At 59.0% G+C, this 54705-nt stretch carries 57 protein-coding genes and 5 tRNA genes (1 of these 62 only partly in view); 37 read left to right on the plus strand and 25 right to left on the minus strand.

Annotated features, from left to right (window positions below; translation table 11 throughout):
- The first annotated feature begins 48 nt into the window (after positions 1-48).
- A complete protein-coding gene (locus ACM62Q_RS03920) occupies positions 49-633 on the plus strand; it encodes a Sir2 family NAD-dependent protein deacetylase (protein WP_415033795.1) in 585 nt (194 codons plus the stop codon).
- Positions 634-806: 173 nt separating this feature from the next.
- Positions 807-1682: an RNA polymerase sigma factor RpoH gene (rpoH, locus tag ACM62Q_RS03925; protein ID WP_415033797.1), complete on the plus strand. Its 876-nt coding sequence runs from the start codon at positions 807-809 to the stop codon at positions 1680-1682.
- A 44-nt stretch (positions 1683-1726) separates the two neighbouring features.
- On the opposite strand, the gene ACM62Q_RS03930 is transcribed toward rpoH, so the two are convergent.
- From ACM62Q_RS03930 to ACM62Q_RS03940, 3 genes are read right to left on the minus strand one after another with little or no spacing between them, the layout of a single operon-like run.
- Positions 1727-2254 carry a YggT family protein gene (locus ACM62Q_RS03930; protein ID WP_415033799.1) on the minus strand — a complete coding sequence of 176 codons (528 nt, stop codon included), beginning with the start codon at positions 2252-2254 and terminating at the stop codon, positions 1727-1729.
- Positions 2254-3066, minus strand: coding sequence for a pyrroline-5-carboxylate reductase (gene proC, locus ACM62Q_RS03935; protein WP_415033801.1), 813 nt, complete (start codon positions 3064-3066; stop codon positions 2254-2256). Before proC ends, ACM62Q_RS03930 begins: the two co-directional genes overlap by 1 nt.
- Positions 3063-3758, minus strand: coding sequence for a YggS family pyridoxal phosphate-dependent enzyme (locus tag ACM62Q_RS03940; RefSeq protein ID WP_415033803.1), 696 nt, complete (start codon positions 3756-3758; stop codon positions 3063-3065). Before ACM62Q_RS03940 ends, proC begins: the two co-directional genes overlap by 4 nt.
- Positions 3759-3847: 89 nt before the next feature.
- On the opposite strand from ACM62Q_RS03940, the gene ACM62Q_RS03945 reads away from it, so the two are divergent.
- The 5 genes from ACM62Q_RS03945 to ACM62Q_RS03965 all read left to right on the plus strand — a co-directional run bounded on the left by ACM62Q_RS03945 (position 3848) and on the right by ACM62Q_RS03965 (position 9218).
- Complete coding sequence (locus ACM62Q_RS03945; RefSeq protein ID WP_415033805.1) at positions 3848-4891, plus strand: type IV pilus twitching motility protein PilT; 1044 nt, start codon at positions 3848-3850, stop codon at positions 4889-4891.
- Between the two features lie 33 nt (positions 4892-4924).
- Positions 4925-6061, plus strand: coding sequence for a PilT/PilU family type 4a pilus ATPase (locus tag ACM62Q_RS03950; protein ID WP_415033807.1), 1137 nt, complete (start codon positions 4925-4927; stop codon positions 6059-6061).
- A 30-nt stretch (positions 6062-6091) separates the two neighbouring features.
- Positions 6092-6778, plus strand: coding sequence for a DUF4197 domain-containing protein (locus ACM62Q_RS03955; RefSeq protein ID WP_415033809.1), 687 nt, complete (start codon positions 6092-6094; stop codon positions 6776-6778).
- Between the two features lie 62 nt (positions 6779-6840).
- Positions 6841-7158: a hypothetical protein gene (locus ACM62Q_RS03960; RefSeq protein WP_415033811.1), complete on the plus strand. Its 318-nt coding sequence runs from the start codon at positions 6841-6843 to the stop codon at positions 7156-7158.
- Between the two features lie 74 nt (positions 7159-7232).
- A complete protein-coding gene (locus tag ACM62Q_RS03965; RefSeq protein WP_415033813.1) occupies positions 7233-9218 on the plus strand; it encodes a UvrD-helicase domain-containing protein in 1986 nt (661 codons plus the stop codon).
- A 79-nt stretch (positions 9219-9297) separates the two neighbouring features.
- Here ACM62Q_RS03965 and ACM62Q_RS03970 read toward each other — a convergent pair whose 3' ends face one another.
- Complete coding sequence (locus ACM62Q_RS03970) at positions 9298-9747, minus strand: c-type cytochrome (RefSeq protein ID WP_415033815.1); 450 nt, start codon at positions 9745-9747, stop codon at positions 9298-9300.
- A gap of 284 nt (positions 9748-10031) precedes the next feature.
- Here ACM62Q_RS03970 and ACM62Q_RS03975 point away from each other — a divergent pair, with 284 nt between their 5' ends.
- Positions 10032-10532 carry a CinA family protein gene (locus ACM62Q_RS03975; protein ID WP_415033817.1) on the plus strand — a complete coding sequence of 167 codons (501 nt, stop codon included), beginning with the start codon at positions 10032-10034 and terminating at the stop codon, positions 10530-10532.
- Positions 10533-10541: 9 nt separating this feature from the next.
- On the opposite strand, the gene ACM62Q_RS03980 is transcribed toward ACM62Q_RS03975, so the two are convergent.
- Both ACM62Q_RS03980 and ubiB read right to left on the minus strand, forming a co-directional pair.
- Positions 10542-13823, minus strand: a complete 3282-nt coding sequence (locus ACM62Q_RS03980) for an SNF2-related protein (RefSeq protein WP_415033819.1) — start codon at positions 13821-13823, stop codon at positions 10542-10544.
- A 22-nt stretch (positions 13824-13845) separates the two neighbouring features.
- Entirely contained in the window at positions 13846-15384 is a 1539-nt protein-coding gene (gene ubiB, locus ACM62Q_RS03985; protein ID WP_415033821.1) for a ubiquinone biosynthesis regulatory protein kinase UbiB, read from the minus strand.
- 145 nt (positions 15385-15529) lie between these two features.
- Here ubiB and argS point away from each other — a divergent pair, with 145 nt between their 5' ends.
- Genes argS through ACM62Q_RS04000 form a run of 3 tightly spaced genes read left to right on the plus strand, consistent with a single transcriptional unit; the run spans position 15530 to position 18562 of the window.
- Positions 15530-17290 (plus strand): arginine--tRNA ligase, encoded by a 1761-nt coding sequence (argS, locus tag ACM62Q_RS03990; RefSeq protein WP_415033823.1) that lies wholly within the window; start codon positions 15530-15532, stop codon positions 17288-17290.
- A 9-nt stretch (positions 17291-17299) separates the two neighbouring features.
- Positions 17300-17896 carry an SPOR domain-containing protein gene (locus tag ACM62Q_RS03995; protein WP_415033825.1) on the plus strand — a complete coding sequence of 199 codons (597 nt, stop codon included), beginning with the start codon at positions 17300-17302 and terminating at the stop codon, positions 17894-17896.
- 18 nt (positions 17897-17914) lie between these two features.
- A complete protein-coding gene (locus tag ACM62Q_RS04000; protein WP_415033827.1) occupies positions 17915-18562 on the plus strand; it encodes a thiol:disulfide interchange protein DsbA/DsbL in 648 nt (215 codons plus the stop codon).
- Between the two features lie 123 nt (positions 18563-18685).
- Here ACM62Q_RS04000 and ACM62Q_RS04005 read toward each other — a convergent pair.
- The 18 genes from ACM62Q_RS04005 to ACM62Q_RS04090 all read right to left on the minus strand — a co-directional run bounded on the left by ACM62Q_RS04005 (position 18686) and on the right by ACM62Q_RS04090 (position 31617).
- Positions 18686-18762 (minus strand) — tRNA-Pro (locus ACM62Q_RS04005).
- Between the two features lie 15 nt (positions 18763-18777).
- Positions 18778-19755 (minus strand): octaprenyl diphosphate synthase, encoded by a 978-nt coding sequence (ispB, locus tag ACM62Q_RS04010; RefSeq protein ID WP_415033829.1) that lies wholly within the window; start codon positions 19753-19755, stop codon positions 18778-18780.
- A gap of 98 nt (positions 19756-19853) precedes the next feature.
- Positions 19854-20216 (minus strand): PilZ domain-containing protein, encoded by a 363-nt coding sequence (locus tag ACM62Q_RS04015; RefSeq protein ID WP_415033831.1) that lies wholly within the window; start codon positions 20214-20216, stop codon positions 19854-19856.
- 17 nt (positions 20217-20233) lie between these two features.
- The gene (gene queE / locus ACM62Q_RS04020) at positions 20234-20872 is read right to left on the minus strand and encodes a 7-carboxy-7-deazaguanine synthase QueE (RefSeq protein ID WP_415033833.1); all 639 of its coding nucleotides are present in this window, start codon (positions 20870-20872) and stop codon (positions 20234-20236) included.
- A gap of 10 nt (positions 20873-20882) precedes the next feature.
- Positions 20883-21635 carry a tol-pal system protein YbgF gene (ybgF, locus tag ACM62Q_RS04025; RefSeq protein ID WP_415033835.1) on the minus strand — a complete coding sequence of 251 codons (753 nt, stop codon included), beginning with the start codon at positions 21633-21635 and terminating at the stop codon, positions 20883-20885.
- Positions 21636-21637: 2 nt separating this feature from the next.
- Entirely contained in the window at positions 21638-22180 is a 543-nt protein-coding gene (gene pal, locus ACM62Q_RS04030; protein ID WP_415033837.1) for a peptidoglycan-associated lipoprotein Pal, read from the minus strand.
- A gap of 24 nt (positions 22181-22204) precedes the next feature.
- Positions 22205-23491 (minus strand): Tol-Pal system beta propeller repeat protein TolB, encoded by a 1287-nt coding sequence (gene tolB, locus ACM62Q_RS04035; RefSeq protein WP_415033839.1) that lies wholly within the window; start codon positions 23489-23491, stop codon positions 22205-22207.
- Between the two features lie 31 nt (positions 23492-23522).
- Positions 23523-24320: an energy transducer TonB gene (locus tag ACM62Q_RS04040; protein ID WP_415033841.1), complete on the minus strand. Its 798-nt coding sequence runs from the start codon at positions 24318-24320 to the stop codon at positions 23523-23525.
- Complete coding sequence (gene tolR, locus ACM62Q_RS04045; RefSeq protein WP_415033843.1) at positions 24320-24721, minus strand: protein TolR; 402 nt, start codon at positions 24719-24721, stop codon at positions 24320-24322. The genes ACM62Q_RS04040 and tolR overlap by 1 nt, the downstream gene beginning before the upstream one ends.
- 4 nt (positions 24722-24725) lie before the next feature.
- Positions 24726-25403, minus strand: a complete 678-nt coding sequence (tolQ, locus tag ACM62Q_RS04050; protein ID WP_415033845.1) for a protein TolQ — start codon at positions 25401-25403, stop codon at positions 24726-24728.
- A complete protein-coding gene (gene ybgC, locus ACM62Q_RS04055) occupies positions 25400-25819 on the minus strand; it encodes a tol-pal system-associated acyl-CoA thioesterase (protein WP_415033847.1) in 420 nt (139 codons plus the stop codon). The genes tolQ and ybgC overlap by 4 nt, the downstream gene beginning before the upstream one ends.
- Positions 25820-25886: 67 nt before the next feature.
- Positions 25887-26951: a Holliday junction branch migration DNA helicase RuvB gene (ruvB, locus tag ACM62Q_RS04060; protein ID WP_415033849.1), complete on the minus strand. Its 1065-nt coding sequence runs from the start codon at positions 26949-26951 to the stop codon at positions 25887-25889.
- Entirely contained in the window at positions 26948-28003 is a 1056-nt protein-coding gene (locus ACM62Q_RS04065) for an AI-2E family transporter (RefSeq protein ID WP_415033851.1), read from the minus strand. Before ACM62Q_RS04065 ends, ruvB begins: the two co-directional genes overlap by 4 nt.
- A complete protein-coding gene (gene ruvA, locus ACM62Q_RS04070) occupies positions 28003-28581 on the minus strand; it encodes a Holliday junction branch migration protein RuvA (RefSeq protein ID WP_415033853.1) in 579 nt (192 codons plus the stop codon). The genes ACM62Q_RS04065 and ruvA overlap by 1 nt, the downstream gene beginning before the upstream one ends.
- Before the next feature lie 33 nt (positions 28582-28614).
- Positions 28615-29172 (minus strand): crossover junction endodeoxyribonuclease RuvC, encoded by a 558-nt coding sequence (gene ruvC, locus ACM62Q_RS04075; RefSeq protein ID WP_415033855.1) that lies wholly within the window; start codon positions 29170-29172, stop codon positions 28615-28617.
- Positions 29173-29181: 9 nt separating this feature from the next.
- Positions 29182-29658 carry a hypothetical protein gene (locus ACM62Q_RS04080; protein WP_415033857.1) on the minus strand — a complete coding sequence of 159 codons (477 nt, stop codon included), beginning with the start codon at positions 29656-29658 and terminating at the stop codon, positions 29182-29184.
- Positions 29659-29672: 14 nt separating this feature from the next.
- The gene (locus ACM62Q_RS04085; protein WP_415033859.1) at positions 29673-30398 is read right to left on the minus strand and encodes a YebC/PmpR family DNA-binding transcriptional regulator; all 726 of its coding nucleotides are present in this window, start codon (positions 30396-30398) and stop codon (positions 29673-29675) included.
- A 112-nt stretch (positions 30399-30510) separates the two neighbouring features.
- The gene (locus ACM62Q_RS04090; RefSeq protein WP_415033861.1) at positions 30511-31617 is read right to left on the minus strand and encodes a methyl-accepting chemotaxis protein; all 1107 of its coding nucleotides are present in this window, start codon (positions 31615-31617) and stop codon (positions 30511-30513) included.
- 187 nt (positions 31618-31804) lie between these two features.
- On the opposite strand from ACM62Q_RS04090, the gene ACM62Q_RS04095 reads away from it, so the two are divergent.
- The 12 genes from ACM62Q_RS04095 (at position 31805) to ACM62Q_RS04150 (ending at position 44321) form a co-directional block, all read left to right on the plus strand.
- Complete coding sequence (locus tag ACM62Q_RS04095; RefSeq protein WP_415033863.1) at positions 31805-33391, plus strand: helicase HerA-like domain-containing protein; 1587 nt, start codon at positions 31805-31807, stop codon at positions 33389-33391.
- 467 nt (positions 33392-33858) lie between these two features.
- Positions 33859-35031 carry an MFS transporter gene (locus ACM62Q_RS04100; protein ID WP_415033865.1) on the plus strand — a complete coding sequence of 391 codons (1173 nt, stop codon included), beginning with the start codon at positions 33859-33861 and terminating at the stop codon, positions 35029-35031.
- 137 nt (positions 35032-35168) lie between these two features.
- The gene (locus tag ACM62Q_RS04105; protein ID WP_415033867.1) at positions 35169-35414 is read left to right on the plus strand and encodes a ParD-like family protein; all 246 of its coding nucleotides are present in this window, start codon (positions 35169-35171) and stop codon (positions 35412-35414) included.
- Positions 35411-35692 (plus strand): type II toxin-antitoxin system RelE/ParE family toxin, encoded by a 282-nt coding sequence (locus ACM62Q_RS04110; protein ID WP_415033869.1) that lies wholly within the window; start codon positions 35411-35413, stop codon positions 35690-35692. The genes ACM62Q_RS04105 and ACM62Q_RS04110 overlap by 4 nt, the downstream gene beginning before the upstream one ends.
- A 423-nt stretch (positions 35693-36115) precedes the next feature.
- A complete protein-coding gene (groES, locus tag ACM62Q_RS04115) occupies positions 36116-36406 on the plus strand; it encodes a co-chaperone GroES (protein WP_415033871.1) in 291 nt (96 codons plus the stop codon).
- 76 nt (positions 36407-36482) lie between these two features.
- Positions 36483-38135 carry a chaperonin GroEL gene (gene groL / locus ACM62Q_RS04120; RefSeq protein WP_415033873.1) on the plus strand — a complete coding sequence of 551 codons (1653 nt, stop codon included), beginning with the start codon at positions 36483-36485 and terminating at the stop codon, positions 38133-38135.
- Between the two features lie 283 nt (positions 38136-38418).
- Positions 38419-39090, plus strand: coding sequence for a response regulator (locus tag ACM62Q_RS04125; RefSeq protein ID WP_415033875.1), 672 nt, complete (start codon positions 38419-38421; stop codon positions 39088-39090).
- On the plus strand, positions 39068-40618 hold the full coding sequence (locus ACM62Q_RS04130) for a sensor histidine kinase N-terminal domain-containing protein (protein WP_415033877.1): 1551 nt from the start codon (positions 39068-39070) through the stop codon (positions 40616-40618). The genes ACM62Q_RS04125 and ACM62Q_RS04130 overlap by 23 nt, the downstream gene beginning before the upstream one ends.
- A gap of 114 nt (positions 40619-40732) precedes the next feature.
- A complete protein-coding gene (gene ubiA / locus ACM62Q_RS04135) occupies positions 40733-41611 on the plus strand; it encodes a 4-hydroxybenzoate octaprenyltransferase (protein WP_415033879.1) in 879 nt (292 codons plus the stop codon).
- The gene (gene ubiD / locus ACM62Q_RS04140; protein ID WP_415033881.1) at positions 41608-43083 is read left to right on the plus strand and encodes a 4-hydroxy-3-polyprenylbenzoate decarboxylase; all 1476 of its coding nucleotides are present in this window, start codon (positions 41608-41610) and stop codon (positions 43081-43083) included. The genes ubiA and ubiD overlap by 4 nt, the downstream gene beginning before the upstream one ends.
- Positions 43084-43108: 25 nt before the next feature.
- On the plus strand, positions 43109-43522 hold the full coding sequence (locus ACM62Q_RS04145; RefSeq protein WP_415033883.1) for a DUF4870 family protein: 414 nt from the start codon (positions 43109-43111) through the stop codon (positions 43520-43522).
- 118 nt (positions 43523-43640) lie between these two features.
- On the plus strand, positions 43641-44321 hold the full coding sequence (locus tag ACM62Q_RS04150) for a YEATS-associated helix-containing protein (RefSeq protein ID WP_415033885.1): 681 nt from the start codon (positions 43641-43643) through the stop codon (positions 44319-44321).
- Here the strand turns inward: ACM62Q_RS04150 and lgt are convergent, their stop codons facing one another.
- Positions 44322-45107: a prolipoprotein diacylglyceryl transferase gene (lgt, locus tag ACM62Q_RS04155; protein ID WP_415033887.1), complete on the minus strand. Its 786-nt coding sequence runs from the start codon at positions 45105-45107 to the stop codon at positions 44322-44324.
- 99 nt (positions 45108-45206) lie between these two features.
- On the opposite strand from lgt, the gene ilvD reads away from it, so the two are divergent.
- From ilvD to rpoB, 14 genes are all read left to right on the plus strand, one after another.
- The gene (gene ilvD, locus ACM62Q_RS04160; RefSeq protein WP_415033889.1) at positions 45207-47063 is read left to right on the plus strand and encodes a dihydroxy-acid dehydratase; all 1857 of its coding nucleotides are present in this window, start codon (positions 45207-45209) and stop codon (positions 47061-47063) included.
- 176 nt (positions 47064-47239) lie between these two features.
- Positions 47240-47548, plus strand: coding sequence for a c-type cytochrome (locus tag ACM62Q_RS04165; RefSeq protein ID WP_415033891.1), 309 nt, complete (start codon positions 47240-47242; stop codon positions 47546-47548).
- 115 nt (positions 47549-47663) lie between these two features.
- Positions 47664-47748, plus strand: a tRNA-Tyr gene (locus ACM62Q_RS04170).
- Positions 47749-47795: 47 nt separating this feature from the next.
- Positions 47796-47869: transfer RNA gene (locus tag ACM62Q_RS04175), tRNA-Gly, on the plus strand.
- 30 nt (positions 47870-47899) lie between these two features.
- Positions 47900-47974, plus strand: a tRNA-Thr gene (locus ACM62Q_RS04180).
- Positions 47975-48028: 54 nt separating this feature from the next.
- On the plus strand, positions 48029-49219 hold the full coding sequence (tuf, locus tag ACM62Q_RS04185; RefSeq protein WP_415033893.1) for an elongation factor Tu: 1191 nt from the start codon (positions 48029-48031) through the stop codon (positions 49217-49219).
- A 58-nt stretch (positions 49220-49277) separates the two neighbouring features.
- Positions 49278-49353: transfer RNA gene (locus ACM62Q_RS04190), tRNA-Trp, on the plus strand.
- Between the two features lie 25 nt (positions 49354-49378).
- The gene (gene secE, locus ACM62Q_RS04195) at positions 49379-49732 is read left to right on the plus strand and encodes a preprotein translocase subunit SecE (RefSeq protein ID WP_415033895.1); all 354 of its coding nucleotides are present in this window, start codon (positions 49379-49381) and stop codon (positions 49730-49732) included.
- Positions 49729-50262 carry a transcription termination/antitermination protein NusG gene (gene nusG, locus ACM62Q_RS04200; RefSeq protein WP_415033897.1) on the plus strand — a complete coding sequence of 178 codons (534 nt, stop codon included), beginning with the start codon at positions 49729-49731 and terminating at the stop codon, positions 50260-50262. The genes secE and nusG overlap by 4 nt, the downstream gene beginning before the upstream one ends.
- 112 nt (positions 50263-50374) lie before the next feature.
- Positions 50375-50806 (plus strand): 50S ribosomal protein L11, encoded by a 432-nt coding sequence (rplK, locus tag ACM62Q_RS04205; protein WP_205201499.1) that lies wholly within the window; start codon positions 50375-50377, stop codon positions 50804-50806.
- Positions 50807-50808: 2 nt separating this feature from the next.
- Complete coding sequence (gene rplA / locus ACM62Q_RS04210; RefSeq protein ID WP_415033899.1) at positions 50809-51504, plus strand: 50S ribosomal protein L1; 696 nt, start codon at positions 50809-50811, stop codon at positions 51502-51504.
- 216 nt (positions 51505-51720) lie between these two features.
- Positions 51721-52218 carry a 50S ribosomal protein L10 gene (rplJ, locus tag ACM62Q_RS04215; RefSeq protein ID WP_415033901.1) on the plus strand — a complete coding sequence of 166 codons (498 nt, stop codon included), beginning with the start codon at positions 51721-51723 and terminating at the stop codon, positions 52216-52218.
- Positions 52219-52257: 39 nt separating this feature from the next.
- The gene (rplL, locus tag ACM62Q_RS04220) at positions 52258-52632 is read left to right on the plus strand and encodes a 50S ribosomal protein L7/L12 (RefSeq protein WP_415033903.1); all 375 of its coding nucleotides are present in this window, start codon (positions 52258-52260) and stop codon (positions 52630-52632) included.
- Positions 52633-52874: 242 nt separating this feature from the next.
- Positions 52875-54705 carry the start of a DNA-directed RNA polymerase subunit beta gene (gene rpoB / locus ACM62Q_RS04225; RefSeq protein ID WP_415033905.1) on the plus strand. The gene runs 2453 nt beyond the window's last position, so 1831 of the gene's 4284 nt are visible here — the first part of the coding sequence; its start codon is at positions 52875-52877; its stop codon lies beyond the right edge, outside the window.

Here is a 54705-nt window from a genome sequence, read left to right on the forward strand (position 1 = left end):
GGATCAGCCGCCAAGATCAGGAAAAACTGGTAGCATGAAACCCATCCTTTGGCAGACGAAAAACCGAGGGAAGCTCATGACGACATGCGAAAGCTGTTCTCTAGCGCAAAACCCAATCTTGGTCATGATGGGATTGCACTGCTGGAAATGCTGCTTCAGCCTGCCAAGGTCCAGGTAATTACTCAAAACATCGATGGTTTTCACCAAGAAGCCGGAAGTAGCTGGGTGCTAGAGATTCATGGCACGACGAGGCAAATTGTTTGCAGCCGAGAGTGTGGTTACGCTGCCGCTTGGACAGATGACTCTCCTCGCCTATGTCCAGTTTGCGGCGGCCGCACTCGACCAAATGTTGTCTGGTTTGGGGAAGCTCTCAACGAGATGCTATTCGAACTTGCTGAGGAGTCGAGCAAATCAGCTGACATCTTCTTTGCCGTTGGAACTTCAGGGGTAGTCCAGCCAGCTGCTGGTTTAGCACTGCTGGCTGGCAACTCAGGAGCCTTGACTGTGGAAGTGAATCTCTCGGAAACACCTTTCACACAATTTGCTGATCATTCGATTAGAGCGAGCGCTTCAGACTTCTTTCAAGAGCTGTGCAAGGCATTGCGCTCCAAACGTCTACGCCAGGTTCGCTAGCAGTTTGTCTCACCGGACGTACCTGAGCTTGGGTTTCTAAGCGAAGTGTTGCCTCTTCCTGGCAGGCGTAAAACCGAGAGAAGCTCAACGTGTGGCGGAAACTTTGCGGCGGAATTAGCACTCGAAGTCGGTGAGTGCTAAAATCACCTGTCCGTTGCTGGAGGATTCTTGCCATGACCCACACCGCCTCGTCCTCGCTGTCCATGTCTCTGCCTATGCCACTGGCGGCAGGCAATCTGGAGGCCTATATCCAGACCGCCAATCGCTATCCCTTGCTGAGCGAGGAAAAAGAACGCGAGCTGGCAGAGCGGCTGCGCGCACATGGCGATGTCGATGCCGCGCGCGAACTGGTCTTGTCGCATCTGCGCCTGGTGATTTCTATCGCCCGGGGGTATCTGGGTTACGGCCTGGCGCACGCGGATTTGATCCAGGAAGGCAATATTGGCCTGATGAAGGCCGTCAAACGCTTTGATCCGGCACGCGGTGTGCGGCTGGTATCTTTCGCCATGCACTGGATCAAAGCAGAAATTCACGAGTACATCCTGAAGAACTGGCGCTTGGTGAAAGTGGCAACGACCAAGGCCCAGCGCAAGCTGTTTTTCAATCTGCGCAGCCTGAAGGCCGAGTACGAAGGCGTCGATACGCTGTCTGTGCAGCAGGCTGAGGAAGTCGCACAACGCCTGGGGGTCAAGGCCGAAGAAGTCGTGGAAATGGAAACCCGCCTCACCGGCCGCGATCTGGCGCTGGAGGGCAGCCCGGATGACGGCGAGGAAGCCTTCGCACCCATCGATTATCTGGCTGATGCGCGCTACGAGCCGGTGCGCATGCTGGAAAACAAGGCCGCTGCGCACTTGCAACAAGAAGGTTTATATGGCGCGCTGGCAGGGCTGGATGCGCGCAGTCGGCGCATCGTCGAAGCGCGCTGGCTGGCCGAAGGCGAAGCGGCAACCTTGCATGAGCTGGCGGCAGAGTTTGGCGTTTCCGCAGAACGGATTCGCCAGATCGAAACCAAAGCCCTGCAGAAAATGCGCGGTTTGCTGGCCGCTTAAGGTTTTTCAGCGCTTGTTTGGCGCAAGCGCAAGCTCAAGAGGCATCAAACGTAGATCAAGAGCATCTGTAGGAGCAAAATCGCCACCAAAAGCGACAAATCGATGCCCGAAATCACCGGAACGATGCGCTGCAAAGGGGCCAACAAGGGGCGGGTCAGCTGCTGCACCGGCGCAGCGAGCGGCGAATATGGGTTTACCCAGGATAAAACCGCTTGCAGGATGAGCGCACCGATAAAAACATAGATGCCCAGGCGCAGTAGCGCGCGCAGCGCAAGCAGCAACAGGCTCAGCGGATTCAGCGCAATGAGCTCGCCCCCCCCGAGTAAAAGCAGCAATAGCGCGTGCAAGGCGAGTTGCAGCAAAACCGCCGCCAGTAAACTCGCCCAATCCAGGCCGCGCCAGCCAGGAATCAGGCGGCGCAAAGGTTTGACGGCCCAGTTGGTGGTGCTGGCGACAAAGCTGCCCAGTTGACCGGAAAACGACACGCGCAGCCATTGCATGAGAAAACGCAGGATCAAAAGAACGCTGAAAAACCCGGCAATTGCATCAAAAAGAAAAGAAATCGCCTGCATTAGACAGCCCCCAGCAATCGTCCGAGTTCCTCACTGCGTGCGGCCGCCGCATGGCAGCCGGCAATGATGCCTTGCGGCACTTCCCGCGCGCGCATGACCTCGAGGGCAGCCGCCGTGGTGCCGCCTTTGGAGGTGACGCGCTCGCGCAAAACGCTGACGCTTTCATCGCTGGCCGCAGCCAAAGCGCCGGCGCCCTGTACCGTTGCCAGCGCCAGCTGGCGGCCCTGTTCTGGCGTCAGCCCAAGTTCTTGCGCGGCGTGCTGCAAGGCTTCGATGAAGAGGAAAACATAGGCCGGGCCGCTGCCGGAAATGGCGGTGACGGCATCGATATGTTTTTCGTCCGCCACCCAGAGCGTCGCCCCCACGCTTTGCAAGAGGCGATCGGTCAGGGCGCGGGCGGCAGCATCGACCGCCGGGGTCGCGCAGCAGCCGCTGATACCGGCACCGACGAGCGCCGGCGTGTTGGGCATGACACGCACCAGGCGCTGATGCCCATCGAGCCAACGACTCAGGGTGGCAAGATCGATGCCGGCAGCAATGCTGATGACCAGACTATCGCCCAGACGCGAGCGCCAAGGCGCGAGTGCGCCCTGCATCTGCTGCGGTTTGACCGCCAGCAATACGACATCGGGCGTTTCAGCGGTCTCTTCTGCACAGGCAAAACAAGCGACGCCAAACTGCGCCTGCAGCCGTAGGCGCACTTCGGCAACCGGGTCGACCACGTGAATATCGCCCGCGCTCAGGCCGGTTTTCAACAGGCCACCGATCAAGGCATAGGCCATGTTGCCCCCGCCCAGGAAAAGAAGTTTCATCGTGCTTTTCTTTCACCAAAAATTGCGCTGCCGATACGCACCATCGTGGCTCCTTCGGCAATCGCGGCTTCGAGATCATCGCTCATGCCCATCGACAGGGTATCGAGCGGTAAAGCGGTACGTTCATGAATCGTTTGCGCGAGCAGGCGCAGGGTGCGAAAAGCATTCGCTTGTTTCTGCCGGTCGGCGCTGGCGGCGGGAATCGCCATTAAACCGCGCAGTTGCAAGCCCGGCAAGGCGGCCACGGCGACACACAAAGCCTGTGCCAGATCCGGTGCGCAGCCGCTTTTACTCGCTTCGCCCGAAATATTGACTTGCACGCAAACTTGCAAAGGCGGCAGGGCTGCCGGGCGCTGCTCGGACAAGCGCTGCGCCAGACGCAAACGGTCGATGCTGTGCACCCAGGCGAAATGCTCGGCAATGGCGCGACTTTTATTGCTCTGCAAAGGGCCGATGAAATGCCATGTTAAAATGCCATTGGATTTGAGTGCGGCGCATTTCTCCAAAGCTTCCTGTACATAATTTTCGGCGAAATCGGTTTGTCCGGCAGCAATTGCGGCTTCGATTGCACTGAGCGACTGGCTTTTGCTGACGGCGAGCAGGCGGACGTCTTCCGGCGCGCGGCCTGCCGCCTGCGCGGCGGCAGCGATGCGTCGGTGTACGGCTTGCAGCTTGTCAGCGATTGCACTCATAATCCATCGGGAATTTTGCTCCGGCGAAAAGTATACACAACCGCGGTAGGCACAACCGCGCCACACGCACGTAATCGGGGAATCTTTGCATGGACATCACTGAACTGCTGGCTTTTAGCGTCAAGAACAAGGCATCTGACCTTCACCTCTCCTCCGGCCTGCCGCCGATGATCCGCGTGCATGGTGACGTGCGCCGCATCAATCTGCCGCCGATGGAGCATAAAGACGTGCACGGCATGGTGTACGACATCATGAACGACGGGCAGCGCAAGGTTTTTGAAGAAACCCTGGAGTGCGACTTTTCTTTTGAAATTCCCAATCTGGCGCGTTTTCGCGTCAATGCCTTCAATCAACAGCGCGGCGCGGCGGCGGTATTTCGTACCATTCCGACCAAGGTGCTGACTCTGGAAGAGTTGAATTGCCCAAAAATCTTCCGCGAAATTGCTGAATATCCGCGCGGCATCGTACTCGTCACCGGCCCGACCGGTTCGGGCAAATCGACCACTCTGGCGGCGATGGTGAACCACGTCAATGAAAACAACTACGCGCACATTCTCACCATCGAGGACCCGATCGAATTCGTGCATGAATCGAAAAAATGCCTGATCAACCAGCGCGAGGTCGGGCCGCAGACGCTCTCCTTCTCGAACGCCCTGCGCTCGGCGCTGCGTGAAGACCCGGATGTGATCCTGGTCGGCGAGTTGCGCGATCTGGAAACCATCCGTCTTGCGCTGACCGCCGCGGAAACCGGCCACTTGGTTTTTGGCACCTTGCACACTTCATCGGCGGCAAAGACCATCGACCGCGTGGTCGACGTGTTTCCGGCGGAAGAAAAAGACATGGTGCGCGCCATGCTTTCTGAATCCTTGCGCGCCGTCATCTCGCAAACCCTGCTCAAAACCAAGGACGGCCAAGGCCGCGCGGCGGCGCATGAAATCATGATCGGCACCCCGGCCATCCGCAACCTGATCCGCGAAAACAAGGTGGCGCAGATGTATTCCTCGATCCAGACCGGCCAGGCCATGGGCATGCAGACCTTGGATCAATGCCTCGTCGACATGGTGCGCCGCAATATCGTCTCCAGTAACGAAGCCCGCCTGCGCGCCGCCAACAAAGACGCTTTCCCGGCGTGATCCGGGCCGTCCACATCACTTAGGAAAAACACCATGGAACGCGATCAGGCGATGAAATTCATGCACGATCTTTTGCGTCTGATGACGCAAAAGCGCGGCTCTGACCTGTTTATTACCGCAGGCTTCCCGCCCGCCATCAAGGTGGACGGAAAAATCACTCCGGTCTCCAATCAAATTCTCAATTCGCAGCACACCGCCGAACTGGCCCGCGCCATCATGAATGACCGGCAGGCTTCCGAATTCGAGGCCACCCGCGAATGTAATTTCGCCATTTCGCCCTCCGGCATCGGGCGTTTCCGTGCCAATGCGCTGATCCAGCAAGGGCGCGTGGCACTGGTTTGCCGCACCATCAACATGAGCATTCCGACTCTCGATGAGTTGGGGCTACCGCCGGTGCTGAAAGATCTGGCCATGACCAAGCGCGGCCTGATTATTTTCGTCGGCGGCACCGGCACCGGCAAAACCACCTCGCTTGCAGCGCTCGTCGATTACCGCAACGAAAATTCCTTCGGCCACATCATCACTATCGAAGACCCGATCGAATACGTGCATGAGCATAAAAACTGCATCGTTACCCAGCGCGAAGTCGGTGTGGACACGGACGACTGGGGGCCAGCGCTGAAAAACACCTTGCGCCAAGCGCCGGATGTGATTTTGATGGGTGAAATCCGTGACCGCGACACTATGGATTACGCCATTGCCTTTGCCGAAACCGGCCACCTCGCACTCGCCACCCTGCACGCCAACAGCACCAACCAGGCGATTGACCGGATTATCAACTTCTTCCCCGAAGAGCGCCGGCATCAACTTTTGATGGATTTGTCGCTGAATTTGCGCGGCTTGGTGTCGCAACGCCTGCTGCCGAAAAAAGACGGCAAAGGGCGTTTGCCTGCGATTGAAATCCTGTTGAATTCGCCGCTCATTTCCGACCTGATCTTCAAGGGCGAAGTCCATGAAATCAAGGAAATCATGAAAAAATCGCGCGAATTGGGCATGCAGACTTTCGACCAGGCGCTGTTCGATCTCTACGACAGCGGCCGTATCAGCTACGAAGATGCCCTGCGCAATGCCGATTCGTTGAACGATCTGCGCCTGCAGATCAAGCTCAATGCCAAAGAATCCCAAGGCCGCGATTTGACCGCCGGCATTGGCCATCTCGACATCGTTTAAGCCTGCACTTAACTCCCAAAGGAAACCCCCATGCTGCACCGTATCATTCGCGCTGTTTTGCCCTTGCTCGCTGTTTTTGCCTTCACCCAGGCGCAGGCCGGACTGGAAAGCATCAGTAATGCCGATGCCGGTTCCGGTGTGCGCGAAGCGCTCGCCAAAGGCGCGCAATTTGCCGTTTCTTCCCTGGGGCAGAGCAATGGTTTTCTTGGTAATGCCAAGGTGAAAATCCCACTGCCCGGCTATCTGCAAAAAGCAGAAAAAGGTTTACGCATGTTCGGCATGGGGAAACAGGCCGACCAACTGGTCGACACCATGAACCATGCCGCCGAAAACGCCGTGGCCGAGGCAATGCCGATTCTTTCCGACGCGATCCGTAAAATGACCCTGCAGGATGCCAAAGCCATTCTTACCGGCGGCGACGACAGCGTGACGCAATATTTTCAGCGTTCGTCGAGCGAGCAGCTGGCGACAAAATTCATGCCTATCGTCAAAACCGCCACGGCTAAATTACAGCTGGCCGAGCAATACAATAATTTTGCTGGCAAGGCCGCGGGCATGGGGCTGATCGACAAAAAAGACGCCGACATCGACAGCTACGTGACGCAAAAGGCGATGGACGGGCTGTTTCTGATGATTGCTGAAGAAGAGAAAAAACTGCGCAGCAATCCGCTGGAGGCCGGTAGCGCGATCTTGAAAAAGGTCTTTGGCGCGCTCTAATTCATTGAACGAATTAAAGTTTTTCTCTGAAATAGACGTAGACCGGGCCAGGAGGTCCGGTCATGAAAACATCCCGACTCGTTTCGACGACACAACAGCACAGCCCCGAAGCCACCGGGCGGGCCTTGCTGGCGCAAGCGCAAGCAGTACGTCGCGTCGAGGCGGCCGAAGGGGCCAGCAACGAGCGTGAGCGCTCACTGCAGCAGGAATTGGCCCTGATCGATCCGAAAGCGCTCGGCCCTTACCAGGGGATGGAGCGCCGCCAGCAGGAAGCCCGGCAGCTGGCGGGCGAATTGCTTGAACAGCGCAATTTCCATCAACTCTTGCGCGCCATGGATACCCGTGGTCGTCGGCCAGGGCAGATCGACGAGAGCATCTGAGCCAGCGCTTGCAGTAAAATCCTTTGCCCGGCCCGAGTGCCGGGTTTGCTTTTTATCGCCCCCTATTTTTTGCCATGCACGGACTCAACCCTCAGCAACGCGCTGCCATTCATTACCTCGACGGCCCTTTACTGGTCTTGGCCGGGGCCGGTTCGGGCAAAACGCGGGTGATTACGCAGAAAATCGCGCATCTGGTCACCGCTTGCGGCCTGCAGCCGCGCAACATTGCTGCCATCACCTTCACCAACAAGGCAGCGCGCGAAATGCAGGAGCGGGTAGGCAAGTTGCTGCCCGCAGCGCAAGCAGCGGAAGTACAGATTTCGACCTTTCACTCGCTGGGCGTGCGCATTTTGCGTGAAGAAGCGCGCGCGCTGGGTTACAAACCGCGCTTTTCCATCTTCGATGCCGCCGACTGCGCCGGCATCATTGCCGATTGCGCAAAAACCATCGACAAATCGACCCTGCGCCATCTGCAATCCCTGATTTCCAACTGGAAAAACGCCTTGATCAGCCCGGAGGCGGCACGCCAGCAGGCCAGCAATGCTCAGGAAAGCCTCGCCGCCGCCGCTTATCTAAGTTACGAAGCCACCTTGAAAAGCTACCAGGCGGTCGATTTCGATGATTTGATCGGTCTGCCGGTGCAGTTGTTCGCCCAGCATCCGGATATTGTCGAGAAGTGGCAAAATCGCCTGCGCTATTTATTGATCGATGAGTACCAAGACACCAACGCCTGCCAATATCAGCTGCTCAAACAACTGACCGGCGTGCGCCAACAATTCACCGCGGTGGGTGACGACGATCAGGCCATCTACGGTTGGCGCGGGGCGGACATCGCCAACTTGAAAAAACTGCCGGACGAATTTCTGCGCCTGAAAGTCATCAAACTCGAGCAAAACTACCGCTCTACCGTGCGCATTCTCAAAGCGGCCAACAACGTCATCGCGCACAATGAAAAACTCTTCGAGAAAACCCTGTGGTCCGAACTGGGCCACGGTGAGCAGGTGCAAGTGAGCGCTTACCGCGATAACGAAAATGAAGCCGAAAGCGTGGTGATGAAACTGCAGGCGCACCGTTTCGAGCAACGCGCAAAATACCGGGATTACGCGATTCTTTACCGCTCCAACCATCAGGCACGACTGCTGGAAACTCAACTGCGCAACCAGAAAATCCCCTATTTACTCTCTGGTGGGCAATCCTTTTTTGACAAGGCAGAAATCAAGGATTTGCTGGCCTATTTACGTCTTTTGGCCAATCTGGACGATGATCCGGCCTTCATCCGCGCAGCAACGACGCCCAAGCGCGGCATTGGCGCGGCAAGCTTGCAAGTGCTTGGCGAATACGCTGGCGAGCGCCATATTTCGCTTTTTCATGCGGCGATGGAAGAAGGTTTTGCTCAACGCGCCGCAGCGCGCCAGGTGGACGTTTTGCGCGAATTTTGTCAATTCATCGAACGTTTGCAAACGCGCGCGGCCTCTGAGCCGGCGCAGCAGGTTTTGCCTGATCTGTTGCAGGCCATCGATTATGAAACCTACCTCTACGACAGCGAAGAAGAGCGCAGCGCCCGTAATCGCTGGGCAAATGTGTGTGAATTTGCCGAGTGGATCAACAAAAAAGGAGCGGAAGAAGGCAAAACCCTGATCGATCTGGTGCAAAGCATTGCCCTGATCAATCTGCTCGACAAACAAAATAGCGACGAGATCGATGCCGTTCAACTCTCCACCTTGCACGCGGCGAAAGGTTTGGAATACGCGCATGTTTTTCTTGTCGGCGTGGAAGAAGGCATTTTGCCGCACCGCGAATCGCTCGATCCCGCCAAATTACAGGAAGAGCGCCGCCTGATGTACGTTGGCATCACGCGCGCGCAACGCTCCTTGCACATCAGTTATTGCGAAAAGCGCAAACAGGGGCGAGAAACCATCCCCGTAGAAATTTCGCGCTTTATTGCCGAAATGGGCGACGAATTGCGCTTTAGCGGCGGCAAGCAGGCCGCCCTGCCCGACAAGGCCACGGGCAACGCACGCCTGGGCGCTTTGAAAGCCTTGCTTGCGGGTAAAACCTGAGAGCGGGGGGTCTGCGCACTTTTTTTACAGACAAAAAAGGGGGCCGCAGCCCCCTGGGTCTTGGCGCATCAGTTGCGCTTTATTTGATTTTTTCCAGAATGTGATCGAGTGCGCCCTTGATTTCATCGTCAGACAGCGCTGTCGCACCGCCCTTGGGGGGCATCGCCCCCTTGCCGTTGATGACGCTGGCGAGCAGGGCGGCCTCGCCCTGGCCCAGACGCGGCGCCCATTCCGCCTTGGCGTCGATCTTCGGCGCGCCGGCAACGCCGGTGTTATGGCAGGCACCGCAAACGCTGTTATAGACGGTCGGGCCATCTTTCGGGCCGCTGGCTTCGGCAGCGGCATCGGCTTTGGCCAGCTCGAACTGGGCGACGGGCTGAATGCGCAGCTCGGCTTCGTCCGCACCGGCTCCGCTGTTGGCGGCCGAATCAAAGGATTTATTGGTCAGCGCATAAATGATGACGGTGAGCACGACGGCAACGATAATCGTCGCCCACATGATCTTTCCGGATGCGTTTTGTTCGGCCATGTTGAAGCTCCGTAAGTAGTAGGTCAGGGGATTGAGTAAGCCGCCAATTATAACGGCTCGCTTATAATTGACAAAAATCAGACGCACCAGCGCAAGAGCTTGCGCCGGAAAAAAGGCCGAAAAAAACCCCGCCGGAGGGTGGCGGGGTTGAAATTCTCGAATGGGGGAATTCGAGAGGAGGGGTTCAATGCCCTTGCAGTTTAGGGTTTTGCAGCGCGCCCGTCTGTCAGCTTTTCGTCTTCTTCTGTAACAAAATGTCGCCCTAGTGCATCGGGATGTTGCTTATGGAAAATCTATCACGCTTGGCCGAGCGTCTCGGGCAGGTTTTAATGCTGCGCAATGACTGCGTAGCAGTGGCGGAATCCTGCACCGGCGGGGCTTTGGGGCAGGCAATGACGGAAATCGCAGGCGCTTCGGCCTGGTTCGAGCGCGGTTTCATTACCTATTCAAACGCGGCCAAAACCGAGATGCTGGGCGTAGCGCAAACGTTAGTGTTACAACACGGTGCCGTCTCCGAAGCAGTGGCCAAGGCGATGGCCGAAGGCGTGCTGGCGCATAGTCCAGCGGACTGGTCGGTGGCAATTACCGGTATTGCCGGCCCCAGCGGCGGCAGTCCCGAAAAACCCGTGGGCACGGTTTGTTTCGCCTGGGCCGGGCGCGCCGCTGGTTGCGCTGCGCAAACACGCCATTTTTCAGGTGGGCGGCAGGCGGTTCGTGAACAAGCCACGGCACATGCGCTGCGCGGCTTGTTGCACCTACTGGAGGGCTCTGGCAACTACGCCTGAAATAGCAGATTAATCGGGCAGCGGAGCGAACAGGGCGGCCAGATCGTCGTTGCCGAACTTGACATCGACCGAATGGTCTTCCGACAAAATCCCGGCGGCGAGTTCGGCCTTGCGTTCTTGCAGGGCGATGATTTTTTCCTCGATGCTGCCAGAAACGATCAGTTTGTAGACGAACACCGGTTTGTCTTGTCCCAGGCGGTGCGCGCGATCGGTGGCCTGGTTTTCTACCGCCGGATTCCACCACGGGTCGTAATGCACCACGGTGTCGGCTGCCGTCAGATTCAGGCCGACGCCGCCAGCTTTCAGGCTGATCAGGAAAATCGGTACTTCGCCTTCTTGGAAACGGCGGATGGGGGTTTCCCGGTCAACCGTATCACCGGCCAGACGGCTGTAAGCCAAGCCGGCCTCATTGAGCTCTTCTTCGATCAAGGCGAGCATGCTGGTGAACTGCGAGAAGACCAGAATGCGCCGCCCTTCCTCAACCAACTCGGGGAGCATTTCCATCAGTAAGTCGAGCTTGGCACGTTCTTTGACCTTACGCGCCGCAGCGCTTTTGACCAGGCGGGGGTCGCAGCAGACCTGCCGCAGCTTCAACAGCGCATCGAGAATGACGATCTGGCTGCGGGCAAAACCGCGCTGGGCGATTTCGTCGCGCACCTTGGCGTCCATGGCCGAGCGTACGGTTTCATATAAATCACGCTGCCCGCCTTCGAGCTCGACGCTACGCACGATCACCGTTTTGGGCGGCAATTCCTTGGCAACATCTTCTTTTTTACGGCGCAAGATGAAGGGGCGGATGCGCCGCGCCAGAAGCTGGCGGCGCTCACTGTCGGCGTATTTTTCAATCGGCGTACGCCAGTACTTGGTAAAGGCCTTGCCTGATCCGAGAAAGCCCGGCAAAAGAAAATCAAACTGGCTCCACAACTCGCCCAGATGGTTTTCCAGCGGCGTTCCCGTCAGGCACAGGCGATGCCGGGTATTGATCTGGCGCACCGCCTCGGCGCTGCGGCTGGCAACGTTCTTTACCGTTTGTGCCTCGTCGAGAATGAGCAGGTGGTAATCCTGCGCCATCAGGGTATCGATGTCGCGCCAGAGCAGCGGATAGGTGGTAAGCACGACGTCATGCGCGGCGATTTTTGCAAATTTTTCCTTGCGTTGGGGGCCGTGCAGGGAAAGTACGCGCAAATCCGGGGCAAAGCGTTCGGCTTCGCGCTTCCAGTTGAAAATCAAGGAGGTTGGTAAAACGATCAAGGCCGGGCGATCCAGGCGACCGCTTTCTTTTTCGAGCAAAAGGTGCGCCAATGTCTGCGCCGTTTTACCCAGCCCCATGTCGTCGGCAAGAATACCGGAGAGCTGATGTTCGCGCAGAAACTGCAACCAGGCGAGCCCTTCTTTTTGGTAGGCGCGCAATTCCAGTTGTAAACCCTGCGGCGCGGCAATGTCGGTGATGCCTTGCGCGGCTTGCAGGCGCTCGGCAAGCGCCAGCACGTCGCCCTGGCCGCGAAAATCCCAGCGGCTGGTATCGGTCAGCTCGGACAGGCGCGGCGCGTCGAAGCGGGAAAGACGCAGGGTATCGCCGCCAGAAAAACCATCGAAAAGATCGATCAAGGTCGCCGCCAGCGGCTTGATCCGCCCGGCGGCCACTTTGAGCTGCTGTCCGCCCGGGGTCAGCAAAATGACTTCTTCTTCGTCAGCAATCGTGCTCAGGTCGATGCTGTCGAGCCAGCGCGAATCGCGGCGGAACAAGGCGGCGAGCAGCGGTGCCAGCGGCAGGCGCTGGCCTTCGACGACCACCCCCATATCGAGATCGAACCAGCCGTCGCCGGTTTCCGTCAGTTCGGCATCCCAGCTTTCGATTTCGATGGCGTAGTGACGAAAATCGCCGGCAAATTCAACCTGCCAACCGGTTTCTTTCAGCTTTGCGAGGCTATTTTTCATGAATTCTGGCCAGGCGTTTTCCTGCCGTAAGCCGTATATGCTCGGCGGCGGCGAACCAAAGGTGTTCAAAGTGTAGGACGGCACTTCCATGAAACCGCATTTTTGCAGCGCTGCCATCGCCCGGGTTTCATCGTCTTGACGGCGCACCACGGTCACGGTTTCACCTTCGGGCAGGCTGACGAATTGGCTTTTGTCACCCGGCGTGATCTCTGCCTCGCCATAACGAAAGTGCACCTGGGCGTAGTCAAAAGAGTTGCCGCCGTAGCTGTAGGGATAGTCCCGCCAGGCCCGGTTGCCGTGGGTTTGCAGGGTGTCGAGATAGAGGCAGGGCTGCAAGGCTTGGTCGATTTTGCGCAAGCGGTCGCTGGCTTTTTCGACCGGCAAGGGCATGGCCGGAGCCAGCTCGGAAAGCGCCTCGGCAACGAGGGCGGCTTCTTTGTCCGAAAGCGGCGGCAATTCGAATAGGCGTTTGATCAGGCTCGGCTCTGCATCGATGCGCAAAGGCCCAACTTCGCTTTCATCGCGGTCGACGTAGTACGGCGGGTTGCTGAATAAAACCAGCGTGCTTGGCGTATCGGCACGTAGGTGCGGGCGCTGAAAACCGCGCCGATCGACCATCCAACCCAGGCTGCCGATACGCTCTGCGCCTTCGCGCAAGGGAATGTCCAGCTCATTTTCGAAATACAAACGCCCACTGGCAACGATGCGCGCCAGCATCTCGCCCGCCTGTTTATCCCCCAGACCATAGGCGCGCAAGCCGCTGGGCTGGTTACGCGCGCTCCACAGGTGATGCAAAATGGGTAGATCGTCTTCTTGCACGAACTGCGGTGTATTCAACAAGGCCCGCTCGATGCTCCACCACTCTTCTGCCTTGTCCGCACGTTTACCTTTGCGCATGGAAATGCCGAATTCCCGACCATCCGGCGAGCTGTGCAAGACATAAAACAAACTGGTGCGCGCACTGGGGGCGCGGGCTTTTTTCTTGGCCACGGCTTGCGAGGCACGACGCAAATCTTCCACCCAGGACAGTACGCTGTGGCTGACCCGCACTTCCGGGCTGCGCTCGGCAATGCTGCGCAACAAGGTGGCGGCGACGTGCTTGCAGCCGTGCCGCACTGGGCAGGTGCAGGTGGTGAGCAAATTATTGGTGCCGGCCAAATGAATAAAGGTAATGCTCGTGCGATAGGCTTGGCGCGCCGAACCGGGCACCTGCGCGGAAATCCGGAATTCGTCAAGATCGATGTTTTGGATCAGATCGACATACGGGCGGGCTTTTTTGACGCACTCTTCGCCGAGCCAGTCGATCACGTCTTCTTCTTGGAATTGCGTAATGAGTTCGTTGATGTCGGTCATGTCAATGAGTTTGACGTCAGGGTCAGAACTGGGGGATAAGGGGGTAAATCAGTGCGCCGGCGATCAGCGCCAGTAAAAGTGCGATCAGGCCCAAGCGGCGGTTTTGGCGGCTTTGCGCCAGGCGCAAGGCAAGCAACTCAGCGTGCAGGTCGGCGCGCGGCGGGTAGCTGAGCTGTTGGTGCACGAGGCGCGGCAGTTGCGGCAGAATGCGCGCCAGATGAGGAGCTTCGTGGCGCAAATTGCGCCAGATGCCGCGCCACCCGACCTGTTCGCTCATCCAGCGTTCGAGAAAGGGCTTGGCGGTTTGCCACAAATCAAGCTCGGGATCGAGCTGGCGTCCCAAACCTTCGATGTTGAGCAGGGTTTTTTGCAGCATGACGAGCTGCGGCTGGATTTCCACGCTAAAGCGGCGCGAAGTTTGAAAGAGACGCAGCAAAACCTTGCCAAAGGAAATGTCTTTCAGGGGGCGGTCAAAAATCGGTTCGCAAACGGCACGAATCGCCGCCTCGAATTCGTCCGCCCGCGTGTCTTTCGGAGCCCAGCCCGACTCGATGTGGGCTTCGGCCACGCGCTTGTAATCACGGCGAAAGAAGGCAAGAAAATTTTGTGCCAGGTAATTTTTGTCGCGATCCGTCAGGGTGCCGACGATACCAAAATCAAGCGCGATGTAGCGCCCGTCGGCGGCAACAAAAATATTGCCCGGGTGCATGTCGGCATGGAAAAAACCATCACGAAAAACCTGTGTGAAAAAAATTTCCACACCGGCGGCAGAGAGTTTTTTCAAATCGATATTGGCCCCCTGCAAACGCTCGGTTTGCGAGATGGGGATGCCGTGCATGCGCTCCATCACCATCACGGTCGAGGTGCAAAAATCCCAATACACCTCCGGCACGATGAGTAGCGGCGAATCGGTGAAATTACGGCGTAGCTGCGAGGCATTGGCCGCTTCACGCATGAGGTCGAGTTCATCGCGCAGATATTTGGCGAACTCCGCCACCACTTCGCGCGGGCGCAGGCGTTTGCCATCGGCCCAGAGTTTTTCCAGCAGCAATGCGCCGTTATCCATCAAGGCGAGATCGTGTTCGATGACGGCGCGCATGTCGGGGCGCAGAATCTTGACCGCCACCTCGTGCCCGCCATCCTCCGGGCGCAAACGCGCAAAATGCACCTGGGCGATGGAGGCGGAAGCGACCGGCTGCGGATCGAATTCAGCAAACACCTCGTGCGCTGGGCGGCCGTAGGCCTTTTCGATTTCTGCCAAGGCCAGGGCGGAATCAAAAGGCGGTACGCGATCTTGTAGCTTGGCCAGTTCGTCGGCGATGTCCGTCGGCATCAGGTCACGACGGGTGGATAAAACCTGGCCAAATTTAACGAAAATCGGCCCCAGGGTTTCCAGCGCCAGGCGCAGGCGCTCAGCACGCGGTGTCTGCAAGCGTCGCCAGAACTGCAAGGCATTGGCCAGGCGCATCAAACGCCCGCTGGGCTCGTGCTCCAAGACCATCTGATCCAAACCAAAGCGGCTGGCGACAGTTGCAATTTTGAGCAAGCGGAAAAGGCGCATTGCAAAAACCCGGGCAGGGCGGCTGAAAAAACAAAGATGCTAGCACGCGGCAAAAGCTCTGTCCTTGCTTTGCTTACCATTGCTCACATTTTGCTGCGGCGCGCCAGCGTATAATGCCGCCTTTGTTATTTTCCTTCGCCAAACCATGGCCCACGATGTCAAAACCGAGCTGATTGCCCTGCTCACCCAAGCCCGCGACAGCATCGCACCCGCAAGCACGATTCCCGTCCAAATAGAACGCCCGCGCGATCCTGCGCATGGCGATTTTGCGACCAATCTGGCGATGCTGCTGGCAAAAACCCTGAAAAAAAATCCGCGTGACATTGCCCAGCAACTCCTCGCCGAGTTGCCCGCCTCACCGCGCATCCTGGGGGCGGAAATTGCCGGGGCCGGCTTCATCAATTTTCGCCTGGCGACAAGCACCAAAACCGAATCCGTACAGGCGGCGCTCAAGCAGGCCGGCGATTTTGGCCGCTCCCGTCTGGGGGGCGCACAAAAAATTCAAATCGAATTCGTTTCTGCCAACCCGACCGGCCCTCTGCACGTCGGACACGGACGTGGTGCGGCCTATGGTGCCTCCCTATCCAATCTGCTCAGCTTTGCCGGCTGGGACGTAACGCGCGAGTACTATGTCAATGATGCCGGGCGTCAAATGGATATTCTTGGCCTATCGACCTGGCTGCGTTATCTCGAGCTTCTCGGCGAAAGCCTGCCTTTTCCGCCCAACGGCTATCAAGGCGACTACGTGCGCCGCATGGCCGAGCAGTTGCAACACGCACACGGCAGCAAATACCGGCGCAGCGCCGCCGAGCTTCTGGCCGGCACCCCCGGTCTGCCGGCCTCCGAGCGCGCCGACGATGAAGCCAAGGCACAGCGCGAAGCCCATCTCGACGCCCTGATTGCTCGCGCCAAAGACCTGCTGGGCGAAGATTGGCACTATGTGCACCAACACGCGCTGAGCGAGCAGCTGGAAGACTGCCGCAGCGATTTGCAGGAATTTGGGGTTGAATTCGACGTCTGGTTCTCGGAAAAAGCCCTGTTCGACACCGGTTTGGTGGCGCGCTGCGTCAATTTGCTGGAAGAAAAAGGCCATATCTACCTGCAAAATGGGGCGAAATGGTTCCGCTCAACCGCCTTTGGCGACGAAAAAGACCGGGTCGTGCAGCGCGAAAACGGTTTGTACACCTATTTTGCTTCCGACATTGCCTATCACCTCAATAAATTCGAGCGCGGTTTCGACAAAATCATCAACATCTGGGGGGCCGACCACCACGGTTACATCCCCCGGGTCGCCGGTGCGGTGAAGGCGCTGGGCTTATCTGCCGAAAAATTGCAAGTGGCGCTGGTGCAGTTTGCCGTGCTCTACCGCAACGGACAAAAAGCCTCGATGTCTACGCGGTCTGGCGAATTCGTGACGTTGCGCGAATTGCGCGGCGAGGTCGGTAACGATGCCTGCCGCTTCTTTTACGCCCTGCGCAAATCCGATCAACACCTGGATTTCGACCTCGATCTCGCCAAGAGCCAGAGCAATGAAAACCCGGTGTATTACATCCAGTACGCCCATGCGCGCATTGCTTCGGTGCTCAAACAATGGTCTGGCGCTGCCAGCGATTGGCTGGAGGCGGACTATTCACGCCTGGATCACCCGCGCGAACAGGCCTTGGCCAATCTCCTCGGTCAATTTCCGGAGGTGATCGAAGCCGCTGCGCGCGATCTCGCGCCGCATTCGCTGGCCTTCTATCTGAAGGATCTGGCCGGCGAATTTCACGCCTGGTACAACGCAGAGCGCATATTGGTCGATGATGCCGCCGTTTGTCTGGCACGCCTGGCCTTGGCCGGCGCAACGCGCCAGGTGATTCGCAATGGCCTGAGCATCTTGGGCGTTTCCTGCCCGGAAAGCATGTAAAGGAAAAACATGAGCCGCGACATGAAACCGCGTAAAACGGCCCCGCAAAAAAAATCCGGCGGCGGCACCTTGGTCGGCATGTTCATCGGCCTGGTGCTGGGTGTGTGCATTGCTGCCGGCGTGGTCTGGTACATCAACAAAGCCCCCCTGCCCTTCAACCCGAGTGTGCAAAACAACGAAACACGCAATGGCTTGCCGCCGGCCGGAGAAGCGCCCAAATCGCTCCCGGGCAAACCGGGCGACCCGGCACCGGAAAAGCGCTTCCAGTTCTACGATATTTTGCCGGGCAAAGCCGATGCCGTGCCGGATAAACCCGGCAGCACGGCAAGCGCAGAAAAACCGGCGAAAACCACCGAGCAAAAGGAAAGCAAGGAAAGCCGCTCGCCGCTTTTTTTGCAAGCCGGTTCGTTCAGTACGGCGCAAGATGCGGACAATCAAAAAGCCAAGCTTGCCCTGATGGGCTTTGAATCCAACGTGCAGCAAGTGATGATTGAAGAGCGCACCTGGTTCCGCGTGCGCATCGGCCCTTACTTCCAGCTCGATGCCTTGAACCAAACCCGGGCCAGTCTGGCCAAATCCGGGATTGAAACCCAACTCGCCAAATAACCGCCGCAGGAGTCTTGTATGTACAGTCCAGATCGTGATCGTCGCCATTTTCTCGCTACTGCCCTGGCCTTGGGCGCAGCCAGTGCCAGCCCGCTGGCTTGGGCACAGGCCGCTGCGCAAGAGTTCGTTTTGCTCAAGCCGGCACAGCCGACTGAAGATGCCGGCAAGATCGAAGTACTGGAGTTTTTTAGCTACGGCTGCCCCCATTGTGCCGACTTCAATCCGCTATTGACCCTGTGGGCCGAGAAACTGCCGGGCGACGTGGTGCTGAAAAAAGTCCCCGTGAGCTTTGGTCGCGCCGCCTGGGGCAATGCCGCCAAACTATTTTACGCACTGCAGACCACGGGCGACCTGAAACGCCTGGAAGACAAGGTGTTTCAGGCAATTCACAAAGAGCGCAACAATCTTTTTGAAGAAAAGAGCATTAAATCCTGGGTGGCGGCGCAAGGTGTCGATGCCGCCAAATTTGCCGAGGCATTTTCTTCCTTTGGCGTACAAAGCAAAGTCCGCCGTGGCGATCAGCTTGCCCATGCTTACAAAATCGAAGGCGTGCCTGCGCTGGCGGTGAATGGTAAATACTTGGTCGGCAGCCTGCAGTTCGAGCAACAACTGGCTGTCGCCGACAAGTTGATTGCGCAGGAGCGGCGAGCCAAGGGCGGCAAATAAAGGCCAGATTTCAGACTGAGCTTCCCGGTTTTACGCCAGCATATGTTTTAAGGTGTAAGAAACGGATGGAAAACGGGAGCCAGAAAAGAAAAAACCCCTTTGAGATCAAAGGGGTTGATTCTTTGGTCGGAGTGAGAGGATTCGAACCTCCGGCCCCTGCGTCCCGAACGCAGTGCTCTACCAGGCTGAGCTACACTCCGCTGTGCTTGAGTGAATCAGGTGTTTCGCTCAACAGCTAAGACTGACAATTCTACCAGAGCTTTTTTGTAAACTGAATCCCCTAGCGCTGAAATTGCTGCTCTTGCCAGAGCGGCTTCGTTTTCGGCACAGCGGCGGGCGTGTTGCAGGGCACCGCTGTGCTGAATGGCAGCCAGAACGGCAGGGAAATCGTCGCGTCCGCCGTTTTCGATGGCCTGGCGCACGCAGGCAGCTTCTTCCGGGTTGCCGTGTTGCATGACGTAGATCAGCGGCAGGGTGGGCTTGCCTTCGGCCAGATCGTCGCCCAGATGTTTGCCGGTGGCGACTTCCTGGCCTGAATAGTCGAGCACATCGTCGATCAGCTGGAAGGCTGTGCCCAGGTGCATGCCATAGGCGGCGAGCGCATTTTCTGTGCGGCTGTCGACTTTGCCGAGCAGGGCGCCGAGTTGGCTGGCGGCTTCAAAAAGTTTGGCAGTTTTATAGCGGATGACTTGCAGGTAGCGCGCTTCATCGACGTCGGCATCGTGACAATTCATCAGCTGCAGCACTTCGCCTTCGGCAATGATGTTGGTGGCGTTGGCTAAAATCTGCATGACCCGCATGTCATCGACTGCGACCATCATCTGAAAGGCGCGGGTGTAGAGAAAATCGCCGACCAATACGCTGGCGGCGTTGCCGAAGGCGGCATTGGCGGTTTTCCGTCCCCGGCGCAGGTCGGATTCATCGACCACGTCATCGTGCAGCAAGGTTGCGGTGTGAATGAATTCGACGACCGCCGCCAGCTGGTGTTTTTCGTCGCCTTGGAAGCCTACGGCACCGGCGGCGAGCAGGACCAGGGCCGGACGCATGCGTTTGCCGCCACTGTGAATGATGTATTCGGCGACCTGGCGGATGAGAACGACGTCGGAGTGGAGCTGTTGGCGAATGACTGCATCGACGGCAGCCATATCGGCTTCAATGAGGGCGTAAAGTGAGTCTAGAGTTGGTTTGGACACGGTTACGGCAGGCAGTTTGGGTGGAAACGGCGCAAAGTTTCAGGAAACGGCGCATCTTAGGGAGCCCCCGTAGTAGCGTCAAGGTGGACGGCGTGGGCTCAGGAGGTGGATAAAAGGGCGATTTCCCGCGTCAGCAAGGCATCGTCGCCTGCATTGAGAGTGACCAGACGGCGCAGGTGGGTGACGCTGTCGATGTCGATTTCGCGGCAGGCAAGGCCGTAGAGGTCGTTCTCGTGGTGAGCAATGGCGATGCCCATGCGGATTTCGGTGGTGCCGTCGTCAAGTTGTACGCGCAAAACGCCCTGGGTGCCGATGGGGCTGTTCAGGGGGGCACTTGGGCGCACCAGGGCACCCTTGAGCGAGAGGTCGGAAATGTCGACCGTATGCACGCCGTCGGGCAGGATGAGGCGGGCGGGGCTGCGAAAACTGATGCGGGTGAATTGGCGGCGATTTTGATCCATGGTGGTGTCTCCAGAGCTTATTTTCCCTGCATGTTACCCCAAAGTAGTTTATGCAGTTGCAGCTGGAAGCGCACCGGCAGGCCATCGGCGAGGATCCATTCGGCGAGTTGGCGGGCCTCCTGGCTGCTTTGTGCGGGGGAGAAAAGTACCGGACAGCGTGCGGCGAGCTGGTGTTCCTGTAGTTTTTGGCAGGCCCAGTCGTAATCGCTGCGATTGGCGATGATGATCTTGAGCTCATCGCGCGGGGTGAGGAACTCGAGATTGGCCCACAAATTGCGCTCAGATTCGCCGGAAGCCGGTGCTTTCAGGTCCATGATGCGGGAGACGCGGGCATCGACATTGCGGATATCGAGGGCGCCGGAGGTTTCCAGGCAAACCTCATGGCCGGCCTCGCACAGCGCTTGCAAGAGCGGCAGACAGGCTTTTTGGGCGAGCGGCTCACCGCCGGTGACACAAACCTGGCGCGTGGGATAGCGGGCGATTTCGGCAAGAATCTCGTCTATCGTCCAGGGTTCGCCGCCGCTAAAGCTGTAGGGCGTGTCGCACCAGGTGCAGCGCAGAGGGCAGCCGCTCAGGCGGATGAAAACCGTAGGTAGGCCGACGCGCGCGGCTTCTCCTTGCAGAGAATAGAAAATCTCGGTCAGGTGCAGCTTCAAAATGCGTGTTTTATTTCTTTTTCAGGCGCTCACGTGCTTTATCGGCGGCGGGCGTGTTGGGGTATTTTTCCAGGAGCTGTTGCCAGGACTGATTGGCCCCCTTCGGGTTGCCCAGATCTTGCTGGCAGGTGGCAATCGCGAGCAGCGCATCGGGCGCTTTGTCGCTGTGCGGATAGCGCGAGAGGACAAAGCTTTGCGCCTCGATGGCTTTGGTGCAATTACGCTGGGCATACCAGGAATTACCCAGCCAGAACTGGGCGTTCGGGGCCAGTGCGCTGTCCGGGTGTTGTTCGACGAAGGTTTTGAAGGCCTTGGCCGCAGCGGGGTATTTGCTGCTTTTGAATAGCTCGAGTGCAGCATCGTATTCTGCGCTTTCGGCACCCGGTGCAGCCTGGGTGGCCGCCGGGGAACCGGGATTTTCGCCGGCGCTTACAGGTGCTGCATTTTGCGGTTCGAGGCGGCGCAGGCGGCTGTCCAGATCGAGGTAAAAATCTTGCTGGCGTTTGCGCGCCTGCTCCAGTTCGTAAGTCAGCGTTTCGATCTGGCCGCGCAGGCGGGCGATTTCTTCTGCCTGGTGCTGGATTTGCCCGGCCAAGTCGAGTTGCGCTTTGGCCTGCTGGTCAAAGCGTGCTTCGCTCTTGATCTTGAGGTCGCTGATCCACTGACGCGCTTCTTTGTCGTCGAACAAAGCCCAGGCCGGTTGGGCGGCCAGGGCGCTGAGAAGGCAGAGCAGGGGGGCTGAGGGGAGCAGGCGGGCGCGCATCTTTAGAACTCGCCGCGGCCGTCAGGGGCGCGGTAAAGGATGTCGGCGCGACGGTTTTCAGCATAGGCTGCCGCGTCATGACCCGGGTTTTTGGGTTTTTCTTCGCCCAGGCTGACCGATTCGACCTGCTCTTCCTTGACACCGAGCAAGACGAGTGCGCGTTTTACTGCATCGGCGCGCTTTTGCCCGAGGGAGAGGTTGTATTCACGGCTGCCGCTTTCGTCGGTGTTGCCTTGAATCAAGACCTTGAAGCCGCGGTTGGCGTTGAGGTATTTGGCGTGTGCCGAGACCAGGGCCTGATAGTCACTCTTGATGTCGTAGCGGTCGACGTCAAAGTAAATGCTGCGCTGGGCGAGCTGGCTCTTGGGATCGGTCAGCTCGCGCGGCAGGCCGCTGGCGTCGAGGTCGCCGGCAACCACGGTTTTAACTTCGCCGCCGCTGCCGCCACGGCTTTCCACCGGCGCGCCGTTGCCTTCAGGGACGGGGGTGTTGCTGCAGGCGGCCAGAATGGCGGACAAACACAGGATCGATAATAGTTTTTTCATGTTGGGATACTCCAGAGACTCGATTTACTTCAGAAAAGGCCCCCATGCCGGTTCGCGCACGTCGCCCGCGGCAATGGAAAGGCGTTGCTTGATGCGGCCGTCGATGGAAACGGCCGATAACACACCGCGCCCGCCAATTTCTGTGGCAAACAGAATCATCCGGCTATTGGGCGCGAAACTGGGTGATTCGTCGCGCGACGAATCGGTCAAAACTTGGACCTGATTGCTGGCCAGATCCATCACCGCGAGCTGAAAACGGCCTTCGCGGCGGGTGATGAAGGCCAGGCTCTTGCCATCCGGTGAGGGCCGGGGCGAAACGTTGTAGGCCCCGTCGAAGGTGACGCGTTGCGCGCCGCCGCCTTGCGCAGCGACGCGGTAGATCTGCGGGCTACCGCCGCGATCGGAGGTGAAATAGATGCTGGAACCGTCGGCGGAATAGCGCGGTTCGGTGTCGATACCGGCAGATTGCGACAAGCGCTGCAGGCCGCCGCTGCCGTTGGTATTGACCGTGTAGAGCTGGGAATTGCCGTCTTTGGAAAGTACTACGGCAAGTTTTTGCCCATCCGGCGACCAGGCGGGGGCCGAGTTGGAGCCCTTGAAGTTGGCGACGACCTTGCGCTCGCCCGTGCTGAGTGCGTGCACGATGATGATGGGTTTTTTCTTCTCGAAGGAGACATAGGCCAGGCGCCCACCGTCCGGGGACCAGGTTGGAGAAATGATGGGCTCGGAGGAACTGAGCGCGGTCGCCGGGTTTTGTCCGTCCGCATCGGCGATTTGCAGATGATACTGACCGCGCGCCTTGACGACATAGGCGATGCGGGTAGAAAACACGCCGCGCTCGCCGGTCAGTTTTTCGTAGATGAAATCGGCGACGCGGTGGCCAGCCATGCGCAGCTGGTTGCTTTGCGTCAGGTAAATCGCGCCGCCCAGACTATCGGCTTTTTGTGTGTCGTGCAGACGAAAACGGGTTTCGACGCGGCCATCGCTGCTGCGTGCGAGGCTACCGGTGGCGAGCGCATCGGTATCGCGGGCCTTCCAGGCGGCGTAATCGATGCTGGCGTTCTCGTCGAGTACGCTGCCTCCGGGATCGACCATTTTGAACAGGCCGCTGCGTTCCAAATCGCTACGCACGGTGCCGGTGACGATACGCGACAAGGCGGGCTCGCCGGCAAAATCGGCAATGGCAACCGGAATGCGATTGGCACCCGCCCCGGTGATTTCGATGGAAAGCTGGGCTTGGGCCAAGGGGCTGATGAGCAAGCCACAAAGCAGGCTGCGGGTGAGAAAACTGCGGCGGGGGAAAAGTGTCATTGCGGTCATTTTCTGTAAAACAGGCGCTATCTTACTCGTCGTGGGGACGGTATTTGATTTCCAGATTGCGTTGAAATTGCGCCGGATCGTCCGGGGGCGGCAAGGGTGAGGATTTTTTGATGGCCCGCTCGATCGCTTCATCCAGCGCCGGGGTGCCGCTGGAGCGTTTCAGCCGCACGGAGAGGACATCGCCACCGGGCAGTTGATTGAGCTCGAAAATGGCTTCCGGGTTGCCGGAAATGCCGGGGGGCAAGACGATGTTGCCACGGATTTTGGCGCGGATTTTGGCGGCGTAACTTTCCAGGCCACGGCGGTTGGCGGCGGCGCGTTGCTCCTTTTCGGCCAAGGCGGCCAGACGGTTTTGCTCGCTGGTGGACTGGCGGTCACGATTTTCCCGTTCCAGCATTTCCTTGAAAGGATCGGATTTGGGTTTGGGTTCCGGTTTTGGCTCAGGTTTGGGTTCCGGTTTGGGCTGTGGCTTGGGTTCGGGTTTCTCCACCGGTTTTGGCGGCTCCGGTTTTTTCTTTTTTTCTTCCTTGACGACGATTTCCGGCGGTTTTGGGGTGGGTTTGGGTTCCGGTTTGGGCTCGACTTTCGGGATCGGTTCCGGTTTGGGTTCTGGCTTGGGCGGTTCCGGGGCGGGCGGCGGCGGTGGCAGGCGCGTGGCTTTTTGCGGTGTCGGTGCCCACAGTTCGACGTTCATCGCTTCCGGTTCGCTGCTCTTCCATTGCACGCCCAGGAAAAGGCCGGCAATGAGCAGCACATGCACCAGCAGGGTGAAGGCAATGGCCTTGCCCTTGCCGGGTTCTTGCGTTTGCTCCTGAACCATCAGTGCACCGAGGTTTCCAGGGCGACGCGTGGGTAGCCCTGTTTTTTCACTTCATCCAGGGTTTCGATGACCTTGCGGTAGGCGACATCTTTGTCGCCGGCGACCAGCACCGGAATATCCGGGGTTTTGTCGTGTTCGCTGGCCAATGCCCGGCGCAGGGCTTTGAGGTCACCCAGTTTTTGCTCCTGGCCGTTGGCATCGAAAAGCGACAGCGCGCCTTCTTTGTCGATTTGTACGCGCAGGAATTTGTCCGGTTTTTGTGGCGCAGCACCGGCAGCGGGGAGATCGACCGCGCCGGTCGTCATCATCGGCGTGGCGACCATGAAGATGACGAGCAGCACCAGCATGACGTCGATATAGGGGACGACGTTGATCTCGTTTTTCAGGCGACGCTGACGCATGGCCTTACCTCATCTGCCGTTGCAGGATATTGGAGAATTCTTCCATGAAGGACTCGTAGCGCACGGCGATGCGGTCGATTTCATGCGAAAAGCGGTTGTAGGCGAGCACGGCGGGAATCGCGGCGAACAGGCCGATGGCGGTGGCGACCAGGGCTTCGGCAATGCCTGGCGCAACGGATGCCAAGGTTGCCTGGCCGACGTTGGCCAAGCCCCGGAAGGCGTGCATGATGCCCCACACGGTGCCAAACAGGCCGACGTAGGGCGACACCGAGCCGACGGAAGCGAGAAAGGCAAGGTGCGCTTCCAGGGCATCCATTTCGCGCTGATAGGTGGCGCGCATGGCGCGGCGCGAACCATCGACGATATCTTTTGAATCGAAATTCTTTTGCCCGCGCAGCTTGGTGAATTCGCGGAAACCGGCTTCGAAAATGCGCTCCATGGAACCGGCGTGATGACGGTCGTTGACGGCGCTCTGATAGAGGTTGTTCAAGTCGCCGCCGGACCAGAAATCGCGCTCGAACTGCTCGGTTTTGCTGCGCGCCTGCTTGACGGCAAACCATTTCATGGCGATGTAGTACCACGACATCAAGGAGACGCCGGCCAAAAGTGCCATGACCAGCTGCACGACGGCGCTGGCTTCGAGTATCAGGTGGAGGATGGAGAGATCCTGGGAGACGTTCATGTGAGGGTTTCCAGCGCAGCAAAGAGGGAATCGGGAATGGGGGTGGGGCTCATGGTGGCGAGGCTGACACAGGCGATTTCGATCTGGCCATCGACCAGGATTTGCGCCTCGCGCTGCGCCCATTGGTGAAAAATGACGCGCACTCGGGTCAGGCGGGCGACTTTCAGGCCGATACGAAGCTCGTCATCGAGGCGGGCAGGTTTGCGGTATTCGCAGCTGGCCTTGCGGGCGACGAAGCCGATGCCGTGTTCGTCGAGCAGCTGTGCCTGGCCGTAGCCCGCGCTGCGCATCCATTCGGTGCGGCAGCGCTCGAAAAAGCGCAGATAGTTGGCGTAGTAGACGATGCCGCCGGCGTCGGTGTCTTCGTAATACACGCGCAGGGGAATCGTGAAAGCGGAAGCTGGGGCAGAAAGCATGCGCGGATTTTACATTGCACTGCAATAATCTTGTGTAACGGCTTGTTTTGATTCGCAGTATTTTTGTTTATAGGGCGCTGAGCAGATCGGAAGGCGAGGCGAGCGTGCTGTTGCTGGGCGCGGGTAAGCCGAGATGGCGGTAGATGGCCGGCGTCGCGATGCGTCCGCGCAGGGTGCGCTGCAGGTAGCCCTGCTGGATGAGGTAGGGTTCGAGCACGTCCTCGATGGTGTCGCGCGCCTCACCAATGGCGGCGGCGAGGTTGTCCACACCGACCGGGCCGCCGCCGAACTTGTCGATCACGGCAGACAGCAGCTTGCGGTCCATCAAGTCGAGGCCGGCCGGGTCGACGTCGAGCATGTGCAGCGCCTGGTCGGCAATATTGCGGCCAATGCTGCCGTCGGCCTTGACTTCGGCGTAGTCGCGCACGCGGCGCAGCAGGCGGTTGGCGATGCGCGGGGTGCCGCGTGAGCGTTTGGCGATTTCCAGTGCGCCTTCGGGATCGATGGGCGCGTTGAGCAGACTGGCGGAACGGCTGACGATGCTCTGCAATTCCTCGGCGTTGTAAAACTCCAGGCGGGCGACGATGCCGAAGCGGTCGCGCAAGGGGTTGGTCAGCATGCCGGCGCGGGTGGTCGCGCCGACCAGGGTGAAGGGCGGCAGATCGAGCTTGACCGAGCGTGCCGCCGGGCCTTCACCGATCATGATGTCGATCTGGAAATCCTCCAGCGCCGGGTAGAGGATTTCCTCGACCACCGGCGACAGGCGGTGAATTTCGTCGATGAACAGCACATCGTGCGGCTCGAGATTGGTCAGGATGGCGGCCAGATCACCGGCGCGCTCCAGCACCGGGCCGGAGGTCTGGCGCATGTTCACGCCCATTTCGGCGGCAACGATGTGGGCCAGGGTCGTTTTGCCCAGGCCGGGCGGGCCAAAGAGCAGAACATGATCGAGCGCTTCACTACGTTTTCTGGCCGCGGCGATGAAAATCTCCAACTGCTCGCGGATTTTCTGCTGCCCGGTGTAGTCGGCCAGGCGTTTCGGGCGCAGCGCCCGTTCCAGGGCTTCTTCCTGGGCCGATTTACTTTGCGGCGCAATCAGACGTTGCGCGCCCAGGATGTCGGTTTCTATCATGCGAGCTGTTCCTTTTTCAGCCAGCGCAGCAAGAGCATCTGCCCCAGCGCGAGTAGCACCGGCCCAAGAAAAATGCCGATGAAGCCAAACATCAGCACGCCGCCAAAAACACCGAGCGCGATGATCAGCAAAGACAGTCCCGCGCCGCGTGCGATGAGAATGGGTTTGACCAGATTATCGATGCTGCTGATGACGATCAGGCCGTAGAGCGCGAGGAAAATCGCCCAGCCACTCTGGCCTTCGCTATACAGCCATAGCGCCGCACCGCCCCAGATGATGGGCGGGCCGACCGGCACCATGGAAAGGAAAAACGTAGCAAAGCCCAAGAGCAGCGGGGCCGGCGCGCCGGCAATGAAAAATCCGATGACGGCGACGGAGGCTTGCGCAATGGCAGTGCCGATGATGCCGAGCATGACGCCAAACACCGTGTCGCGCGCTTTGTTGACCAGATGTTCGCCCAGGTCGCCGCCCAATTTGCGCGCGCCTTGGTAGAGCACGTCGGCGAGAAACTGCCCGTCGCGATAAAGAAAAAAAGCCACGAAAAACACCAGCGCCAGCTGTAACAAACCATTGGCGGCCACTGCGCCGGCCTTGAGCAGAAATTGCCGGGCCGGCACCAGGCCTTGATTGAGTAGCGCGTTGAAGGCTTCCCGGCTGCCGGCGATTTCGTGCCAGAAATTGTTCAGCGCATCGGCAACGAGCGGGACATGGGCAAACCAGGCGGGCGGTTCGGCAGGTAAACCGTTGTTCAGCAAGGGGCGCACATGATTGACCAGCACGTCGCTACTGCGGATTAAAGCGCCGGCCAGAAAAATGGTCGGCACAAGAAAAACGACGATGAGCGCCAGCACCATCAGGCTGGCACCCAGCAGGGGTTTGCCACCCAGGCGGGGCAAGAGGTGGTCGCGGTAGGCGCTCCACGTGCATAGCCAGATCACCAGAGCAAAGAGCAGTGCGCCGACAAAAGGCAGCAAAACGGCGATACAGCCGACGATGAGCAGCACCACCAGCGCAATTTGCGCCAGTTTGCGGGGGTCGTCGTGATTCAGCATCAGCCTTTGGAGAGCAACTTAAGTGCCTGCCGGATTCCCTCGCTGGTGGAAAGATCGGCGGCCAGCTGACGCACGGCGGCGGCAGCTTCTTTTTCGTTGTAACCCAGGGCGAGCAGCGCCTGGCTGATATCGCTGCGCGCATCATTGGGGCTGGCCCCGAGTTTGATGTCGCCGACTGCGGCGAGTTTGCCTTTGAGTTCAAGCAGCAAGCGTTCGGCAGTTTTTTTGCCGATGCCGGGAATTTTGATCAGCCGTCCAAGCTCTTGCTGCGCTACGGCCGCCGCCAAATCGCCCACCGACAAACCGGAGAGCACGGCCAGCGCCGTGCGCGCGCCGATACCGGAGACTTTGAGTAATTGACGAAAGGCAAAGCGTTCGGCTTCGCTGTGAAAGCCGTAGAGAAAATGCCCGTCATCGCGCACCGCAAAGTGGGTGAGCAGGGTGATTTTTTCGCCGATTCCCGGCAGGTTGTAGAAGGTGCTCATCGGCACATCCAGTTCGTAGCCGACGCCATTGACGTCGAGCACGATCTGCGGGGGATTTTTTTCTGTGAGCGCGCCGCTCAGTCGTCCGATCATGGGGAATTCACTACTGGATGTGCAAACAGTTCGCTATCCTATCAGCCGCCCGCCGCGAATGCGATAGCCGGCCTGCCCCAGTTGCCCCGTCAGGCGCTCGTTCAAACGGCAAACACCTTCGCCGCCATGGGCATGACAAATGGCGCAGGCCAGTGCATCGGCGGCATCGGTGCCAGGGGTGCCGGGCAGGGCCAGCAGACGCACAACCATCGCCTGCACCTGTTCTTTGGCGGCTTTGCCGTGGCCAACAACAGCTTGTTTGACTTGCAAGGCGGTGTATTCGGCAACCGGCAAGGCGGCGTGCACCAGGGCGCTGATGGCTGCGCCGCGTGCTTGGCCAAGCAGCAAGGTGGATTGCGGATTGACGTTGACAAAGACGATTTCCACCGCTGCCTGGGTCGGCTGATAGGTGCTGACGACCTCGCTGATGCCGGCAAACAGGGTGGCGATACGCGCCGGCAAGGCGTCATCGGCATTGGATTTGATGCAGCCGCTGGCGACGTAGTGCAGGTTCTTGCCGTGGCGTTCGATGATGCCAAAGCCGGTGCTGCGTAGCCCGGGGTCGATGCCAAGGATGCGTTGTTCGCTCACCCTCCGGGTTTAATCGCAGGTGGCGCGGCAGGCGCTGGTGTCGGCGGCGCAGGCGGGGTTGTCAGCGAGCGTGCATTGGCCTTTGGTGCGGTGCGTCAGGGTGATTTTTTGCGGGTAACTGCATACCAGTTTGGTCAGCGAGCCTTGCTTCACCACCTGCATGCGGCTGGCACGCACGTCTTTGAGTTTTTCCGGGCTTAAATCGCAGGAAAGGTAACCGTCGAACTGGCCGTCGGCCGATTCCCAGAGCACCGTGTTTTTCATGGCCCGGAAGTCTTCGTAGCGTGGGCAGCTGTCGGTTTGGTTGCCGTAGATTTTGCTGTTGTCGCTGCAATAGCCGACATAGGTATAGCGCAATTCTTCCTCGCTCGGGCAGGCATTGACCGGCCCGGCTTTGGCCAGTTCCGGGCAGGCGTATTCAGCCGCGCTGGCGGGGGGCATGACAAGGTTCAGGCCGGCAAATAAGAGCAGGGCGTGCAGTTTCATGGCAAAACTCCGGTTCAGTCTTCGATGACGGCGGTGGTGTAGATTTCCTGCACGTCGTCCAGGTTTTCTAGGGCATCGAGCAGCTTCTGCATCTTGATCGCATCATCGCCGGCAAAGACGTTCTCGCCCTCCGGTTTCATCGTCACTTCGGCCAGTTCGGCGGTGAAACCGGCAGCCTCCAGCGCATCCTTGACGGCGATGAATTCGGTCGGCGCGGTCAGCACTTCGATCGAGCCGTCGTCATTGCTCGCCACATCTTCCGCGCCGGCTTCGATGGCGGCATCCATCAGAGCGGCTTCGTCGGTGCCGGGGGCAAAGATCATCAGCCCGCAGTGCTTGAACTGGAACGCGACGCAGCCGTCGGTGCCCATGTTGCCGCCGTGCTTGGAAAAGGCGTGGCGCACTTCGGCCACGGTGCGGGTTTTGTTGTCCGTCAGGCAGTCGACCATGATCGCCGCACCGCCCAGGCCATAGCCTTCGTAACGGATCTCGATGTAATCCACCCCTTCCAGCTCGCCGGTGCCTTTTTTGATGGCGGTGTCGATCTTGTCCTTGGGCATGTTGGCCGCCTTGGCCTTGTCGATGGCTACGCGCAGACGCGGGTTGAAGGCGGCATCACCCCCGCCCATCTTGGCGGCGACGGTGATTTCCTTGGCGACTTTGGAAAAGGTTGCGCCGCGTTTTTCGTCTTGCCGGCCTTTGCGGTGCTGGATATTGGCCCATTTGGAATGCCCTGCCATACTGCTTTCCCGTGTGAAATAACAAAGAAGCCGGGATTTTATCGTACATCCGACTCGGGTTTGAAACCCCGCCCTGCAGGCCGCTAGCGAATCAGTTGCTGGTGGCGCTGCGTTAACTCTGCTGCAGGTCGCTGGCATTTAGCATGCGCCGGGTGCCGTCCATTACGGTGAGGTTGGCTTTTTCCATGGCGGCCAGCGCTTCGACGGCGGCGGCCATGTCGCCAGCGTAATAATGGCTGAGGGCGGTTTTGGCCTGCTCATGCACGGCGCGGTGGGGTTTTTCCAGTTCGCTATAGCCGGGCAGGCGGGAAAAATGGGTTTTGCCTTCGTTACCGTAGTACCACTGCCCCAGAGGACATTGCGTTTCGTCCGGAAGGTCTTCCGGGCGGGTTTGTGAGGCACCGAGAAAAACTTTGTACACCTCCAGTTTCAAGCCCAATTCGGCAATGGCGGCAAATTCCACGCTCGACAAGGTGGCCGACGAGGCAATGCTGCGTTCCATGCGCTGGGTGAGATTGAACAGCGTATCCATGCGCGTTTTGGCCTTGTTGCTGTCATCGGCGTAGCGCGAGGCTTCGCCCGCGCCGCTGTCCATGATGCTGCAGGCCTGCGAGGTTTCCTGGTTGATTCCGTCGACCAGGCCGGTAATGTCGCTGGTGGCCTGACTGGTGCGCTCGGCGAGTTTGCGCACTTCATCGGCAACGACCGCAAAGCCGCGTCCGGCTTCGCCAGCGCGTGCGGCTTCAATGGCGGCATTGAGGGCGAGTAAATTGGTCTGATCGGCAATTTCTTTGATCAACTGCACGATATTGCCGATTTGCCCGGCGCGTGCGGCCAGTTGATTGACCGAGCCACTGGCCTCATGCATGCGTGCAAACATGTGTTTGAGGTTGTCGGCGATTTGCCCGAAGGTGTGGTGTGTGCTCTGCGCTTCGCCAGCCACGGTGGCGGTAGCAGTTTTTTCTTCCTGCAAGCGTGCGGCAAGGCCGCTGAAAGAATCTGCGACAGCATCGAGCGAGGTGCCAAAGCTGCCCAGATTGTTTGCGATGCCGGTAATCGCGATGTGCTGGTTCTGGAGTGCCGAGAGCTGTTGTTGCAGGCTTTCTTTTTCGCTGCTCAGGCGGGCGAGTTGTTCGCTGAGCTCGCTGTTTTGCCTGTGTAGCGCCGCGATTTCATTGTCGGCGCGGCGCTGGGCTTCCTGGTGGCGTGAAAAAAACATGGCAGGGCTCACTTTGCGGTTATCCGGCGGGCTACGTTCCGGTGTTTTTTGGGATGGGCGTGCAGTGTGGCGAAATTGTGGCAGAAATAGCGCGGCTGCGGCAGTTTGCGGGCTACATTCTTTCACCCAGCCCAGGCGGGAGGGTTGTTAGAATTCTCCGCTTTCTAACCCCACTGGAATTGAAGCCATGACCGCACCGCTCCATCTTGCCAAATCTGCCGACGGTTACCCGGCCTTGCTGCCGCAAATGGCCAATCGCCATGGCCTGATTACCGGGGCGACCGGCACCGGCAAAACGGTGACCTTGCAAACCTTGGCTGAGCGTTTGTCTTATATTGGCGTGCCGGTTTTCATGGCGGATGTGAAAGGCGATTTGTCGGGTATGGGCGCGGCGGGAACGGTGTCGCCAAAACTGCAAAAACGCATCGATGAACTGGGTTTGGAAGGTTATAGCAATTACGCCAATACCACGGCTTTCTGGGATGTGTTCGGCGAGAACGGCATTCCGGTGCGGGCGACGATTTCCGACATGGGCCCGCTTTTGCTGGCGCGTCTGCTGGGTTTGAACGAGACGCAGACTGGCGTTTTGCAACTGGTATTCAAAATCGCCGACGACCAGGGTTTGCTGCTGCTCGATTTGAAAGACCTGCGTGCCATGGTGCAGTACGTTGGCGACAATGCGGCGCAGTTCAAGACGGAGTACGGCAATGTGTCCACCGCTTCGATCGGGGCCATTCAGCGCGGTTTGCTGACTTTGGGCGAGCAGGGCGGTGATGTCTTCTTCGGCGAGCCGATGCTCGACATCAAGGACTTGATGCAGGTCGATAGCAATGGGCGCGGGGTAATCAATGTGCTGTCGGCAGAAAAATTGATCAATGCCCCGGTGCTCTATTCGACTTTTCTTCTCTGGCTGCTGGCGGAACTGTTCGAACAGTTGCCGGAAGCGGGGGATCTCGATCAGCCCAAGCTGGTCTTTTTCTTTGATGAAGCCCATCTCTTGTTCAGTGATGCGCCCGCGGCTTTGGTCGATAAGGTCGAACAGGTGGTGCGGCTGATTCGTTCCAAGGGTGTCGGCGTCTTTTTTGTGACGCAAAATCCGCTCGATGTGCCGGAGAAAATCCTCGGTCAGCTGGGTAACCGTGTGCAGCACGCCCTGCGCGCTTTTACGCCGCGTGATCAGAAAGCGGTGCAGTCGGCGGCGCAAACCATGCGTGCCAACCCGAAATTTGACGCCGCCGAAGCCATTACCGAATTGGGTGTGGGCGAAGCCCTGGTTTCTTTTCTCGATGAAAAAGGGCGTCCGGCGGTGGTCGAGCGCGCCTTCATCTTTCCGCCGGCTTCTCGTCTGGGGCCATTGACAGCCGAGGAACGTCAGGCCTGTCTGGCAGCCAGTGGCTTGCAGGCGCGTTATCAAGAAAGCATAGATCGTGAGTCGGCCTACGAAATTTTGCGTGGCGCGCCGGCACAAACGCAAAAAATGCGTGCGCCGGGCGCGATTCCGGCCCCGGCTACGCCAGGCAGCGTGCCGGCGCGCCCGGTACCTGCACCGGAACCCGCCCCGGAGAACGCACCGGCAGACAGCGGCGGTGGCCTGTTCGGCGGTCTGGGCGATCTGCTCGGTGGCAGCACCGGCCCGCGCGGCGGCAAACGCGAAGGCGTCATCGAAGCCGCCGCCAAAAGCGCCGCCCGCAGTGTTGCCGGCACGGTCGGACGCGAGCTCGGCCGGCAAATTCTGCGCGGCGTCCTGGGCTCGATTCTGGGCGGGCGACGTTGAGCGGGAACGTCTTGTTTGTCGATTCAGAACTTCTTCAACGCGGATTCGGCGGATAAACGCGGAGGAACGCGGATCAAAGGCGTTTGCTCGGGGGTTTATTCGTGCGATTCGATTTGCTCCGCGCCAATCCGCGTCAATCCGCGTTCATTGCCGTTTTCCGAAGTAGCCGCCTGGGGTTAGTTCGAAGGGTTTGGCTTTGTTCTGAAACTTTTTCAACGCGGATTCGGCGGATAAACGCGGAGGAACGCGGATCAAAGGCGTTTGCTCGGGGGTTTATTCGTGCGATTTGATTTGCTCCGCGCCAATCCGCGTCAATCCGCGTTCAATGCTGTTTTCCGGAGTGGCCGCCTGGGGGGGGCGAAGGGTTTGGCTTGAGGGTTCTTCGCCCCTGCGGTCACTACGGATTGTCCTGAGCAAGGCAGGCGGGTGTAATAGGATTTTATTTTTCTCTGCGCACCATGCCCTCGATGACGCCTACAGTCGATGAACGCCGCATTACCCTGGCGGTTTCCTTGGCGGGTTTGGCGTGTTTTTTGTTGCTTTATGGCACGCAGCCCTTGCTGCCGCAGCTTTCCCAGACCTTTGCCGTATCGGCGGCCACCGTCAGCCTGAGCGTGACGGCGGGCACGGGGTTGATGGCGGTTTTGCTGATTCCCTTGAGCCTGATCGCGGATCGGCATGGGCGCGAAAAAATGATGCATGCCGGCTTGTTTGGTGCGGCAGTTTGCGCGCTATTGTCGGCCTGGGCGCCGGATTTCTATACCCTGGTGGCGACGCGGGCGGCGCTGGGCGCCTGCATTGCCAGCGTGCCGGCTGCGGCCATGGCGCATTTGAGCGAAGAGTTGCCGGCCGGGCAGCGGGCGCGGGCGATTGGTTTGTATATCGGCGGCAATGCCTTGGGCGGCATGGCCGGGCGTTTGCTGTCGGCAGCGGTGAGCGACGCTTTCGATTCGTGGCGGGCGGGTTTGCTGGCCTTGGGTTTGCTGGGGCTGTTGAGCGCTTTTGTTTTCTGGAAACTGCTGCCCCCGGCGCAACATTTTCAGGCGCGCAGTTTGCAGCCACGCGCTTTGTGGGCCGATGTGCGCAAAATTTATGCCGATGCCGGTCTGCCCTGGTTGTTTTGCGTGGCTTTTGTCGGCATGGGCTGTTTGGTCGGCTTATATAACTACCTGCCTTTTCACCTGAGCCTGCCGCCTTACGAACTGGCACCGGCGCTCATTGGCGGTATTTTTTTGCTTTATGCACTGGGCAGTTACGCCTCGGCCTGGGCGGGGCGGCAGACGGCACGCCACGGGCGGCAAAAAATCATGCTGCGCATGGCGCTGCTGATGACTTGCGGGATTGCCGCCACCCTGGTCGCCCCCCTGCCGGGCATCGTGCTGGGACTGGCCTTGTTTACCTTCGGATTTTTTGCCGTGCATTCTGCCGCCAGCGCCTGGGTCAGTCACCGGGCCGGCACGCGCCGAGGCCTGGTGGCGGCGCTTTATCTTTCCAGCTATTACCTGGGCGGCAGCGTGATCGGCACCGCCAGCGGCTGGGCCTGGAACCACGCCGCATGGCCGGGGGTAATCGGCGCGATGCTCGCTTGCGGCGTGGTCGTCATCCTGATTACCTGGCGCTTGCGGCGCTTGGCCGAGTAAAACGGCGGCGTGCGCTAGCGACGTGCCGTAGAGGCGCGACGCCAGATGGGGAAGCAGCATGAGTGGGTTCCTTGGAAGATTTACCACATTTGTGGTAAAGTGATTGCGTTACGTGTTTTGCCCGTTCGGAGGCCGCCATGAGCACATCGACATCCATTCGCATCGACCAGACCCTGTACGACCAGGCACGCTCCGAGGCCGTGAGCGAGCACCGCACCATCGCTGGGCAGATCGAGTACTGGGCCAAGGTCGGCCGCGCCGCCCTGGACAACCCCGACCTGCCGGTGAGCTTCATCACCGAAGCACTGGCTTCGCTCTCCGAGCCGCGCAGTGAGGCCACACCCTTCGTGCCACGCTCTGCACAAAAGCCCGGCCGCGCATGAGCTACGGCCTGCAGCAAACCCGGCGCTTCTCCCGTGCCTACAAGAAGCTGCACGACAACGTGGCGGTGGATGTCGATGCCGCCACCGAGGTCGTGGCGGCCGATCCGGCCGTCGGCGAGCGCAAGAAAGGCGATCTGGCGCAGCTTTTGGTCTACAAATTTCGCAGTCAGGGCCAGCTCTATCTGCTGGGCTACACCGTCGATGACGCGGTGCGGCTGGTCTATCTGGAGGCGGTCGGCCCGCACGAGAATTTTTACCGCGACCTCAAGCGCTCGTGACGTCCGGGGCATCTGGCGGTTTTGAATCCGCCGTGATGGGCTGTTTGTCATGGCGCGGGTCGGAGTCGAACACCAGCTCGAATTCATCGGCACGCGCGTTATCGGCGGCGATTTCGCGGTCGATGTCCTCGGCGTCGTAGCCGACGTGGTGGCAGCATCACCGGCTATGTCTACGACCCCGCTGCCGCGAAGCTGGTACAGGCGTGATTTGGCGTAATGAATCGTTCGGGTGGCGGGCGGGGGGCGCGAGAAAAATTTTCTGCCCCCTTGAAATCCCTGTGCCTCGCCCCTATCATTAGCACTCGTTGGTGTTGAGTGCTAACAGCGCTTCGCCAGATGCCTGCCGATCGATGTGCTTGATTCAGTCGCCGGGCCAATTTTTCCCTAGGGTAATCCCTGCTTATTTTTTCAGGAGTTCATTCCATGAATATTCGTCCTTTGCACGACCGTGTGATCGTCAAGCGCGTTGAAGCCGAGCGCACCACGGCTTCCGGTATCGTCATCCCTGATTCCGCTGGCGAAAAGCCGGATCAGGGTGAGGTGCTGGCTGTCGGCCCGGGTAAGCGCGACGACAACGGCAAGCAGATCGCGCTGGACGTCAAGGTCGGCGACCGGGTGCTGTTCGGCAAGTACGCTGGCCAGGCGGTCAAGGTCGATGGCCAGGAAGTGCTGGTCATGCGCGAAGAAGACATCATGGGCGTGATCCAGAAGTAATTTCTGGCCCGCTTTTCTGTGCCGCTTTTCTGCACTTTTGCACATTCAAACAGATTAATTTTCAGGAGCTATCTACATGGCAGCCAAAGAAGTCAAATTCGGTGATTCCGCCCGCGCCCGCATGGTCGAAGGCATCAACATTCTGGCCGACGCGGTCAAGGTCACGCTTGGCCCGAAAGGCCGCAACGTCGTGCTCGAGCGTTCGTTCGGCGGCCCAACCGTAACCAAGGACGGCGTTTCCGTCGCCAAGGAAATCGAACTCAAGGACAAGTTCGCCAACATGGGCGCGCAGATGGTCAAGGAAGTCGCTTCCAAGACCTCCGACATCGCCGGTGACGGCACCACCACCGCCACCGTGCTGGCCCAGGCCATCGTCCGCGAAGGCATGAAGTATGTCGCCGCCGGCATGAACCCGATGGATTTGAAGCGCGGCATCGACAAGGCCGTCGCCGCTACCATCGAAGAGCTGAAGGCTATTTCCAAGCCGTGCACCACGACCAAGGAAATCGCCCAGGTCGGTTCGATCTCCGCCAACTCTGATGCTTCCATCGGCGACATCATTGCCGAAGCGATGGAAAAGGTCGGTAAGGAAGGCGTCATCACCGTTGAAGACGGCAAATCGCTGGCCAACGAACTCGATGTCGTCGAAGGTATGCAGTTCGACCGCGGCTACCTGTCGCCCTACTTCATCAACAATCCGGAAAAGCAGATCGCCATTCTGGACAACCCCTTCGTGCTGCTCTTCGACAAGAAGATCTCCAACATCCGCGACCTGCTGCCGGTGCTCGAACAAGTCGCCAAGGCATCGCGCCCGCTGCTGATCATTGCTGAAGATGTGGACGGCGAAGCGCTGGCCACGCTGGTGGTGAACAACATCCGTGGCATCCTCAAGACCGTTGCCGTCAAGGCCCCGGGCTTCGGCGACCGCCGCAAGGCCATGCTCGAAGACATCGCCATCCTGACCGGCGGCACCGTGATCTCCGAAGAAACCGGCCTGTCGCTGGAAAAGGCTGACCTGAAGGATCTGGGTCAGGCCAAGCGCATCGAGATCGGCAAGGAAAACACCACCCTGATCGACGGCGCTGGTGACGAAGCCTCCATCCAGGCCCGCGTCAAGCAGATCCGCATCCAGATCGAGGAAGCTACCTCCGACTACGACCGCGAGAAGCTGCAAGAGCGTGTCGCCAAGTTGGCCGGCGGTGTGGCCGTGATCAAGGTCGGTGCGGCTACCGAAGTCGAAATGAAGGAAAAGAAGGCCCGTGTCGAAGACGCGCTGCACGCCACCCGCGCTGCCGTTGAAGAAGGCATCGTCCCCGGCGGCGGTGTCGCCCTGCTGCGCGCTCGCGCTGCGGTGAAGACGCTGAAGGGTGACAACCACGACCAGGACGCCGGTATCAAGCTGATCCTCAAGGCGATCGAAGCGCCGCTGCGTGAAATCGTCGCCAATGCGGGCGAAGAAGCTTCCGTGGTGGTCGACAAGGTCGTGCGTGGCAAGGGTAACTACGGTTACAACGCCTCTACCGACGAGTACGGCGATATGGTCGAAATGGGCGTGCTCGATCCGACCAAGGTCACCCGCACCGCGCTGCAAAACGCTGCGTCCGTCGCCGGTCTGATGCTCACCACCGAGTGCATGGTGGCTGAACTGGCCGAAGACAAGCCGGCTGCTGGCATGCCCGATATGGGTGGCATGGGCGGTATGGGTGGTATGGGCGGCATGGGTATGTAAGTCGGGAGATCATTCCCGGCTTTGCCCGAAACAAAAAACCCCGCTGCGGCGGGGTTTTTTGTGTGTGAAAGACGGTGTTCTGTGGCGAAAAGGCCATTTCCGCGGGCAGCGTTTGTTAGACTTGCGGCAGAAAAAAGCGGTGGGGGGCCTGGCATGCAGGTATCCCCCCGAGTCGGAACCGGGGCTCCAGACTCCTAAGACCATAAAAGGAGAACAGCCCCCATAGGGTAACCGATAACGCTTACAAACTGCTTACATTTGAGCAATATTTGCTTGGGGTTTTATGCGCATTCTCATAGCGGAAGACGATGACATCATTGCTGACGGCGTCAGCCGTTCGCTGGGGCAGGCGGGTTACAGCGTGGATTGGGCAGCGCACGGGGAGGCGGCGGAGGCGGCTTTGCTGGCCAATGATTATGATTTGTTGGTGCTCGATTTGGGCTTGCCTCGGCTTTCCGGGTTGGAGGTGCTGAAGCGTCTGCGCGCGCGCCATTCCACCTTGCCGGTCTTGATTTTGACCGCACTCGATGGCACACATGATCGCGTGCGTGGCCTCGATTTAGGGGCCGATGATTACATGGTCAAACCCTTTGAGTTGGCCGAGCTGGAAGCGCGGGTGCGCGCCCTGACCCGGCGGGCGGGCGGCAATTCGCCGGCCATCGTCTGCGGCAGCCTGAGTTTCGATCCGGTCGGGCGGGTGACGCAGATCGGCGGTGCGCCGCTCGATCTGTCGGCGCGTGAAATCGGCCTGTTGGAAATTTTGCTGGCGCGCATGGGGCGTTTGGTGAGCAAGGATCAACTGGTCGATCACCTGTGTGGTTGGGGTGAGGAGGTCAGCCACAACGCCATCGAGGTTTACGTACATCGTCTGCGCAAAAAGCTGGAAGCTGGTGGCGTAAAAATTGCCACGGTGCGCGGTCTGGGGTATTGCCTTGAACGACCGCAAGGCGAGTGAGACGCCGCCCGGCGCGGTTTCTGCCGCGGCTGAGGGCGCGCCGCAGGTCAGCGGTGCGCCGGAGAGTGAGCGCTCGCTGTTCGGCGAAATTCTTGACTGGATGTTGGCACCCCTGCTGTTTGTCTGGCCGCTGAGCATTGCCTTTACGCACTATTTTGCCAACAGCGTCGCCAATTACCCCTACGATCAGGCCTTGCGTGAGCAGGTGACGGCCTTGAGCCGCCAGGTGGATTGGCCGGGGGCGAAGCAGGGCTTGCGTTTGCCGAATTCAGCGCAGGCCATGCTGCGCTCGGATGAGCTCGATAATGTTTATTTTTTGATCCAGGCATCGCCCGCTGCGCACGCTAAGGCGAAGTTGCTCGGGGATACCGATTTGCCCAGTTTGAGTGCGCAGCAGATAGAACATTTGCCGCTAGGCGAAATTCAGCTGCGCGATGAAGAATACAAAGGTCAGGACATTCGTATCGCTTATGCCGCCTATCGCCAGACTGCGGGCGGACCGAGTTTGTTGATACAGGTGGCGGAAACCACCGAAAAGCGCACGCAGCTTGCCAACCGCATCGTGGCGAGTGTGATCCTGCCGCAGTTTGTGATCATTCCGCTGGCGGTGATGCTGGTGTGGTTTGGTTTGTCGCGCGGTTTGCGCCCCTTGCACCGCTTGCGCCAAACCATAGAAAAGCGCGATCCGGCCGATCTTTCGCCGATCGCCACGCGCCGGGTGCCGGAAGAACTGGACCCATTGGTCGATGCCTTTAATGCCATGCTGGAGCGGATGCAAAATAACGTCGCCGTGCAGCAGCGTTTTGTCGCCGATGCCGCGCATCAGCTGCGCACCCCGCTCACCGGCCTGAAAACCCAGGCGCAGCTGGCCAGCCGGGAAAACGATCCGGCCGCCTTGCGCCACGCTTTGCGCCAGATTGCCACCGGAGTGGACCGCGCCGGGCGTCTCGTCAATCAGTTGTTGACCCTGGCGCGTACCGAGGCGCAGGACAACAGCTTGCCGCATGCGCCGCTCGATCTGGCCGTGCTGGCGCGCACGGTGGTAGAAGATTGGGTGATGCGCGCCTTGCAGAGAAATATCGATTTGGGTTACGAAGCACCGGGTGCGGCCATGGTCATGGGCAATGCTTTTTTGCTGCAGGAATTGCTGAAAAACCTGCTCGACAACGCCCTGCATTACACGCCGGACGGCGGTCAGGTGACTTGCCGCGTATTGGCCACCGAGCATTCGGTGTTTCTCGAAGTCGAAGATAACGGTATTGGCATTTCGCCGGAGCAGGCCGAGCGCGTATTCGAGCGTTTTTATCGGGTCGATGATGCGGCCGGTGAGGGGAGTGGACTCGGCTTGCCTATCGTGCAGGAAATCGCCAGTCAGCACCAAGGGCGGGCGCGTCTGATGCCGCGGGCGCGTGAGCGCGGCACCTTGGCGCATGTGGTTTTGCCGCTCTGGCAGCCGCCCTTGCCGCCACCGCCACCGCCCGAGGATTACGCCGAACTTTATCGCCAATCGCCGCCGGTGGGCTCTTGAGGAAGGCGTGTTTGCGAGGCGTTATACAATGCCATCCCATCTGTTTGTTTGTTCGTTGGCTCGTTCGTTAAACCGCGCGCGTTGTTCTGTGCGTCATAACCCCCTCTGCTTCCCGTGCTCACCCTGCATCTGATCCGCGAAAAACTCGATCTGTACGAAAAGCTGATGCGGCTCGACAAGCCCATCGGCACGCTGCTCCTGCTCTGGCCGACGCTGTGGGCCTTGTGGCTGTCCGCCGCCGGACAGCCAGATTGGGTGCTGGTCTGGGTGTTTGCGCTGGGCACGCTGCTGATGCGTTCGGCGGGTTGCGTGATCAACGATTTTGCCGACCGCGATTTTGACAAACACGTCGAGCGCACCAAAGAGCGACCGCTCACGGCGGGCCGGGTGAGCAGTCGGGAGGCGCTCATTTTGTTCGCGCTGCTGTGTCTGGCCAGTTTTGCGCTCGTCTTGTTGCTGCGTAAACCGTTGGTGATCTGGCTGTCCTTCGCGGCGCTTTTTCTGGCGGCGAGCTATCCCTTTACCAAACGTTTTTTTGCCATTCCGCAGGCTTATCTGGGCATCGCCTTCGGTTTTGGTATTCCCATGGCTTACGCCGCGCAACTCGATCAGGTGCTCGCGCCGGCCTGGTGGCTGCTGCTGGCCAATGTGTTCTGGGCGGTGGCTTATGACACCGAATATGCGATGGTCGATAGGGACGATGACCTGAAAATCGGTATCAAGACCTCGGCCATCACCTTTGGCCGCTTCGATGTCGCGGCGGTGATGCTGTGCTATGCGCTAACTTTGGGCATCATTGCGTGGGTTGGCGCTCACTATGGCCTGGGTTTGGCATTCTATGCGGGCTTGTTCCTTGCAGCGCTGATGATGGGGCAGCACTATTTCTGGATACGCGGGCGCGAGCGCATGCCTTGTTTTCGCGCCTTTCGCCATAACAACTGGGTGGGCGCGGCGATCTTTGCCGGCATCGCTCTGGATTACTTTCTGCGATGAAATATCACGATCTGCGCGACTTCATGTCGCAACTGGAGCATCTGGGCGAACTGAAGCGCATTGCCGCGCCAGTAGATACCCACCTGGAAATGACGGAAATTGGCGACCGCGTATTGCGTTCAGGCGGCCCCGCGCTGCTGTTCGAGCAGGCACACACGCAGGGGAAACAAGCCGAAATGCCGGTGCTCACCAACCTGTTCGGCACGCCGCGCCGGGTGGCGCTGGGCATGGGCGAGGAATCGGTGCAGGCGCTGCGCGAAGTGGGCAAACTGCTCGCTTATCTGAAAGAGCCGGAACCGCCCAAGGGTTTGAAAGATGCCTGGGAGAAGCTGCCGGTTCTGAAACAGGTGCTCAACATGGCGCCGAAAAAAATGTCGTCCGCGCCCTGTCAGGAAATCGTTTGGGAAGGCGAGGCGGTCGATCTGTCCCGTTTGCCGATCCAGCACTGCTGGCCGGGCGATGTGGCACCGCTGATCACCTGGGGGCTGGTGGTGACGCAGGGGCCGTTCAAATCGCGCCAGAATCTGGGAATCTACCGTCAGCAGGTGTTGGGGCCGAACAAGCTGATCATGCGCTGGCTGGCGCATCGCGGCGGCGCGCTTGATTTCCGGGATTTTCAGCAGGCCCATCCGGGGCAGCCTTTCCCGGTGGCGGTGGTGCTGGGTTGTGATCCGGCGACCATCCTCGGCGCGGTGACGCCGGTGCCGGATTCGCTCTCCGAATACCAGTTTGCTGGCCTTTTGCGCGGCAGCAAGACGGAACTCACGCAATGCCTCGGTTCCGACCTGCTCGTTCCGGCGCGTGCTGAAATCGTGCTGGAAGGCGTCATTCATCCTGGCGAAACGGCGCTGGAAGGCCCCTATGGCGACCACACCGGCTATTACAACGAGCAGGCGGAATTTCCGGTATTTACCGTCGAGCGCATCAGCATGCGCAAAAACCCCATCTACCACAGCACCTACACCGGCAAGCCGCCGGACGAACCCGCTGTGCTGGGCGTGGCCTTGAACGAAGTGTTCGTGCCACTCCTGCAAAAGCAATTTACTGAAATTGCCGATTTCTACCTGCCGCCGGAAGGCTGCTCCTACCGCATGGCCATCGTCAGCATCAGGAAACAGTATCCGGGCCACGCCAAGCGGGTGATGTTCGGCATCTGGAGTTTTTTGCGCCAGTTCATGTATACCAAAACCATTATCGTGGTGGATGACGATATCGACATCCGCGACTGGAAGGAGGTGGTCTGGGCCATGACCACCCGTTTCGATGCGGTGCGCGATACGACCTTGGTCGATAACACGCCCATCGACTACCTCGATTTTGCTTCGCCGGTGGCCGGTCTCGGCTCCAAAATGGGAATCGATGCCACCAACAAATGGCCGGGCGAAACCAGCCGCGAATGGGGGCGGCCCATCGTCATGGATGCCGCCGTGAAGACGCGCATCGATGATCTGTGGGACAGGCTCGGCCTGTAAGCCGGCACAACGTAAAGGAAGACTTATGACCGATCAAACCCCCGCCACGCAGAACCCGCGCACCTCGCTCATCCACGTCACGCATCTCATCTACGGCCTGCATGCAAGCGCCGTGGTGATTGGGCTTCTTTCTTCCGCCAGCGTGGCGGGCGGCCTGGTGTTCGGCCTCCCCTCGCTTGCCGGCGTCGTGCTCAATTACTGGATGCGCAGCGAAGTGCGCGGCACCTGGCTGGATGCCCACTTCGTCTGGCAGATCCGTACCTTCTGGTTCACTTTGTTGTGGTTGGTGGTCTATGGGCTTTTAATCATTACGATCATTGGCATTCCGCTGGCCTGGCTGTTGATCTTCATCCTCGGCATCTGGGTGGCTTACCGTGTCTTGCGCGGCTGGCTGGCGCTGAAAAACGGTGAAATACCACCGGTTTCAACAAAACAGTGAAACGTAAAAGACTGTAAATATGTGACAATGCGACAAATTTAATCGGGGGCGGATGATGTCGGGCGATTTGCAAAGCACGTTTCAGTTCAATGCGCCAAACGGCGGTCTCGATGGCCATATGCTGCTGATCCTGGCGATCATGGTGCTGGCCGGGGTTTTAGGCGGCGCAGCCAATTATTTTCTTGCCGAGCGACAGGGCGAGGGCGGCGGGCGCGACTGGATCAAATACCCGGTATTCGGCATGGTGGCGGCGTTTACCGTGCCGCTTTTTCTCAACATGATCTCCAGCACCCTGCTCGAAGGCGCGCGCACCAAGCCGGTGGATTTTTATGTTTTTGCCGGTTTCTGCCTGATTTACGTCGTCGCCTCGCGCCGCCTGTTCGAGAATCTGGCGCTACGCCTTCTGGGGCAGATGGAGCAGGTGCGCCGTGATGTCGGCCAGTTGCGCCAGAAGCGCGATGAAGCCTTGGTGTTGGCGGCGCAGAAAGCAGAAATCGAGGCGCAGAAAGAAGCACAAAAACCCGCCGAACCTGATCCGCGCGAGGTTTTATCCTACAACGACGTGGAAATTTTGCGCGCCCTGGCCGAAGAGCGTTTCGTCTATGGCAATTTGGCCGCGCTGTGCGAGCGCACCGGTTTGCAGCGCGAATTCGTCAGTCAGCGCCTGACGGTCATGAAGGCGCAGGGGGTGATCGAGACCCGCATCAACGACAAAAATGTGCTGCACTGGTTTGTGTCCTCGCGCGGCGCTGCGGTACTCAACGATTTGCTCAATGTCGGCAACGAAGCGCGTGCATGATTAGCGCTGCCGCCAAGTCTTGCCAAACAAAAAAATGCCCAACAGGATCATCGGTAAAGACAGCCATTGCCCCATGCTGACGAGGTAAGACTGGCCAAAAATCCCGCTATCCGGTTCGCGGAAAAATTCCGTGATGAAACGGCACAGACCGTAACCGATGAGAAATAAGCCAGAAATTGCACCGCGTGGCCGCGCGCGGGCGCTCCACCACCACAGAAAAACAAAAAGCAAAATACCCTCCAGGCCGACGTGGTAAAGCTGCGAGGGGTGGCGGGGTTCCAGGCTTCCGGATTGTGGAAAAACCATGGCCCAGGGCAGGCTAGGGTTGGCCAGTCGCCCCCATAGCTCACCATTGATGAAGTTGCCGATACGCCCGGCAGCCAGCCCCAGGGGCACGAGAGGGGCGATGAAGTCGGTGATACTCAGCCAGGGTAGGCGGCTTTTATGTGCCCAGAGCGCCATGGCGACAAGCACGCCAAGAAAGCCACCGTGAAAGCTCATGCCGCCTTTCCAGACGGCGAGAATCTCGAGCGGGTGGGCGAAATAATAGGCCGGTTCATAAAATAACACCTGCCCGAGGCGGCCGCCGAGAATGACGCCGAGTACGCCGTAAAACAAGAGGTCATCGAGCTGTTCGGCATTGACCGGGGCAAGCTTTTGCGCGATGCGCAGCCGGCCGAGGGCGATGAACTGTGCGAAAGCAAGAAGGTACATCAACCCGTACCAATGCACGGAGAGCGGGCCAAGAGAAAAAGCAACAGGGTCGAACTGCGGGTGGAGCAGCATGGTCGAAGGGCTTTGGGCTAAAATCGCCCGATTATATCGACCCCGCCCGGATCGTTTCGGGTTTCCGGGTTTTTCATGGTGCAGTTTCGGAGATTCAGCATGCCTCAGTATCGTTCCCGTACATCCACCCACGGCCGCAACATGGCCGGCGCACGCGCTTTGTGGCGCGCCACCGGCATGAAGGACGGCGATTTTGGCAAACCCATCATTGCCGTGGTCAATAGTTTCACGCAATTTGTGCCGGGGCATGTGCACCTAAAAGACATGGGGCAGTTGGTGGCGCGCGAGATCGAAGCGGCTGGCGGTATCGCCAAGGAATTCAACACCATCGCCATCGACGACGGTATCGCCATGGGCCACAGCGGCATGCTGTATTCGCTGCCTTCGCGTGATTTGATCGCCGATTCGGTGGAATACATGGTCAATGCCCACTGCGCCGATGCCATGGTGTGCATTTCCAATTGCGACAAAATCACGCCGGGCATGTTGATGGCCGCCATGCGCCTCAATATTCCGGTGATTTTTGTCTCCGGTGGGCCGATGGAGGCCGGCAAGGTGAAGTGGGAAGGCAAAACCATCGCCGTCGATTTGATCGATGCCATGATCAAGGCGGGCGACAGCGCCTGTTCCGATGCCGAGGTGGATGAATTCGAGCGTTCCGCCTGTCCCACCTGCGGCTCCTGCTCCGGGATGTTTACCGCGAATTCGATGAATTGCCTGACCGAAGCGCTTGGTTTGAGCCTGCCCGGCAATGGTACGGTCGTGGCCACCCACGCCGACCGCAAACAGCTCTTTTTGCGCGCCGGTCGCCAGATCGTCGAACTGTGCCGGCGGTACTACGAGCAGGACGATGCCAGTGTTTTGCCGCGCAGCATCGCGCCCAAGGCGGCTTTCGAGAACGCCATGACGCTGGATGTGGCGATGGGCGGCTCGACCAATACCGTGTTGCATCTTTTGGCGGCGGCACGCGAAGCCGAAGTCGATTTCACCATGGCCGATATCGACCGCATTTCGCGCCGCACACCCTGTCTGGCGAAGGTGGCACCGGCGACGCAGGATTACCACATCGAGGACGTGCATCGCGCCGGGGGCATCATGGGCATCCTGGCCGAGCTGGCGCGTGCCGGTAAGCTCGATGTTTCGTTGTCTACCGTCTATGCGCGCAGCCTGGGGGAGGCGATTGCCGCCTACGATGTGAAACAAGATGTTGCGCCGGAAATCATCGAATTCTTCCGCGCCGCACCGGGTGGCATTCCGACCCAGACGGCCTTTTCCCAGAACGCGCGCTACCCTGAACTGGATACCGATCGCGCCGGTGGTTGTATCCGTGACCAGGCCCATGCCTATTCCCAGGATGGTGGGCTGGCGGTGCTCTACGGCAATATTGCGTTGGACGGCTGCATCGTCAAAACGGCGGGGGTGGATGAATCGATCTGGAAATTCGCCGGTCGGGCGCGCGTCTTCGAGAGCCAGGATGCGGCGGTGGACGCCATTCTCGGCGGTAAGGTCGTGGCCGGCGATGTGGTGGTGATCCGCTACGAAGGCCCGAAAGGCGGCCCAGGCATGCAGGAAATGCTCTATCCCACGTCCTACTTGAAATCGATGGGCCTGGGCAAGGAATGCGCGCTGCTCACCGACGGGCGTTTTTCCGGCGGTACGTCGGGCTTGTCGATCGGCCACGCCTCGCCAGAGGCGGCAGACGGCGGCGCGATCGGTCTGGTCGAAGAGGGTGACCGCATCGAGATCGACATTCCGGGGCGGCGTATCCATCTGGCCGTGAGCGACGAGGTTTTGGCGCAGCGCCGGGCGGCGATGGAGGCGCAGGGAGAGCGTGCCTGGCAACCGGAAAACCGCCAGCGCACGGTATCGGCGGCATTGCAAGCCTATGCTTTGATGACGACTTCGGCGGATAAAGGCGCGGTGCGCGACGTGAGCCAGATTCAGCGGCGTTCCTGAGTAAAAGACTCGGATTTTTGCTGTTGAACCGGTATGATTCGGCCCGGAGGCAAAAGCCTCCGGAAATTTTTTGTTGCATTTGATCGTTTGTCGTCGCCGGCTGCGGACGTATGATCCGGACCAGATAGTGTCGTCAGGCTATCGAAGCGTTAATCACTAAAAATGGAGCGAGAGAAATGAAAGCTGCTTACATTGCAATCATGGCTGCTGCCGGCGTCATCGTTGCGGGTCAGGCTCAGGCAGATGAAGCCTTGGCCAAGGCAAAGAACTGCATGACCTGCCACGCCACCGACAAGAAGCTGGTTGGCCCGGCCTATAAAGAAGTCGCCGCCAAGTACAAGGCCGACAAGAACGCGGTTGCCACCCTGGCTGCCAAGATCAAGGCGGGCGGCAAAGGCAACTGGGGCCAAATCCCGATGCCCCCCAACAACGTGACCGAAGACGAAGCCAAGAAGCTGGCCGCTTGGGTCATGGCGATCAAGTAATCGTTTGCTGTATCAAGAAACCGGGTTCGCCCGGTTTTTTTATGTGTTTTTGTGCAAATTACGCCGCACTCTGTTGACAGTCTGTAAAACGCTCTGGATAATCTCGGTTTCTCCCGGAGGGATACCCAAGCGGTCAACGGGAACAGACTGTAAATCTGTCGGCTCAGCCTTCGAAGGTTCGAATCCTTCTCCCTCCACCAGATTGAATGCTGTAGCGGCTGATGCTGCGTGGTGGGGTTAAGCGGTTGCGGGTGTAGCTCAATGGTAGAGCTGAAGCCTTCCAAGCTTAAGACGAGGGTTCGATTCCCTTCACCCGCTCCACAGTGCGGTACGGCTGGAGTTTGAAGGTGCGCCCATGTGGCTCAGTGGTAGAGCACTCCCTTGGTAAGGGAGAGGTCGGCAGTTCGATCCTGCCCATGGGCACCACCGATTAGCTTGCTTCTGGATTTTTGATTTATTTGATTATTTGAGGATACTAGAATGGCTAAGGAAAAATTCGAGCGTACCAAGCCGCACGTCAACGTCGGCACGATTGGTCACGTTGACCACGGCAAGACCACGCTGACGGCGGCAATCACGACCGTTCTGTCGAAGAAGTTCGGTGGTGCGGCCAAGGGTTACGATCAGATCGATAACGCCCCGGAAGAAAAGGCGCGCGGTATCACGATCAACACCTCGCATGTTGAATACGAAACGGAAAACCGCCACTACGCGCACGTCGACTGCCCGGGTCACGCCGACTACGTGAAGAACATGATTACCGGTGCCGCCCAGATGGACGGTGCGATCCTGGTCTGTTCCGCCGCCGACGGCCCGATGCCGCAAACGCGTGAGCACATCCTGCTGGCCCGTCAGGTCGGCGTGCCCTATGTTCTGGTGTTCATGAATAAGTGCGACATGGTGGATGACGCCGAGCTGCTCGAACTGGTCGAAATGGAGCTGCGCGAGCTGCTCTCTAAGTACGATTTCCCGGGCGACGACACCCCGATCATTCACGGCTCCGCCCTGAAGGCGCTGGAAGGCGACCAATCGGAAATTGGTGAGCCGGCGATTTTCCGCCTGGCCGAAGCGCTCGATAGCTATATCCCGACGCCGGAACGCGCCATCGACAAGCCTTTCCTGATGCCGGTGGAAGACGTGTTCTCGATCTCTGGTCGCGGTACCGTGGTGACTGGTCGCGTTGAGCGCGGCATCATCAAGGTCGGCGAAGAAATCGAAATCGTTGGTATTCGCCCGACGCAAAAAACCACCTGTACCGGCGTGGAGATGTTCCGCAAGCTGCTCGACCAAGGTCAGGCGGGCGACAACGTCGGCGCGCTGCTGCGCGGTACCAAGCGTGAAGACGTCGAGCGCGGCCAGGTGCTGTGCAAGCCGGGTTCGATCACGCCGCACACCCATTTCACGGGTGAGGTCTATGTGCTGTCGAAGGACGAAGGCGGTCGTCACACGCCGTTCTTTAACAACTATCGTCCGCAGTTCTACTTCCGCACGACCGACGTGACCGGTGCCATCTCGCTGCCGGAAGGCGTGGAAATGGTCATGCCGGGCGACAACGTGCAGATGACGGTGCAGCTGATCGCGCCCATCGCCATGGAAGAAGGTCTGCGCTTCGCCATCCGCGAAGGCGGCCGTACCGTCGGCGCTGGCGTGGTGGCCAAGATCATCGCTTAAGCGATAAACAGGTAGGAAAGGCGCTTCGCAGGTCGGAGCGCCTTGCTGTTTCTGTTGCAGGGGTGTAGCTCAATTGGTAGAGCAACGGTTTCCAAAACCGTAGGTCGGGGGTTCGATTCCCTCCGCCCCTGCCACTAAAAATTAAAGAAAACAATCCATATGGCTGACAAGATCAAGTTTGTGCTGGCGCTGCTGGTGATGGTGGCGGGCATAGCTGGTTTTTATCTGCTCGCCAATCAGCCCATGATTGTTCGGGTTTTGCTGGTGCTTGGTGGGGTTTTGGTGGCTGCGGCCATCGCCTGGAAAACCGAGCCGGGGCAGCGTTTCTTCACCTTTGCCAATGAGGCGGTGATTGAAGCGCGTAAAGTCGTCTGGCCTTCGCGTAAGGAAACAGTGCAAACGACCTTGATGGTCTTTGCTTTTGCTGTTGTCATGGCGCTGTTTCTCTACATTACGGACAAGAGCCTGGAATGGGTGCTCTATGACCTGGTTCTGGGTTGGAAGAAATCATGAGTAAACGCTGGTATGTCGTGCATGCCTATTCGGGCTTCGAAAAAAGCGTGATGCGCGCGATTCAGGAGCGTATCAATCGCCTGGGTATGCAAGACAAGTTCGGCCAGATTCTGGTGCCGGTCGAAGAAGTCGTCGAAATGAAGGGCGGTCAGAAGTCGATTACCGAGCGTAAATTTTTCCCGGGTTATGTGCTCGTGGAAATGGAAATGGACGACGATACCTGGCACTTGGTGAAAGATACGCCCAAGGTGACGGGTTTTGTCGGCGGTACAGGCAATCGCCCGACGCCGATTTCGCAAAAAGAAGTCGATAAGATCATGCAGCAGATGCAGGAAGGGGTGGAAAAACCCCGCCCCAAGACCTTGTTCGATGTGGGCGAGATGGTGCGCGTCAAGGAAGGCCCGTTTACCGATTTCAACGGCTCGGTTGAAGACGTCAATTACGAAAAGAATCGCTTGCGTGTTTCGGTCACGATTTTTGGCCGCGCCACACCAGTCGAGCTGGAGTTCGGGCAGGTCGAAAAAGCCTGAATCCGGGCTGCACATGTTTTAGGGCGCTGCCGGAAGCCCCAAGTCCGGCAAGAGGAGCATCGCGGGCGCAGTAGGTTCGGGATGCGTTACCACTCATTTATTAGGAGTCATCATGGCCAAGAAAATTATTGGCTACATCAAGCTGCAAGTCCCGGCCGGCAAGGCCAACCCTTCTCCCCCGATTGGCCCGGCTCTGGGTCAGCGTGGTCTGAATATCATGGAATTCTGCAAGGCGTTCAACGCCCAGACTCAGGGCTTGGAGCCCGGTCTGCCGATTCCGGTGGTGATCACCGCTTTCGCCGACAAGTCCTTCACCTTCATCATGAAGACGCCGCCGGCGACCATCCTGATCAAGAAGGCTGCCGGCATCAAGTCGGGTTCGGCCAAGCCGCATACCGATAAGGTCGGCAAGATCACTCGCGCCCAGTGCGAGGAAATCGCCAAAACCAAATCGCCCGATCTGACGGCTGCCGACATGGAAGCAGCGATTCGCACCATCGCCGGTTCCGCCCGTTCGATGGGCATTACGGTGGAGGGTCTGTAATCATGGCCAAGCTTACGAAGAAACAAAAAGCCCTGCAGTCCAAGGTCGAAGCGCAGAAACTCTATCCGCTGCAAGAAGCCCTGGCGCTGGCCAAGGAAACGGCAACCGCCAAGTTTGATGAGTCGATCGACATCGCCGTCAACCTCGGTGTCGATGCGCGTAAATCCGATCAGGTGGTGCGCGGCTCCGTCGTGTTGCCGGCGGGTACCGGCAAGACCGTGCGTGTGGCCGTGTTCGCCCAGGGCGACAAGGCCGAGGCTGCCAAGGCGGCCGGTGCTGATATCGTCGGTTTCGACGATCTGGCTGCCGACGTTAAAGCAGGCAAACTCGATTTCGATATCGTCATTGCCACGCCGGACGCCATGCGCATCGTCGGTCAGCTGGGCCAGATTCTTGGTCCGCGCGGCCTGATGCCGAACCCGAAGGTGGGTACCGTGACCATGGACGTCACCACTGCAGTGAACAACGCCAAGGCCGGTCAAGTGCAATACCGTACCGACAAGGCCGGTATCGTGCACGCCACCCTGGGTCGCGCGTCCTTCTCGGTGGAGCAGCTGGAAACCAACTTCAAGGCTCTGGTGGATGCTCTGACCAAGGCCAAGCCGGCGTCTTCCAAGGGGCAATACCTCAAGAAAATCGCCGTCTCCGCCACGATGGGGCCGGGCGTTCGCGTCGACCAGGCAAGTCTGGCCGGCTAAACATACTTTGGGGCGTCGGGTGCGCTAAGGCGCTTCCGGCGCATCGTCAAAGACCGCAGGTGCCTGCAGTTTGGGCTTAATCGTGTTGTTACCTGCGCAGACGGTGTTCCCGAAACGGATTTTTGCTCGCTTTATCGCGAGCAGGCTTCTGGATCAGGTCGCCGTATGGGGCGGTGGAAATTCCACCGTATTATGACTTGAAAGGAGGATGGGCCTGTGGGTCTTAATCTGAATGACAAAAAAGCCGTCGTGGCTGAGGTGTCGGCACAGGTAGCCAATGCCCAGACGATCGCGATTGCCGAATACCGTGGCATCGAGGTGGGTGATCTCACCGTGCTGCGCAAGAAGGCGCGTGAGTCTGGTGTGTATCTGCGCGTGCTGAAAAACACCCTGGTGCGCCGCGCTGTGGAAGGAACCGAGTTTGCCGGCCTGGCCGAGCATATGGTCGGTCCCCTGATCTACAGCGTATCCGCCGACCCGGTGGCTGCGGCGAAAGTCTTGAATGACTTCGCCAAAACCAATGACAAGCTGGTGCTGAAAGCTGGTTCTTATGCCGGCAAGGTGCTCGACAAGGCAGGCGTGCAAGCGCTCGCTTCCGTTCCGAGCCGCGAAGAGCTGCTCTCCAAGCTGCTCTACGTCATGCAAGCCCCGGTCGCTGGCTTTGCCCGTGCGCTCGACGCCCTGGCCAAGCAGCGCGAAGGCGCCGCCGCTTGATCTTTACCGCATACGAACTGAACTTAGGAGTTTATTGAAATGGCAATTAGCAAAGAAGACATCCTGGAAGCCGTTGGCGCTTTGACCGTGATGGAACTGAACGACCTCGTCAAGGCGTTCGAAGAAAAATTCGGTGTTTCCGCTGCGGCCGTAGCCGTTGCCGGCCCGGCCGGTGGCGCGGGTGCCGCTGCTGTTGAAGAGCAGACTGAATTCACCGTTGTCCTGGCTTCTGCTGGCGACAAGAAGGTTGAAGTCATCAAGGTCGTGCGTGCCGTGACCGGTTTGGGTCTGAAGGAAGCCAAGGATTTGGTTGATGGCGCACCGAAACCCGTCAAGGAAGGCATCGCCAAGGCCGACGCCGAAGCGCTCAAGAAACAACTGGAAGACGCCGGCGCCAAGGTCGAAGTCAAGTAAGTTTCAGAAGTTGTGGGCTGGTGGCCTGGCTGCCAGCCCTTTTCTGTCTGTATCTCCTGTTGCTATCAGGCTTTACGATTGGCAGTTTGATCATTACGCAAGAAAAATCACGCCACCTGGCAAACGCAAATCTGGGTTTTCTGTCTTATCGGACGGAAAGCCGCTTTGCGTTTGCCTGTTGTTGTTTTCCAAGCCGGCGGCAGGCCCGCTCTCCCCACTGATTTCATCCTCACGGAGTTACCATGACCTACTCCTTCACCGAGAAGAAGCGCATTCGCAAGAGCTTCGCCAAGCGTGCCAGCGTGCTTGCGGTGCCTTACCTTCTGTCGACGCAGCTGCAGTCTTTCAGCGAGTTTTTGCAGGAAGATACGCCGCTGGCCAAGCGCAAGAACGAAGGCTTGCAGGCGGCATTCACCTCGATCTTTCCCATCGTTTCGCATTCCGGTAATGCACGTCTGGAGTTTGTCAGCTACACCCTGGGTGAGCCGGCCTTCGACGTGGTTGAGTGCCAGCAGCGCGGCCTGACCTTTGCTGCTTCCCTGCGCGCCCGTGTGCGTCTGGTGATCATGGATCGCGAAACGCCAGATACGGTCAAGGAAGTGAAGGAGCAGGAAGTGTACATGGGGGAAATTCCCCTGATGACGACCAATGGCTCTTTCGTCATCAACGGCACCGAGCGGGTGATCGTTTCCCAGCTGCACCGCTCGCCGGGCGTGTTTTTCGAGCACGATCGCGGCAAGACGCACAGCTCGGGCAAGCTCCTCTTCTCTGCGCGCATCATTCCTTACCGTGGCTCCTGGCTGGATTTTGAATTCGATCCGAAGGATGTGCTTTTCTTCCGTGTTGACCGCCGCCGCAAGATGCCGGTGACGACCTTGCTCAAGGCATTGGGCATGTCGCCGGAAGAAATTCTGGCCGAATTTTTCGAGTACGACCTTTTCCAGCTGGTCAAGGACCATGTCGAATTTGCCTTGGTGCCGGAGCGCCTGCGCGGCGAAGTGGCGCGTTTCGATTTCGTCGATCCGAGCGGCAAGGTCATCGTCGCCAAGGATAAACGCATCACCGCCAAGCACATCCGCGAAATTCAAGCGGCGAATTTGCAGCAGATTGCCGTGCCGGAGGAATTCATCCTCGGGCGCACGCTGGCAAAAAATATCATCGATCAAGGCAGCGGCGAAGTGCTCGCCAATGCCAACGACGAAATCACCGAAACCCTGCTCGCGAAGCTGCGCGAAGCTGGGGTGCAAACGCTGGAAACCTTGTACACCAACGATCTTGATCGTGGTGCCTTCATTTCCACGACGCTGCGCGCGGACGAAACGGCCTCGCGCCAGGCGGCACGCGTGGCGATTTATCGCATGATGCGCCCGGGCGAGCCGCCGACGGAAGAGGCGGTTGAAATTCTCTTCAATGGCTTGTTCTATTCGGACGAACGCTACGATATTTCCAACGTCGGGCGCATGAAATTTAACCGTCGCCTGGGGCGCACGGCCGATGTCGAACACAAAGTCATGGTGAAAAGCCTGGCTTCGCGTGCCGAAGCGGCTTTGAAAAACCTGGCGGAAGTTTCCGGTTTCGCTTTGCCGGTGATTCAAGACATGGTGGCCGGCCTGCCGTTTGGCGCGCGGGCACTGAGCGAGAATCTTGATCTGGAAAGTGCCAGTGCGCTGGCCGCCAAGCTCAAGAGCGCCAACGCCAATGTAGAAGTGCGCGAACAGCTGACCTTGTCGCCACGCGACATCGTCGATGTCATCAAAATTCTGGTCGAGTTGCGTAACGGTCGCGGCGATATCGACGACATCGACCACCTCGGCAATCGCCGCGTGCGTTCGGTCGGCGAGTTGGCAGAAAACCAATTCCGCGCCGGCCTGGTGCGTGTCGAGCGCGCGGTCAAGGAGCGTTTGAGCCAGGCGGAATCGGATAATCTGATGCCGCACGACCTGATCAATGCCAAACCAATCAGCGCCGCGATCAAGGAATTCTTTGGTTCCAGCCAACTCTCGCAGTTCATGGACCAGACCAACCCGCTGTCGGAAATCACCCACAAGCGCCGTGTTTCGGCCCTTGGCCCGG

It is taken from the genome of Azonexus sp. (assembly GCF_047638095.1).
GTDB lineage: Bacteria > Pseudomonadota > Gammaproteobacteria > Burkholderiales > Rhodocyclaceae > Azonexus.

What these genes read in the sequence shown, in the direction of transcription:
- argS (WP_415033823.1), top strand. Translation starts at nt 15,530, where the DNA reads ATGGCCCACGATGTCAAAACCGAGCTGATTGCCCTGCTCACCCAAGCC.
- ACM62Q_RS04145 (WP_415033883.1), top strand. Translation starts at nt 43,109, where the DNA reads ATGACCGATCAAACCCCCGCCACGCAGAACCCGCGCACCTCGCTCATC.
- pal (WP_415033837.1), bottom strand. Translation starts at nt 22,180, where the DNA reads ATGAAAAAACTATTATCGATCCTGTGTTTGTCCGCCATTCTGGCCGCC.
- ACM62Q_RS03960 (WP_415033811.1), top strand. Translation starts at nt 6,841, where the DNA reads ATGAAAACATCCCGACTCGTTTCGACGACACAACAGCACAGCCCCGAA.
- ACM62Q_RS03965 (WP_415033813.1), top strand. Translation starts at nt 7,233, where the DNA reads ATGCACGGACTCAACCCTCAGCAACGCGCTGCCATTCATTACCTCGAC.
- ACM62Q_RS04015 (WP_415033831.1), bottom strand. Translation starts at nt 20,216, where the DNA reads ATGGATCAAAATCGCCGCCAATTCACCCGCATCAGTTTTCGCAGCCCC.
- ybgC (WP_415033847.1), bottom strand. Translation starts at nt 25,819, where the DNA reads ATGCTTTCTGCCCCAGCTTCCGCTTTCACGATTCCCCTGCGCGTGTAT.
- ACM62Q_RS03995 (WP_415033825.1), top strand. Translation starts at nt 17,300, where the DNA reads ATGAGCCGCGACATGAAACCGCGTAAAACGGCCCCGCAAAAAAAATCC.
- secE (WP_415033895.1), top strand. Translation starts at nt 49,379, where the DNA reads ATGGCTGACAAGATCAAGTTTGTGCTGGCGCTGCTGGTGATGGTGGCG.
- nusG (WP_415033897.1), top strand. Translation starts at nt 49,729, where the DNA reads ATGAGTAAACGCTGGTATGTCGTGCATGCCTATTCGGGCTTCGAAAAA.
- ilvD (WP_415033889.1), top strand. Translation starts at nt 45,207, where the DNA reads ATGCCTCAGTATCGTTCCCGTACATCCACCCACGGCCGCAACATGGCC.
- ACM62Q_RS04100 (WP_415033865.1), top strand. Translation starts at nt 33,859, where the DNA reads ATGACGCCTACAGTCGATGAACGCCGCATTACCCTGGCGGTTTCCTTG.
- rpoH (WP_415033797.1), top strand. Translation starts at nt 807, where the DNA reads ATGACCCACACCGCCTCGTCCTCGCTGTCCATGTCTCTGCCTATGCCA.
- ACM62Q_RS04125 (WP_415033875.1), top strand. Translation starts at nt 38,419, where the DNA reads ATGCGCATTCTCATAGCGGAAGACGATGACATCATTGCTGACGGCGTC.
- lgt (WP_415033887.1), bottom strand. Translation starts at nt 45,107, where the DNA reads ATGCTGCTCCACCCGCAGTTCGACCCTGTTGCTTTTTCTCTTGGCCCG.
- ACM62Q_RS03980 (WP_415033819.1), bottom strand. Translation starts at nt 13,823, where the DNA reads ATGACCGACATCAACGAACTCATTACGCAATTCCAAGAAGAAGACGTG.
- proC (WP_415033801.1), bottom strand. Translation starts at nt 3,066, where the DNA reads ATGAAACTTCTTTTCCTGGGCGGGGGCAACATGGCCTATGCCTTGATC.
- ACM62Q_RS04080 (WP_415033857.1), bottom strand. Translation starts at nt 29,658, where the DNA reads ATGAAACTGCACGCCCTGCTCTTATTTGCCGGCCTGAACCTTGTCATG.
- ubiB (WP_415033821.1), bottom strand. Translation starts at nt 15,384, where the DNA reads ATGCGCCTTTTCCGCTTGCTCAAAATTGCAACTGTCGCCAGCCGCTTT.
- rplA (WP_415033899.1), top strand. Translation starts at nt 50,809, where the DNA reads ATGGCCAAGCTTACGAAGAAACAAAAAGCCCTGCAGTCCAAGGTCGAA.
- tolB (WP_415033839.1), bottom strand. Translation starts at nt 23,491, where the DNA reads ATGACACTTTTCCCCCGCCGCAGTTTTCTCACCCGCAGCCTGCTTTGT.
- ybgF (WP_415033835.1), bottom strand. Translation starts at nt 21,635, where the DNA reads ATGCGCGCCCGCCTGCTCCCCTCAGCCCCCCTGCTCTGCCTTCTCAGC.
- tolQ (WP_415033845.1), bottom strand. Translation starts at nt 25,403, where the DNA reads ATGAACGTCTCCCAGGATCTCTCCATCCTCCACCTGATACTCGAAGCC.
- tolR (WP_415033843.1), bottom strand. Translation starts at nt 24,721, where the DNA reads ATGCGTCAGCGTCGCCTGAAAAACGAGATCAACGTCGTCCCCTATATC.
- ACM62Q_RS04150 (WP_415033885.1), top strand. Translation starts at nt 43,641, where the DNA reads ATGCTGCTGATCCTGGCGATCATGGTGCTGGCCGGGGTTTTAGGCGGC.
- ACM62Q_RS04105 (WP_415033867.1), top strand. Translation starts at nt 35,169, where the DNA reads ATGAGCACATCGACATCCATTCGCATCGACCAGACCCTGTACGACCAG.
- ACM62Q_RS03945 (WP_415033805.1), top strand. Translation starts at nt 3,848, where the DNA reads ATGGACATCACTGAACTGCTGGCTTTTAGCGTCAAGAACAAGGCATCT.
- ACM62Q_RS04065 (WP_415033851.1), bottom strand. Translation starts at nt 28,003, where the DNA reads ATGCTGAATCACGACGACCCCCGCAAACTGGCGCAAATTGCGCTGGTG.
- groL (WP_415033873.1), top strand. Translation starts at nt 36,483, where the DNA reads ATGGCAGCCAAAGAAGTCAAATTCGGTGATTCCGCCCGCGCCCGCATG.
- rplK (WP_205201499.1), top strand. Translation starts at nt 50,375, where the DNA reads ATGGCCAAGAAAATTATTGGCTACATCAAGCTGCAAGTCCCGGCCGGC.
- ACM62Q_RS04090 (WP_415033861.1), bottom strand. Translation starts at nt 31,617, where the DNA reads ATGTTTTTTTCACGCCACCAGGAAGCCCAGCGCCGCGCCGACAATGAA.
- ACM62Q_RS04000 (WP_415033827.1), top strand. Translation starts at nt 17,915, where the DNA reads ATGTACAGTCCAGATCGTGATCGTCGCCATTTTCTCGCTACTGCCCTG.
- ruvB (WP_415033849.1), bottom strand. Translation starts at nt 26,951, where the DNA reads ATGATAGAAACCGACATCCTGGGCGCGCAACGTCTGATTGCGCCGCAA.
- ACM62Q_RS04165 (WP_415033891.1), top strand. Translation starts at nt 47,240, where the DNA reads ATGAAAGCTGCTTACATTGCAATCATGGCTGCTGCCGGCGTCATCGTT.
- ACM62Q_RS04110 (WP_415033869.1), top strand. Translation starts at nt 35,411, where the DNA reads ATGAGCTACGGCCTGCAGCAAACCCGGCGCTTCTCCCGTGCCTACAAG.
- ACM62Q_RS03975 (WP_415033817.1), top strand. Translation starts at nt 10,032, where the DNA reads ATGGAAAATCTATCACGCTTGGCCGAGCGTCTCGGGCAGGTTTTAATG.
- ACM62Q_RS03970 (WP_415033815.1), bottom strand. Translation starts at nt 9,747, where the DNA reads ATGGCCGAACAAAACGCATCCGGAAAGATCATGTGGGCGACGATTATC.
- ACM62Q_RS04085 (WP_415033859.1), bottom strand. Translation starts at nt 30,398, where the DNA reads ATGGCAGGGCATTCCAAATGGGCCAATATCCAGCACCGCAAAGGCCGG.
- groES (WP_415033871.1), top strand. Translation starts at nt 36,116, where the DNA reads ATGAATATTCGTCCTTTGCACGACCGTGTGATCGTCAAGCGCGTTGAA.
- ruvA (WP_415033853.1), bottom strand. Translation starts at nt 28,581, where the DNA reads ATGATCGGACGACTGAGCGGCGCGCTCACAGAAAAAAATCCCCCGCAG.
- tuf (WP_415033893.1), top strand. Translation starts at nt 48,029, where the DNA reads ATGGCTAAGGAAAAATTCGAGCGTACCAAGCCGCACGTCAACGTCGGC.
- ACM62Q_RS03930 (WP_415033799.1), bottom strand. Translation starts at nt 2,254, where the DNA reads ATGCAGGCGATTTCTTTTCTTTTTGATGCAATTGCCGGGTTTTTCAGC.
- ACM62Q_RS03940 (WP_415033803.1), bottom strand. Translation starts at nt 3,758, where the DNA reads ATGAGTGCAATCGCTGACAAGCTGCAAGCCGTACACCGACGCATCGCT.
- ACM62Q_RS03955 (WP_415033809.1), top strand. Translation starts at nt 6,092, where the DNA reads ATGCTGCACCGTATCATTCGCGCTGTTTTGCCCTTGCTCGCTGTTTTT.
- ACM62Q_RS03950 (WP_415033807.1), top strand. Translation starts at nt 4,925, where the DNA reads ATGGAACGCGATCAGGCGATGAAATTCATGCACGATCTTTTGCGTCTG.
- ACM62Q_RS04095 (WP_415033863.1), top strand. Translation starts at nt 31,805, where the DNA reads ATGACCGCACCGCTCCATCTTGCCAAATCTGCCGACGGTTACCCGGCC.
- ACM62Q_RS04040 (WP_415033841.1), bottom strand. Translation starts at nt 24,320, where the DNA reads ATGGTTCAGGAGCAAACGCAAGAACCCGGCAAGGGCAAGGCCATTGCC.
- ubiD (WP_415033881.1), top strand. Translation starts at nt 41,608, where the DNA reads ATGAAATATCACGATCTGCGCGACTTCATGTCGCAACTGGAGCATCTG.
- rplL (WP_415033903.1), top strand. Translation starts at nt 52,258, where the DNA reads ATGGCAATTAGCAAAGAAGACATCCTGGAAGCCGTTGGCGCTTTGACC.